Source organism: Paenibacillus sp. FSL R5-0341 (genome assembly GCF_037975235.1).
Classification (GTDB): domain Bacteria; phylum Bacillota; class Bacilli; order Paenibacillales; family Paenibacillaceae; genus Paenibacillus; species Paenibacillus amylolyticus_A.
Map to the genome: position 1 here is coordinate 3,284,683 of NZ_CP150241.1, position 57,671 is coordinate 3,342,353.

Annotated in this window: 50 protein-coding genes and 2 pseudogenes (2 of these 52 only partly in view); 36 read left to right on the forward strand and 16 right to left on the reverse strand. The window is 43.8% G+C overall.

Annotated elements, in window-relative coordinates; translation table 11 throughout:
- The 5 genes from codB to arsC form a co-directional block, all read left to right on the forward strand.
- Positions 1-419, forward strand: partial view of a cytosine permease gene (gene codB / locus MKX75_RS14690; protein ID WP_076334136.1) — the final stretch only. 859 nt of this gene lie to the left of the window's left edge; the window shows 419 of its 1,278 coding nt (coding positions 860-1,278); its start codon lies beyond the left edge, outside the window; the stop codon is at positions 417-419.
- Positions 388-1,656 (forward strand): cytosine deaminase, encoded by a 1,269-nt coding sequence (locus MKX75_RS14695; RefSeq protein ID WP_339165799.1) that lies wholly within the window; start codon positions 388-390, stop codon positions 1,654-1,656. Before codB ends, MKX75_RS14695 begins: the two co-directional genes overlap by 32 nt.
- Before the next feature lie 263 nt (positions 1,657-1,919).
- Positions 1,920-2,246, forward strand: coding sequence for a metalloregulator ArsR/SmtB family transcription factor (locus MKX75_RS14700; protein WP_062834494.1), 327 nt, complete (start codon positions 1,920-1,922; stop codon positions 2,244-2,246).
- A gap of 70 nt (positions 2,247-2,316) precedes the next feature.
- Positions 2,317-3,618, forward strand: a complete 1,302-nt coding sequence (locus tag MKX75_RS14705) for an arsenic transporter (RefSeq protein ID WP_339165801.1) — start codon at positions 2,317-2,319, stop codon at positions 3,616-3,618.
- 24 nt (positions 3,619-3,642) lie between these two features.
- Positions 3,643-4,062 carry an arsenate reductase (thioredoxin) gene (gene arsC, locus MKX75_RS14710; protein ID WP_339165803.1) on the forward strand — a complete coding sequence of 140 codons (420 nt, stop codon included), beginning with the start codon at positions 3,643-3,645 and terminating at the stop codon, positions 4,060-4,062.
- Between the two features lie 109 nt (positions 4,063-4,171).
- Here the strand turns inward: arsC and MKX75_RS14715 are convergent, their stop codons facing one another.
- The 6 genes from MKX75_RS14715 to MKX75_RS14740 form a co-directional block, all read right to left on the reverse strand.
- Entirely contained in the window at positions 4,172-4,951 is a 780-nt protein-coding gene (locus tag MKX75_RS14715) for a Cof-type HAD-IIB family hydrolase (protein WP_339165804.1), read from the reverse strand.
- A gap of 4 nt (positions 4,952-4,955) precedes the next feature.
- Positions 4,956-6,005: an ABC transporter ATP-binding protein gene (locus MKX75_RS14720; protein ID WP_339165806.1), complete on the reverse strand. Its 1,050-nt coding sequence runs from the start codon at positions 6,003-6,005 to the stop codon at positions 4,956-4,958.
- The gene (locus MKX75_RS14725; protein WP_339165807.1) at positions 6,002-7,756 is read right to left on the reverse strand and encodes an iron ABC transporter permease; all 1,755 of its coding nucleotides are present in this window, start codon (positions 7,754-7,756) and stop codon (positions 6,002-6,004) included. The genes MKX75_RS14720 and MKX75_RS14725 overlap by 4 nt, the downstream gene beginning before the upstream one ends.
- A gap of 17 nt (positions 7,757-7,773) precedes the next feature.
- A complete protein-coding gene (locus tag MKX75_RS14730) occupies positions 7,774-8,814 on the reverse strand; it encodes an ABC transporter substrate-binding protein (RefSeq protein WP_254848001.1) in 1,041 nt (346 codons plus the stop codon).
- A gap of 74 nt (positions 8,815-8,888) precedes the next feature.
- Positions 8,889-9,755 carry a Cof-type HAD-IIB family hydrolase gene (locus MKX75_RS14735; protein WP_339165810.1) on the reverse strand — a complete coding sequence of 289 codons (867 nt, stop codon included), beginning with the start codon at positions 9,753-9,755 and terminating at the stop codon, positions 8,889-8,891.
- A 27-nt stretch (positions 9,756-9,782) separates the two neighbouring features.
- Positions 9,783-10,517, reverse strand: coding sequence for an MBL fold metallo-hydrolase (locus tag MKX75_RS14740; RefSeq protein WP_339165811.1), 735 nt, complete (start codon positions 10,515-10,517; stop codon positions 9,783-9,785).
- 239 nt (positions 10,518-10,756) lie between these two features.
- Here MKX75_RS14740 and MKX75_RS14745 point away from each other — a divergent pair, with 239 nt between their 5' ends.
- Positions 10,757-11,674 carry a sugar-binding transcriptional regulator gene (locus MKX75_RS14745; RefSeq protein WP_076334170.1) on the forward strand — a complete coding sequence of 306 codons (918 nt, stop codon included), beginning with the start codon at positions 10,757-10,759 and terminating at the stop codon, positions 11,672-11,674.
- 123 nt (positions 11,675-11,797) lie between these two features.
- On the opposite strand, the gene MKX75_RS14750 is transcribed toward MKX75_RS14745, so the two are convergent.
- Entirely contained in the window at positions 11,798-12,922 is a 1,125-nt protein-coding gene (locus MKX75_RS14750; RefSeq protein WP_062834501.1) for a GerAB/ArcD/ProY family transporter, read from the reverse strand.
- A 129-nt stretch (positions 12,923-13,051) separates the two neighbouring features.
- Between MKX75_RS14750 and MKX75_RS14755 the strand changes: the two genes are divergently transcribed.
- From MKX75_RS14755 to MKX75_RS14820, 14 genes and pseudogenes are all read left to right on the forward strand, one after another.
- On the forward strand, positions 13,052-14,014 hold the full coding sequence (locus tag MKX75_RS14755; protein WP_339165813.1) for a YafY family protein: 963 nt from the start codon (positions 13,052-13,054) through the stop codon (positions 14,012-14,014).
- Positions 14,015-14,099: 85 nt separating this feature from the next.
- A complete protein-coding gene (locus MKX75_RS14760; protein WP_339165815.1) occupies positions 14,100-14,621 on the forward strand; it encodes a VOC family protein in 522 nt (173 codons plus the stop codon).
- A 216-nt stretch (positions 14,622-14,837) separates the two neighbouring features.
- Positions 14,838-15,194: a DoxX family protein gene (locus tag MKX75_RS14765; protein WP_339165817.1), complete on the forward strand. Its 357-nt coding sequence runs from the start codon at positions 14,838-14,840 to the stop codon at positions 15,192-15,194.
- A 30-nt stretch (positions 15,195-15,224) separates the two neighbouring features.
- Positions 15,225-15,992, forward strand: a complete 768-nt coding sequence (locus MKX75_RS14770) for a pirin family protein (protein ID WP_339165819.1) — start codon at positions 15,225-15,227, stop codon at positions 15,990-15,992.
- Between the two features lie 44 nt (positions 15,993-16,036).
- Positions 16,037-16,489 carry a MarR family transcriptional regulator gene (locus MKX75_RS14775; protein ID WP_145147866.1) on the forward strand — a complete coding sequence of 151 codons (453 nt, stop codon included), beginning with the start codon at positions 16,037-16,039 and terminating at the stop codon, positions 16,487-16,489.
- A gap of 25 nt (positions 16,490-16,514) precedes the next feature.
- A pseudogene (locus MKX75_RS14780) lies at positions 16,515-16,613 on the forward strand (N5,N10-methylene tetrahydromethanopterin reductase); the annotation flags it as partial.
- 424 nt (positions 16,614-17,037) lie between these two features.
- Positions 17,038-17,307, forward strand: a complete 270-nt coding sequence (locus MKX75_RS14785) for a hypothetical protein (RefSeq protein ID WP_076334148.1) — start codon at positions 17,038-17,040, stop codon at positions 17,305-17,307.
- Between the two features lie 20 nt (positions 17,308-17,327).
- Positions 17,328-18,707 (forward strand): aminomethyltransferase family protein, encoded by a 1,380-nt coding sequence (locus MKX75_RS14790; protein WP_076334149.1) that lies wholly within the window; start codon positions 17,328-17,330, stop codon positions 18,705-18,707.
- A 60-nt stretch (positions 18,708-18,767) separates the two neighbouring features.
- A complete protein-coding gene (purU, locus tag MKX75_RS14795) occupies positions 18,768-19,670 on the forward strand; it encodes a formyltetrahydrofolate deformylase (RefSeq protein WP_076334150.1) in 903 nt (300 codons plus the stop codon).
- 215 nt (positions 19,671-19,885) lie between these two features.
- Positions 19,886-21,844 carry a beta-glucoside-specific PTS transporter subunit IIABC gene (locus MKX75_RS14800; RefSeq protein WP_339165822.1) on the forward strand — a complete coding sequence of 653 codons (1,959 nt, stop codon included), beginning with the start codon at positions 19,886-19,888 and terminating at the stop codon, positions 21,842-21,844.
- Positions 21,845-21,903: 59 nt separating this feature from the next.
- On the forward strand, positions 21,904-23,346 hold the full coding sequence (locus MKX75_RS14805) for a glycoside hydrolase family 1 protein (RefSeq protein ID WP_076334152.1): 1,443 nt from the start codon (positions 21,904-21,906) through the stop codon (positions 23,344-23,346).
- A gap of 17 nt (positions 23,347-23,363) precedes the next feature.
- Positions 23,364-24,221 (forward strand): PRD domain-containing protein, encoded by an 858-nt coding sequence (locus tag MKX75_RS14810; RefSeq protein ID WP_062836040.1) that lies wholly within the window; start codon positions 23,364-23,366, stop codon positions 24,219-24,221.
- A gap of 280 nt (positions 24,222-24,501) precedes the next feature.
- Positions 24,502-25,110, forward strand: a complete 609-nt coding sequence (locus tag MKX75_RS14815; RefSeq protein WP_339165823.1) for a TetR/AcrR family transcriptional regulator — start codon at positions 24,502-24,504, stop codon at positions 25,108-25,110.
- A 137-nt stretch (positions 25,111-25,247) separates the two neighbouring features.
- The gene (locus tag MKX75_RS14820) at positions 25,248-26,381 is read left to right on the forward strand and encodes an NADH-dependent flavin oxidoreductase (protein ID WP_339165824.1); all 1,134 of its coding nucleotides are present in this window, start codon (positions 25,248-25,250) and stop codon (positions 26,379-26,381) included.
- Positions 26,382-26,652: 271 nt separating this feature from the next.
- Here MKX75_RS14820 and MKX75_RS14825 read toward each other — a convergent pair whose 3' ends face one another.
- Positions 26,653-27,531, reverse strand: coding sequence for a helix-turn-helix domain-containing protein (locus tag MKX75_RS14825; RefSeq protein ID WP_339165825.1), 879 nt, complete (start codon positions 27,529-27,531; stop codon positions 26,653-26,655).
- A gap of 102 nt (positions 27,532-27,633) precedes the next feature.
- Here MKX75_RS14825 and MKX75_RS14830 point away from each other — a divergent pair, with 102 nt between their 5' ends.
- A complete protein-coding gene (locus tag MKX75_RS14830) occupies positions 27,634-29,574 on the forward strand; it encodes a beta-L-arabinofuranosidase domain-containing protein (RefSeq protein WP_339165826.1) in 1,941 nt (646 codons plus the stop codon).
- Positions 29,575-29,695: 121 nt separating this feature from the next.
- Here MKX75_RS14830 and MKX75_RS14835 read toward each other — a convergent pair.
- Positions 29,696-30,277, reverse strand: a pseudogene (locus MKX75_RS14835) (NmrA family NAD(P)-binding protein); the annotation flags it as partial.
- Between the two features lie 416 nt (positions 30,278-30,693).
- Between MKX75_RS14835 and MKX75_RS14840 the strand changes: the two are divergent.
- From MKX75_RS14840 to MKX75_RS14850, 3 genes are read left to right on the forward strand one after another with little or no spacing between them, the layout of a single operon-like run.
- The gene (locus tag MKX75_RS14840) at positions 30,694-32,388 is read left to right on the forward strand and encodes a spore germination protein (protein ID WP_339170478.1); all 1,695 of its coding nucleotides are present in this window, start codon (positions 30,694-30,696) and stop codon (positions 32,386-32,388) included.
- Positions 32,389-32,419: 31 nt separating this feature from the next.
- Positions 32,420-33,517, forward strand: coding sequence for a GerAB/ArcD/ProY family transporter (locus MKX75_RS14845; protein ID WP_339165827.1), 1,098 nt, complete (start codon positions 32,420-32,422; stop codon positions 33,515-33,517).
- Positions 33,514-34,695, forward strand: coding sequence for a Ger(x)C family spore germination protein (locus MKX75_RS14850; protein WP_339165828.1), 1,182 nt, complete (start codon positions 33,514-33,516; stop codon positions 34,693-34,695). Before MKX75_RS14845 ends, MKX75_RS14850 begins: the two co-directional genes overlap by 4 nt.
- Positions 34,696-34,728: 33 nt before the next feature.
- Here the strand turns inward: MKX75_RS14850 and MKX75_RS14855 are convergent, their stop codons facing one another.
- Entirely contained in the window at positions 34,729-35,358 is a 630-nt protein-coding gene (locus MKX75_RS14855; RefSeq protein WP_339165829.1) for a GNAT family N-acetyltransferase, read from the reverse strand.
- Between the two features lie 188 nt (positions 35,359-35,546).
- On the opposite strand from MKX75_RS14855, the gene MKX75_RS14860 reads away from it, so the two are divergent.
- From MKX75_RS14860 to MKX75_RS14870, 3 genes are all read left to right on the forward strand, one after another.
- Positions 35,547-36,854 (forward strand): AraC family transcriptional regulator, encoded by a 1,308-nt coding sequence (locus MKX75_RS14860; RefSeq protein WP_339165830.1) that lies wholly within the window; start codon positions 35,547-35,549, stop codon positions 36,852-36,854.
- 143 nt (positions 36,855-36,997) lie between these two features.
- Positions 36,998-37,738, forward strand: coding sequence for a type I methionyl aminopeptidase (gene map / locus MKX75_RS14865; protein ID WP_339165831.1), 741 nt, complete (start codon positions 36,998-37,000; stop codon positions 37,736-37,738).
- Positions 37,739-37,885: 147 nt separating this feature from the next.
- On the forward strand, positions 37,886-39,124 hold the full coding sequence (locus MKX75_RS14870) for a DUF418 domain-containing protein (protein ID WP_339165832.1): 1,239 nt from the start codon (positions 37,886-37,888) through the stop codon (positions 39,122-39,124).
- 800 nt (positions 39,125-39,924) lie between these two features.
- Here the strand turns inward: MKX75_RS14870 and MKX75_RS14875 are convergent.
- A complete protein-coding gene (locus MKX75_RS14875) occupies positions 39,925-40,170 on the reverse strand; it encodes a MerR family transcriptional regulator (RefSeq protein WP_339170480.1) in 246 nt (81 codons plus the stop codon).
- A gap of 45 nt (positions 40,171-40,215) precedes the next feature.
- Here MKX75_RS14875 and MKX75_RS14880 point away from each other — a divergent pair, with 45 nt between their 5' ends.
- The 4 genes from MKX75_RS14880 to MKX75_RS14895 all read left to right on the forward strand — a co-directional run bounded on the left by MKX75_RS14880 (position 40,216) and on the right by MKX75_RS14895 (position 44,091).
- Positions 40,216-40,707 (forward strand): sugar O-acetyltransferase, encoded by a 492-nt coding sequence (locus MKX75_RS14880; RefSeq protein ID WP_339165833.1) that lies wholly within the window; start codon positions 40,216-40,218, stop codon positions 40,705-40,707.
- 287 nt (positions 40,708-40,994) lie between these two features.
- Positions 40,995-42,299, forward strand: coding sequence for an NtaA/DmoA family FMN-dependent monooxygenase (locus tag MKX75_RS14885; RefSeq protein ID WP_339165834.1), 1,305 nt, complete (start codon positions 40,995-40,997; stop codon positions 42,297-42,299).
- Between the two features lie 63 nt (positions 42,300-42,362).
- Positions 42,363-43,307, forward strand: a complete 945-nt coding sequence (locus tag MKX75_RS14890; RefSeq protein WP_339165835.1) for an ABC transporter substrate-binding protein — start codon at positions 42,363-42,365, stop codon at positions 43,305-43,307.
- A gap of 214 nt (positions 43,308-43,521) precedes the next feature.
- Positions 43,522-44,091 (forward strand): class I SAM-dependent methyltransferase, encoded by a 570-nt coding sequence (locus MKX75_RS14895; RefSeq protein ID WP_076333982.1) that lies wholly within the window; start codon positions 43,522-43,524, stop codon positions 44,089-44,091.
- A gap of 91 nt (positions 44,092-44,182) precedes the next feature.
- Here MKX75_RS14895 and MKX75_RS14900 read toward each other — a convergent pair whose 3' ends face one another.
- Both MKX75_RS14900 and MKX75_RS14905 read right to left on the reverse strand, forming a co-directional pair.
- On the reverse strand, positions 44,183-45,532 hold the full coding sequence (locus MKX75_RS14900; protein ID WP_339165836.1) for a response regulator: 1,350 nt from the start codon (positions 45,530-45,532) through the stop codon (positions 44,183-44,185).
- Complete coding sequence (locus MKX75_RS14905; RefSeq protein WP_339165837.1) at positions 45,532-47,241, reverse strand: histidine kinase; 1,710 nt, start codon at positions 47,239-47,241, stop codon at positions 45,532-45,534. The genes MKX75_RS14900 and MKX75_RS14905 overlap by 1 nt, the downstream gene beginning before the upstream one ends.
- Before the next feature lie 408 nt (positions 47,242-47,649).
- Between MKX75_RS14905 and MKX75_RS14910 the strand changes: the two genes are divergently transcribed.
- From MKX75_RS14910 to MKX75_RS14930, 5 genes are all read left to right on the forward strand, one after another.
- Complete coding sequence (locus tag MKX75_RS14910; RefSeq protein ID WP_240768014.1) at positions 47,650-48,444, forward strand: ABC transporter permease subunit; 795 nt, start codon at positions 47,650-47,652, stop codon at positions 48,442-48,444.
- A gap of 18 nt (positions 48,445-48,462) precedes the next feature.
- Entirely contained in the window at positions 48,463-49,332 is an 870-nt protein-coding gene (locus MKX75_RS14915) for a carbohydrate ABC transporter permease (protein ID WP_047843039.1), read from the forward strand.
- 159 nt (positions 49,333-49,491) lie between these two features.
- Positions 49,492-51,177 (forward strand): hypothetical protein, encoded by a 1,686-nt coding sequence (locus tag MKX75_RS14920; RefSeq protein ID WP_339165838.1) that lies wholly within the window; start codon positions 49,492-49,494, stop codon positions 51,175-51,177.
- Between the two features lie 70 nt (positions 51,178-51,247).
- Positions 51,248-52,963, forward strand: coding sequence for a discoidin domain-containing protein (locus MKX75_RS14925; RefSeq protein WP_339165839.1), 1,716 nt, complete (start codon positions 51,248-51,250; stop codon positions 52,961-52,963).
- On the forward strand, positions 52,944-53,897 hold the full coding sequence (locus MKX75_RS14930) for a family 43 glycosylhydrolase (RefSeq protein WP_339165840.1): 954 nt from the start codon (positions 52,944-52,946) through the stop codon (positions 53,895-53,897). The genes MKX75_RS14925 and MKX75_RS14930 overlap by 20 nt, the downstream gene beginning before the upstream one ends.
- A 78-nt stretch (positions 53,898-53,975) precedes the next feature.
- Here MKX75_RS14930 and MKX75_RS14935 read toward each other — a convergent pair whose 3' ends face one another.
- From MKX75_RS14935 to MKX75_RS14945, 3 genes are all read right to left on the reverse strand, one after another.
- Positions 53,976-54,503: a DinB family protein gene (locus MKX75_RS14935; protein WP_339165841.1), complete on the reverse strand. Its 528-nt coding sequence runs from the start codon at positions 54,501-54,503 to the stop codon at positions 53,976-53,978.
- 149 nt (positions 54,504-54,652) lie between these two features.
- Positions 54,653-56,674 carry an ATP-dependent DNA helicase gene (locus tag MKX75_RS14940; protein ID WP_339165842.1) on the reverse strand — a complete coding sequence of 674 codons (2,022 nt, stop codon included), beginning with the start codon at positions 56,672-56,674 and terminating at the stop codon, positions 54,653-54,655.
- A 60-nt stretch (positions 56,675-56,734) separates the two neighbouring features.
- A protein-coding gene (locus tag MKX75_RS14945) for a PLP-dependent aminotransferase family protein (RefSeq protein WP_339165843.1) crosses the window boundary here: on the reverse strand, positions 56,735-57,671 show its 3' portion. The gene runs 554 nt beyond the window's last position; 937 of the gene's 1,491 nt are visible here — the last part of the coding sequence; its start codon lies off the right edge, out of view; the stop codon is at positions 56,735-56,737.

The window sequence follows — 57,671 nt, forward strand, 5'->3', positions numbered from 1 at the left end:
CTTCAGGTCTTGGTTTTGCCAACATCACCAAAATTTCGAAGAAATTCTTCGTCATCGTTAACGGCATCGTTGGTACTGTATTCGCGATGTGGATGTACAACAATTTCGTCAGTTTCCTAAACGTACTTGGCGCGGCGGTACCATCCATCGGGGCCATTATTATCGCAGATTACTTCATTGTAAAACGTAGAAACTATAAGCCATTTGCCGACATGTCATTCAAAAATGTAAACTGGGTAGCGATGGCCGCATGGGCCATCGGCGTGGCATTCGCCCAACTGGCTCCTGGCGTAACACCATTGAACGCACTGCTTGGTACAGCAGTAGCCTATATCATCTTGATGCTGATTGTTCCTGCGAAAGAATCCAAAGAAATGGGGAAAATAAATGATTATACAGAACGCAAAATTGCGGGGTAAAGAAGGACTATGGAATATCGTTGTGAAAGACGGGAAGTTCGAACGAATCACACAATCGCTGGAAGTGAACGACAATGAGGAAGTCCTGGATGTCAACGGATCGCTTGTCCTGCCACCGTTCATTGAACCTCATATTCATCTCGATACAACGCTAACCGCAGGCGAGCCGGAATGGAATCTAAGCGGAACACTGTTCGAAGGCATTCAGCGCTGGTCAGAGCGCAAGGCTTTCTTGACACATGAGGATGTCAAAACACGTTCCAAAACGGCATTGAAATGGCAATTGGCACAGGGTATCCAACATGTGCGGACACATGTAGACGTTACCGATCCAAGCTTGATCGCCGTTAAAGCCATGCTTGAAGTAAAAGAAGAAATGTCTCCATATATGGATATCCAGCTTGTTGCTTTTCCGCAGGAAGGCATTCACTCTTATCCAAACGGTGCAGAGTTGCTGGAAGAGTCGTTAAAAATGGGCGTTGATGTAGTCGGCGGCATTCCACACTTTGAATTCACACGTGAATACGGCGTTGATTCAATGAAAGTTGCGTTTGATCTGGCCGAAAAATACGATCGTCTCATCGATATCCATTGCGATGAAATCGATGATGAGCAATCCCGTTTTGTTGAAGTCGTTGCCAAGGAGGCTTACGAGCGTGGACTGGGTTCACGCACAACGGCAAGCCACACAACAGCGATGGGGTCATACAATGACGCTTATACGTACAAATTGTTCCGTCTGCTGAAGATGGCTGATTTGAACTTTGTCTCCAATCCCCTGGTCAACATTCACCTGCAAGGACGCTTCGACACGTATCCGAAGAGAAGAGGGCTTACGCGTGTCAAAGAGTTGCAGGAAGCAGGTCTGAATGTATGTTTCGGCCATGATGACATCTTCGATCCGTGGTATCCGCTCGGCACAGGCAACATGCTTCAAGTGCTGCATATGGGGATTCACGCTTCCCAGTTGCTTGGTTATGACCAGATCGTGAATTCAATCGACCTTATTACGAAAAACAGTGCAAGAACGTTACACATCGAGGATGTATACGGTGTTGAAGAAGGCAAACCTGCCAACTTCATCGTACTTGAAGCAGAGAATGAATATGAGGCTGTTCGCAAACAATCCGGCGTACTTTATTCCTTCAGAGGTGGCCGTAAAATCGCGGAATCGAAGCCACGAGATACATCCATCATTTTTGAGGGCGGTACAGAGAAGGTTACTTTCAATAAATAAATTTTCTTTCATAACCTCGGTCTCAACCTAAATCACACAGAAATAATATACCGATTAAAAGCCGCTATTAGAGCTGCTTTTAATCGGTATATTAATTATGATATAACATCTTAGTGATGGAGGAAGTTGCTATGGATCTAAGCTCTGCATTCACACTGGAATCTCGCGATAGCGAGCAGATAGATGTATTTTGAAGATTGACTTTAGGATGGTTGCATTATAATATAAGCATGCACTTATATTCTACGGAAGGAGAAAGTGATATGGATTCAATTCAAGAAGCAGCTGATAAGCTAAAATTGTTGGGTGACAAAACACGTCTTACGATACTTACACTCCTCAAGGAACGTGAATGGTGCGTATGTGAATTTGTAGAAATTTTGGACATGTCACAACCGGGCATTAGTCAGCATTTACGCAAGTTGAAAGATCAAGGGTTGGTTAAGGAGAGCAAACGCGGTCAGTGGGTATATTACTCTTTGAATGTAGAGAATACACCTTATATCAAGTCAGTCTTGGAATTCATGCCGGATTCGGTGGAGATCCTTAAGTCTTTAAACAAAGAGAACTATACTTCAACGTGTAATTAATTTTTTATTTATATATAAGCACATAGTTATATACTAATATGAAATGAAATGAATAGAAAAGAAAAGAGGGATGTGTTTGTTATCTACGCTGCTCGCTTGCATTATCTTTTTAATCACACTTGTGCTTGTAATTTGGCAGCCTAAAAACCTGTCCATTGGTTGGTCTGCTTGCGGCGGAGCAATTCTTGCTTTACTGGTGGGTGTGGTCAATCTCCAAGACGTATGGGATGTGACGCAAATCGTATGGAATGCGACACTTGCATTTGTCGCAATCATTCTGATTTCGTTAATTTTGGATCGTATTGGATTATTCGAATGGGCTGCTTTACATATGGCGAGAGCTGCTCATGGCAACGGTGTCCGGATGTTTGTTTATGTCTCCATATTGGGAGCAGTGGTTTCTGCTTTCTTTGCCAATGACGGAGGCGCATTGATTTTGACACCGATTGTTCTAGCCATGGTGCGTGCGCTGAATTTCGATGAGAAAAAAGTATTTCCATTTATTATAGCCAGTGGATTTATTGCGGACACGACATCCTTGCCGTTCATTGTAAGTAACCTGGTGAACATCGTGTCTGCCGATTTCTTTGGTATTACGTTTATGGAATATGCAGGAAGGATGTTTGTCCCGAATCTGTTCTCACTGGCGGCGAGTATCGGCGTACTGTATCTCTTTTTCCGAAAGAGTATTCCAAAACGCTTTGATGCGAATGAATTGAAACCTCCGATATCTGCGATTAAGGATATGAAAATGTTTCGGTTATCGTGGGTGGTGTTGGGGGTTCTGCTCATTGGATACTTCACCAGTGAATTTATCGGAATACCCGTATCCTTTGTGGCAGGTGTTGTCGCAATATTCTTCCTCATCATGGCTTCCCGCAGTTCTGCTGTGCCGACTACTATGCTTATCAAAGAAGCACCTTGGGCAATCGTATTCTTCTCCATCGGCATGTATGTAGTGGTGTATGGTCTACGTAATGCCGGTTTGACGGACCTTCTGGCTGTAGTTATTCAGGCGGTGGCAGATCAAGGATTGTTTGCTGCAACGATAGGTATGGGTTTTATTGCTGCGATCATTTCATCCCTGATGAACAACATGCCTACCGTGCTGATTGATGCGCTTGCCATTGATGCTACATCGACTACGGGAACTGTTCGGGAGGCACTGATATACGCCAATATTATTGGCTCGGATCTCGGACCGAAGATTACCCCGATTGGTTCACTCGCGACACTGCTTTGGCTTCATGTGCTTAGCACCAAAGGTGTCAAAATCTCATGGGGCACATACTTCAAAACGGGTATCATGATCACCATTCCCACTTTGCTGATTACGCTAGTGGGTCTGTATCTGTGGTTAAGCATTCTATAATATAAACAACGAGGAGACGATGACATGCGTAAAAAAACACTTTACTTCCTATGTACAGGCAATTCTTGCCGGAGTCAAATGGCTGAAGGCTGGGCCAAGAAATATCTGAGCGAGGACTGGAACATTTATAGTGCGGGAATTGAGGCACACGGTTTGAATCCCAAAGCAGTGGAAGCCATGAAAGAGGTTGACCTGGATATTTCAACTCAAACTTCTGATATTATTGATTCGAAGTTGTTGAATAACGCTGATTTTGTGGTCACATTATGCGGCGATGCCGCTGATAAATGTCCACTGACGCCACCACATGTGAAGCGGGAACACTGGGGGTTCGATGACCCTGCCAAAGCGCAAGGTACAGATGAAGAAAGATGGGCTGTGTTCCAAAGGGTTCGGGACCAAATTGGGGAGCGCATTAAAACTTTCGCAGACACTGGCAAGTAAGACATAAATAACTCAGACCATGAAAAGACCTCCTCTTTAAAATATTGAGGAGGTCTTTTAACATTCATATTGGTGCTATAGAGAGGAGAGTACTTCAACTGTATCTTCTCTACAACAAGCCTGCCCATTTCAGACCATGCCAGATCCCGTCTTGTTCCGCATTAGCTGTAACATGAGATGCCAGTTGTTGAAGAGGATGAGGGGCATTGCCCATGGCAATACTGCAGCCTGCATAACGGAACATCTCCATATCATTGAAGTTATCACCAAAAGCATACACCTGTTCAGGGGAAAACCCTAAGCGGTCTGCGAGTCGGGAAACCCCTTCGGCTTTAGAGCCTCCGGCAGGTAGAACATCCATGGACAACGGATGCCAACGTACAAAGTGCAGCTCACGGAACCTATCTCGATATACCGTTTCTTCTTCTGAGGAGCAGAATAGCATCGTCTGATAGATGAGCCTGTTTGTACAAAAGCTCTTGTCATACCCAGGATGCGTGACACCAAGCGAAGTTAGACAAAGGTCTACATGTGCATGATATTTCTGACTGCAACTCATCTGTGAATGATCCAGATAAACGAGTGGGTGTCCCGACAGCTCAGCGAATGCAGACAGTTGATTCAAAGCATCCGAACGAATGGGGTTACTGTGAATAAGTTCTCCTTGATGCATCACATATTGTCCATTGAAACTAACATAAGACTCCAGCTCCAGTTCAAGCCGAACCTGTTCCAGCATAAACGGAGATCGCCCTGAGGCTAAAGCTACGACATGTCCGGCTTCCTTTAAGGCAAGAACGGCTTGCTTCGCAGAAGCGGGAATTCGATTGTGGCGGTCGAGCAGCGTACCATCAATGTCAAAGAAAATCAGTTTTGGACTTTGAGCCACAACGTCACACTCCTTCCCCGCCGACGGAAGAAAGACTCAGACTGACTTGCTCATTTAAGCCGAAAGGAAGAGGGGAGATGACTTCCCAACGTTTCGTATCACTGCGAATATCATAGTGAAATTCTTTTCCTTGAAACTGGACATTGGCGATCTCTCCCAATATTCCAGCTTGACTTGAAGGCTGTAAATGGAACTGATCCGGCCTCACGGGATACAACCCGTTGGATTTAAAATAGTTTGCAACCTGCTTGCCGGGCCAAGCAATATTTGCACCGCCTTCAGGGATGAACATGTCTGCATCCCAATGACCTTTGACCAAATTGGACTTCGATACAAACCTCGCCACGAATTCGGTCTCTGGCCGTAAATAAATCTCCTGCGGAGTTCCAGCCTGTTCAATCCGGCCATCCTTCATTACGATAATACGGTCAGCCATGGCAAGGGCTTCCCCCTGATCATGCGTCACATAGACTACAGCTGATTTCGTATTCCGATGTACTTGTTGAATCTCACGCCGCATATCCATACGAAGCATGGCATCCAAACTACTGAGTGGTTCATCCATTAGCAATAATGACGGTTGAGGGGCGATGGCGCGTGCGATAGCAACACGTTGTTTTTGTCCTCCAGATAGCTCATGCGGCATACGTTCTGCCAGATGGGACAGCCCCGACATGTTCAGGACTTCTTGAACGCGGTTCTGCTCATTATTTTTAATATGAGAAGGCGTTGATTTATGCGTTCGAATGGGAAAACGGACATGTTCGGATACATTCATATGTGGCCAAAGTGCGAAGGACTGGAACACCATGCCGATTCTGCGTTTTTCGGGAGGAAGTAATGTACCTGAGCCTGCCACCACTTTACCGTCCATCAAAACATTACCACTGCTTGGTTGCTCAAATCCGGCAAGGATACGCAGCAATGTGGTTTTTCCACAGCCTGATGGTCCAAGGATCGCCACGAATTCTCCATCCTCAATCGTTAAGTTAATGGAATGAAGGGCCTGGTAACTTCCGAAGGATTTGCTAACCTGTTGAATCTGAATACTCATGACTTCACTCCCTTACGAGTTGCCCAGCGTTGAGCGATGAGCAGAATTACGCCGCCTGCCGCAATAAGTGCGACAATCAGACTGGACAAGGCAGTTGAATAGAGGGTATCTCCTGCCTGTTCAAAACTAAATATGGTGACACCAATGGTCTGTGAACCTGATGAATATAACAATGCCGATACAGTAAGTTCGGTCAAGGCGGTCAGGAAGACCAACATGCCTCCGGTCAGAATACCCGGCAGCAGTAAGGGTAACAGAACAGCAGTCCATTTACGCCAGAAGCCGGCTCCGGAGATCCGCGCTGCTTCTTCCATGGATGCATCCAGCTGCATGAATGAAGTGACACTTGAGCGGATCTGAAGAATAAGGAATCGACAGATGTAGGCAATAAACAAGATGGTCATGGTGCCATAGATGCCAGGGTTCCAGCCAGGAACCGGCTCCATCCATACCAGTATCATGGACAGTGCGAACACAATGCCGGGAAGGGTATAGGGAACGGCAGTGGCCAGCTCGGCCATTTTATTGAATTGATTAGGCTTACGTACCCGGATATAAGCAAATCCTGAGCCAATAATCAGACAAGCCAGCATCGTGACAAGAGAGAGGACAAGGCTGTTCTGAATCGCCTGCCATACACGTTCATTCTCGAAGAGGATATATCTATAATTGTCCAAGGTCATATTGGCACGAGTCAGACCGAGACCATACGCTCTTTTTAAAGACATCGAGATCATTGAAGATAACGGAATAATCGTAATCAGTGCCAGACCTGCCCATATAGCGAAGGCTAGCGGCTTGCGCATGCGACCTAACTCATATCTCGGGGTAAGATCGGGTTGCATCGTATCCGAAGCATGACTTTTACGTAAAAGAAGCCATTGCAACAGACTGCCGACTACCGCAGCAGCACCGAGCAACACAGATAACGATGCGCCACGGGCAAAGGCCGAAGGCCCGAATCCAATAATCTCTTCATATATAAGTGTACTGAGAACAGAAATATTCACAGGCGTACCAAGGAAGGCAGGTATCCCGAAATTGTCCAGCGAAGCCAGGAAAACCAGCAATCCGCCTGCCGTTAAACCCGGAAGGGCAAGTGGCAACGTAATCCGACGGAAAACTTCGATCCTGCTTGCCCCGCCGGCTCTAGCCGCCCACTCCAGATCACGCGGAATTTTACGTAGTACATCCAACGTGAACATATACACTAATGGAAAATGGTGAATCCCCATCACAAACACAATACCGCCCATACTGTACATGCTCCAAGGAGCCAGATCGGGATGAATCCATTGCAGCACATGTGCAAGCCAGCTCTGGGACCCGGTAAACGAAGACCAGGACAACGTGAGAACATAAGAGGGAAGAATAAAACAAAGCATGATTCCCATATGCAGAGCCGATTTGTGTCGTATATCCGTATAAGCGACGACCCAGGCCAGTGCAGTTCCAATCACGAGTGAGAATACAGTTGAACCGATGACGATATATACGGTATTGCGCAGCGTGGACCAGAAACGTTCCTGCTGAAGTAATTCGTTATAATGAGATAATGTCAATCCTTGTTCCCCCTGGAAGCTGAGAAGAACCAGCTTCAGGATGGGGTATACAAAGAATAACAGGACAGCTATAGCGCCCAACAGGGCAATCAATCGATTCCAACGAAACAGGCTGGGGAGAGAGAAAACGGACTTGCGTCCGTTCTCTTGTCCCCTTAGAACGATCATATTTCTCTTCAATTTCTCCATTCAAACAGCTCCAATCCTTACTCGCCAAACACATTAATGAATTGCTGTTTATCTGTTTCCCGATCAACTGCAAGTTTGGCCGCATCCCCAGGCAAAATCTTCATTTCCGATACACCTTTCAATCCTTCAGGTGGAGAAACGCCTTCACGAATAGGGGAGTAACCGATCTCTGCAGATAACTTCTGCCCCTCTTCAGAGAGAATGAAATCTACAAAGGCTTGCGCAGCAGGCACATTGGCAGCTTCTTTCATGATCCCGATTGGTTCAGTAATGATGGGAACACCTTCTTCAGGGTAGATCAGTTCAACAGGAGAACCCTTCGCTTTTTCACGCGCCACGAGGTAATCCACAACAACGCCATATGATTTTTCACCGCTGGCTACAGCCTTCATAACCGCACCGTTTCCTTTAATTACGGACATGCCGTTCATCTTCGTCTCCTGAAGGAAGTCCCATCCGAATCCATCTGTTCGACTAAATACTCCGATGTTGTATGCTGCTGCACCAGAGTAAAGGGGACTCGGCATAATACTTGCGTCCTTGCTCTCCGGCAGGGTCAGCACTTGCCAGGAGGTTGGTTGAACTGTGACCTTCTGGGTGTTGGTAGCGAGTACCGTTGCCATTACCTTCGTACCGGCGTACATACCGTCTGGATCAACCAAATCGGTCGGGATTGCACTCAGCTCTGGGGACTTATAAGCTTGAAGAAGATCATCCTTTTTCAGATTTTCAAAGGTAACTGCATCCGCCAGCAGGAGTACATCTGCCTGAGTTTTTCCGGCTTGGCGTTCTGCCTGAAGTTTCGCAGTGACTTCTTCGGTCCCGGAACGGAAGATGCTGACTTGAACATCTGGGTATTTATCGTTAAACGCATTGACCAATTTGCCTGCATCTTCTTCAGGCTGGGAAGTATAGAAGGACAGTTTGCCTGACACCGTACTTGAAGCTCCTCCTGAACCATTTTGATCTGGCGTGGCTTGTCCTTGTGCAGAACAACCGCTGAATACAATCATGCCTGCCAGAAGGGGTAGTAGTAACGACTTTTTGAATGGAATCACAGATAATCTCTCCTTTGGTGTCTAGCTGATCATGTATTGGGTTATGACATTGGAAATGAAATAATTAGAGCAAATTACAACAAGAAAGTATGGATAGCCTGCGCAACACCATCTTCGGTGTTACTGCCAGTAACAACATTAGCGATCTCCTGCACATGAGGCTCTGCATTTCCCATGGCGATTCCTAATCCTGCCCATTGCAGCATGTCCAGATCATTATCATAATCCCCGGCTACAGCTACCTGCGCACGTTCGATATGATGTTCAAGACACAATCGTTCCAGCGCTCCACGTTTACTAACTCCGACGGAATTAACATCAAATCGCAAACTTCCTGTTCGTGTACATTGGAATAACGCTGATTCTTCAAGGATATGAAATAGTTTTTCGCGTGAGTCGTGGTCTGAACAGATCACGGCTGCTTTGAACAGCATCTCTGGCATCTGGCTTACAAAGGTTCTGAAATCCTGTCCAACTTCGACGAAGCGAATAAAATCAGCCTGTTCTGCAACATGTTCATCAAGTTCTTCGGGAGAATCTAACTCCGGTCTGTTGACCCTATTGTTCATTGCCCAGTTTCTATTGATATCATTAATCTCTTGAACGTAGAGGACATTGTATCCATAGAAATGGATGTAAGCTTTTTCTTGCTGGATGACATCCAACATGAATAGCATATCTTCTATTTTCAACGCAACGCCATCAAGCAGTTGTCCAGTCAAGGGATCTACCGTCACGGCACCGTTCAATGCTACCAGTGGGAAATTCATGGAGACTTCCCGAGCATGTGACCATACGGAAGCGGGAAAGCGTCCAGAGGCAATCGTGACATTCACATTCGCTGACATTAATTGTTGAATGGAGCTTCGTGTCATAGGCGTTATCACTTTGTCTGGATTAAGCATTGTACCGTCCAGATCAAGGGCTAACAATTTGTACATCAACATATTCCTCCCGAATTGGTTAACTTACACAACATACATACGAAGTGGTTCGGGTATATCCACAGGCCCTTGGAAAGACCGAATTGCTTCATCCCGCATAAACTCCAGATCGCCATCTCCGGGAAGATGAACAAGGACAAGCTGCTTGACGTTTGCCTGACCAGCAATCATACCTGCTTGAAGGGCATTCATATGTCCTTTGCCGGTCGTGTGAACACTGCCCTCACAGATCGTAGCCTCACATAGAAAGATGTCTGCATCACGAGCAATTTCGATCAGGGAATCACAGTAGGAGGTGTCTCCGGAATACACCAGTACCTTGCCTTTATATGTGATCTTAACGGCGTAACATGTAATGGTATGCTGCACCTGTACGAATTCGATCTCCGCGCCAGCAAGCTGAATCTTGGATGAAGGATCAATGGAGATGACCTCGGTATGTTCATCATATAGACCATTTAGAATTTCCACTGGACTATCCGGCGCATACAACTTCAGTTTATTCCCCATACGACCATTGCGAATCGCTCCTGCTGCTGCATATTGGAGGACTCCCAGATCCGCGATATGATCATGGTGCAGGTGAGACAAAATAACACCGGATAGATCTTCCACACATGTCTCGGTGGGGAGCTTACTCATCACGCCGCTGCCACAGTCCAACAAAATCTGCCCTTCATCTGTGGTTACAAGGTACCCCGCAGTTGCTCCGCCAGCGGCGGGATATCCACCCCAGTAACCTAATATCTTCACATTCATCTTTGCACCTCTGTCTGTCTTGATCTGCATTCTTTACAAATGTTCCGTACAGTTACAATTGTAAAAAGGGTTTGTTACTCTCGTGTCAAACGAAAGTCAATCTTTTGTAAAAATGCTTTTGGAAAAGTTATCCTGACTTGACTCCGCCGCGAATCCCATTTTATAGTGGGAAATGTGTTAGCAGGGAAATTTAAATGTAAAAGGCGGACTTATATGTGAATATAGACGAACGCAAAAATATGATCAGAGTCTGTAAGATGTACTATTATGAATCATGGACACAGGAGAAGATTGCTGAGAAGCTTGGTGTATCCAGACCAGTCATATCCAAGATGCTGCAGCGTGCGAGGGAAGAGGGCATTATTGAAATTGTCATTCATGATGATGATTACGAAACGTCCAAATTGGAGAAAAAACTAGAGGACTTATTTAAACTCAAACAGGTACTGGTTGTTCCAACAAAGGATCTCAATAAAGAGTTGTTGTCGAGTGCAGTAGGCAAGGCTGCCGCACAATTTGTTCAAAAACTGATCAAAAACGGTGATCGTGTCGGTGTCTCATGGGGCAATACGCTCTATCATATGGTGCGAGAGTTTCCTCTGGAGAAAAAAGAGAATGTCAAAATCATTCCACTGGTTGGTGGAACAGGGAATTCACGAAATGAAATGCACTCTAACCAGATCGCCTATGAGTTATCCAAAAAAATGGGTGTGACCTGCGAGACGTTGTATGCTCCCGCAGTCGTTGAAACAGAAGAGCTAAGGGAGCAAATTATTGGCATGTCTAATATTTCGGCTGTTCTGAAAGAGGGGGAGCATATCAATCTCGCTCTGGTGGGGATTGGAAACCCGTATTCCATGTCAACGATGGAACGATCAGGTTATCTAAATGAGCAAGTGTTATCTGAATTAGAGGCTTTGAATACCGTTGCGGATATTAATTCCGTATTTATCAATCGTGAAGGTAAGATCACAGATCATCCCATTAATCATAAAGTGATTGGCCTTGGACTTGAGCAGTTAAAGAAGACAAAAACAGTGGTGGGTATGGCCTTTGGTCTGCATAAAATCGACTGCATCCTGGCTGCTTTACGCGGGGGTTATATTAATATGCTCATTACGGATGAAGCGACAGCTACTCAAATTACGAAAATTTAATATTCAAAGGTCATCATATCGATCTTTCTTGAAACAAGTTGCAACTGAGGCCAATTTTTGCTCCATGGAGCCAGGAGAACGAAAAAGTTCTCCTGAGCTACACATCCATTAAGAACTCAACATTCAGCCTGCCTTTAGGGCGCCACTAGATGCCTGCTTTCCGCCTTTTTTACGAATGAAACTGATGATCAGCAACAACAGTGGCAACAGGCCAAATAAAAAAATGGACATATTGCCAAGAAAATCACCCAAAGCTAACGTTTCCTCCAGGTTTTTAGGCAAGTAAGCAATGACATACAAGACCGGTAACATCGCGAATTGTATACCGGTAATATTTTTGAGACGAAATAAATCTCGAATACCGATGGATGCAAAATAGTGCTTAAAGGCATAGGTCGCGAAAATTTGCATCAGCCAAAACACGATGAACAGCGATTCATAGCGCTCAAAAAGAAAACCCTCAATTTCAAAACTTCGAACCATGTCGAACGTCGGCCACATCCGCGTCTGAATTCCTGGCAAAGATAAATTCCCCACCACGGTAACAATTGTGATCAAATATATAATCGTACAACTAAGTATGCTATATATAGCTGCTTTATTGCTGGCTTTTAGGTCCGCCATATATGCCGTAATAATTAGCAATACTTCATATCCGGAATACGAGAGACACGAAGGCTTAAGCCCTTTCAACACAGGCATGAATCCATCGCCAAGGAGCGGTCTGAGATTGTTGAGTTCAAACATTTTAGTGCTTAAAAGGAAAACCAACGCGAGCAAAACCAGAGTAACCGGCATTACAAGTGCAAAGACTCTGGTGATGACCTTAAGACCACCACTTAACATATATATACCAATCCATAAACTAACCATGATGGTCACCCAGGTAGGCGTGCGTTCAAGAATATACATGCTCGTAATTTCAGCCATGACTCTGACTTCGAATGAACAAAGAACAACAAAATATACGATAATTACAAGTCCCAACAGATAAGAAATCCAATGGCCCATGATTTCAGGAAGAAACTCGAACACCGTTTTACCAGGAAATCTGCGACACAACGTTACAAGCATGAGGCTGATGACCATCACGATCAACCCAGACAGAATGACGGAGATCCATACATCTGGTGTTCCTACTGCTTTACTAATTGTCCGAGGGAGTGTTAGAATTCCAGCTCCGAGGATTGAATTGATAACTACAACAATAACCTCAGAGGTATTGATCTGGGTTGTGGCTTGCTTCATTGGCTTCACTCCAAACCGGAGAATTTATTTGTAGGTAGTATCGCCCAACGAAGTTCTTTTATGTAAATTGTGCTGTACTGATATAAAATAAAGATGTGCAATAACTATTTGAAGATGAGGATGTAGGTTATGCCAAAGAACGATAATATGTTAGCCATTCTATGGATGCTGAATTCAGGCACCAAAGTAACTGCAAAACAAATGTCCGAAAAGTTAGAAATCAATATAAGAACCGTATATCGATATATTGATGCATTATGTACCAGTGGCGTGCCAATCATTTCAGATGCTGGCCACAATGGTGGGTATAGCTTGTTAAATCAGCATATCAAAGCGCCTCTGTTATTCGATATTGAAGAAAAAAAGGCACTTCTCCAAGCTGCTGTGTTTGCAAAAGAAGCTGGATACCCTTTGAGTGAGGCATTGGACAATGCGACATCCAAGTTGAAAATGTATTCGAATGAGGAGCAGGAATACACACTTCGTCGTCATTTAGCTGGATTCAACGTTATCAATCGCATGGGAGACCCTTCCGTTCAGCCAATCTTGGCGGAATTGGAACAAGCCGTGGCTAATGATTGCTCTGTGGAAATTGATTATCGCAGAAGCGGTGAAGAACAACCCAAGAATAGAATAATAGATCCGTATGGAATGGTGTACTGGAATAATAAATGGTATACCATTGCGTTTTGCCACCTGAGAAAGGAATTCCGCAGCTTCCGGGCAGATCGTATTCTACGAATCAAGCCTACTTTGCTCCGCTTTGAGCGTTCGGAAGCTTTTTCAGCTCGTGAATATTTTATGCAAAATTTGTTACCCGATGTAGTGGGAAAAGAGGGGTTAATTTCCTTAGTTATCAAAGGTAGATCAGAGGCATTAGATGACTTGGGGTTACATTGGTTTATGGGACATTATCTGAAAGAGCGGACGCTCAATCAAGCTATCTTTTTATTTGAGGAGGAATCCATTCATACATATGTCCCTTATTTTCTCCTATCCTACGGAAAATCCATTCAAGTTATCGAACCACAACATGTGAAGGACAGACTGGTTGCTGTGGTATCCGAGTTAATGGAATATTATCAACTTTAATAACTTCACTGACAGTAGATGTCAGTGAAGTTATTTTATAATGATGACAATCTCGGATTACTGAGAAGAAAGGCGGAGTAGACACATGAGCGAACAGACAAAATACAAGGCAGTATCAGGAAAATATACAATGAATGGTACACCTAACGGCGTTACATCGATTACCCCATTTATAACAGTGAAGGACCCTTCTGAAGCAATAGAGTTCTACAAATTTGTGTTCAATGCATGCGTGAAGGATATCACGGAGCATCCAGATGGAAATGGTAATACAATGATTGTTCATGCGGAATTGGATTTTGGAAAAGGTTTTTTACAGTTGGGAGCAGCGAACCCGACATATCAATTGGCTCTGCCCCCAGATCAAGAACATGCATGTTATTCTTTAGGCGTTTACGTCATGAATGTGGATGAAACCATTGCAACCGCTGTATCCAGATGGGCGAAAGTAAGAGAAGAGATTATAAACTTTGCGTCTGGTGATCGATTCGGAAGTATACTGGACCCTTTTGGCGTAAGGTGGTCTATTCTAACCCGGATTGAAGATTTGTCAGAAGAAGAAAGTAGTCGGAGGGTTGCTGAGTGGGCCAAAAGGGTTAGCGGATGAATAGTGAGTTTAGAATGAGCCCCTTTAAGGTAGAAGTACTAGCAGTATACTGATTGAATTAATAAATTTATCTTAACGAAACATAACGCCTTCTTTCCTTCGGAGAGGAGGTTTTTATGATGCGAAAGAATTTTAGTTGACATATAGCCTAATGTTAGGATATATTTACCCTAAAGTTAGGATAGATAATAATAGGATAAAGAGGAGATTGAATTTATGAGTATTCTATCCATTGTTTTGCAAGTGATATTAGGATTAGGTTTTCTCATGTTTGGGTTTATGAAGTTTGGGTCCAAGCAGATGGTGGAAGGATTTAAGAACTATGGATACCCTGGAGCATTCCGAGTATTTACAGGGTTGATTGAAGTCATTGCAGGAGTTTTAGTTATTGCAGGTAATTGGAGTGAGGGTTTCGCTGCATGGGGTGGTTTACTCATCGTGGTAACGATGATCGGTGCGATCATGACCCACATTAAAATAAATGATCAATTGAAACAAATGCTTATGCCGATCATTTTATTAATTCTGGGATTGGTCGTGTTGCTAATCAATTACGGATCTTTGTTTGAGTGAATAGTCCGTTAAACCTAAGGAGTGAGTATAATGGGAATCCAAATTATTAAACCCAAAGATCAAGCAAGTGGTCAGTTTGATGGCGGCAAAATAATAGAACAAAAACCAATTGGTTTTTCCGGAGAAGGCTCGATCATTACTCGACTAGGACCCCTATTTTACTGGGCTTGGGCTCATTCTCAGGGACCAGCAGAAATCGGCTTCCATCCACATCAAGGCTTCGAAATCATCACTTATGTAATCAATGGTAAGGCATATCATCGGGATACACTGGGTACGGAAAGTGTTGTACAAGAAGGAGGAGCCCAGCTCATGCAAACAGGCTCTGGTGTGCAACATGCTGAGGCGTTAAAGGAACCGACTGAAGCCTTTCAAATTTGGTTTGAACCACATCTAAGCCAAGCCGTGAAACGTGCACCTGTTTACTCACAATATGACTCTAATCATTTTTTGTTAGTAGACATAGATGGTGTGAAAATCAAAACACTTTTAGGAAACGATTCTCCTATGCAAATTGTGACTGATGCTCAAATGTGGGATGTACGTGTTCCTAAGGGAACAGTATATACGCATAGCCTTTCCTTCGGTCGTACATTGGCTGGTTTAGCCATTAGAGGAGACGGATCTCTTTTATCAGATACAATCGAAACAACTCATTTTTCACAGAAGGATTTTATTATCGTTCAACCAGAGGAAGAAGAGAAAGTAGCCATACAAGCTATTGATCAAGACCTTCGAATTTTGCTTATTGAAGTTCCGACTGAAGTTGATTATCCTTTATACAGAAAACCAAGATGACAAATACTGTTTTTTGGGAAGGTATCTAATAGGAGGTCCTGTACATGTTCCAAGGAGATGAACAAAGTCAGATCGATTTACGGCTTTTCCGTGTGTGGGTAAAGGCTAGTAAAACTGTTTTTGATGATGTTGTAAAAGATATAGAGCGGTCCGGCATTAGTAATGAGAACTTTATGGTTCTGGAACTACTCTACAATAAAGGACCACACACGGTCCAAAATATAAGCGAGAAATTTTCGATCCCAAGCGGAAGCATCACATATGTAGTGGATAAGCTTGAAAAGAAAGAATTAGTAAAGCGAGAACCAAGTCCAACAGACCGTCGATCTTCAAATGTAGTCATAACGGATCAAGGTCAAAATTTATTTAAAGAGATCTTTCCTCAACACGTTGAGGTGATATCCAAGAATCTGTCTTCGATTACCAATGAAGAAAAAATACAGTTAACCAATCTTCTCAAGAAACTCGGACTAGGCGCTAGTAGGATCAACGAATGAATTGAGATGAAACCGACTTTTGGTTGCACAAAGCGCAGGCTTTGATCCAGCAGGATTACCCATCTCCACAACGAGTCTCATGTACGTGGCAGAAGATAGCCAAACAGCCTTACGCGAGAACTACTCGCAACAATCATTATGTCTGCTATTAAGAGACACACATAAATCATGTCGGTAACAAGAATAACCTTATAACAAGGATAAGAAAAACATACTTTGGGGAGGCATTATGCCTCCTCTTTTTTGGGTTATTATGGAAAAATGAGCGAAGTCTTTAAACACAAAAAAGTCTCGTATAATAGACGACATCTATGGTATTTCACACTATGAAATAAGTTATCTATTATATTTCAAAAATAAACATCTTGAAATCATTTTATAGTTATGCAGGGTATTGACAGGGGGATGTTATTATTCAATTGTTCTTTTCTTTTCCATTCAATAGTGGATGATGAGACCCGGGAAACTCCATCGACCTTGTGAGGGGAAAGTAAAGACCTACTGTTTATTATCTTGCAGAATTGTACTAAGAGGGGATTATCATATTCATGAAGACAGTCAATAAACAAGCGATTGTCATTAGTGCGAAAAATGTACTGCAAGGAAATATTTTAACGGAACAGGAATTGGCAAGTACTGCTGATTCATTATCAGAACGGGTTACTTCTGATATCACATATTCTAATCCGGTCAATGGGATGAACAACCAGATGGTACCCATGATGATGGTTCTGGCTGGATACATTGGAGCGATGTTACTGAGTTTGAATCTTCAACAGTCAGCAATGATGACAAGTCAACGTAAATACAACAACTAATATAAAGAGGTGTATGAATCGTGAAAAATGAAACTCCTATCGGTTTAGATCAAAATAATGAGAAACTGCTGCTTCCCATTTATGAACCGTATGATCCCCAAGTTGACTTCTATGTGGATAGTAAAGCGATGGCTTTTGGGTCTGCTCTTCCCTTGGCATATAGTAACTGGAGAGACGAGTCCATGTCATGGAAGGAAACATGTTATCTGCATACTGGCCTGAATCCAGCCAGCGCTTACCGCGTCACTGGACCAGATGCGATAAAGTTCTTTGCTGATACGTGTGTCAACAGCTTCGCTAAATTCCCTATCGGTTCTCTAAAACATGCGATTATGTGTAATGAAGAAGGCAACATTATGACACATGGCGTGTTGCTCAGAGTAGGCGAGGAAGAATTCATTTCGTATTTCCTGGCACCCTACGCTGCCTATAAATTAGACACTGGAAATTATGATGCACAGGGAGAATATATACGCGATGAGTTCGTCTTTCAGCTTGCCGGACCTAAATCACTTGAAATAATAGAATCTGCGACCGGAGAATGTCTGCACGATCTGAAATTTGGACGCTACCGGATGAGCCGTGTTGCTGGGCAAGAGATTCGGGTTACCCGAATGGGGATGGCAGGTACGCTTGCTTATGAGATTCACGGTCAGAACGAATATGTACTGTCCATTTATAATGCCATCATGACAGCGGGAGAACCTTTTGGCATTCGAAAACTTGGGCTAACTGCGTATAAGATGAACCATACCGAAGGTGGATTTCCGCAGTCTTTCGTACATTTTCCATGTCCATGGGGAGAAGACTCAGGTTTCATGAAATATCTAGGGAAGTCGCAGAAGACTCGTCGCCCTTCAACATTGTTAATGGGGAGCATGGGTACAGACATCAGGCTACGTTACCGCAATCCCGTTGAATTGGGATGGGGAAAAATGATTAAGTTTGATCACGAGTTCATTGGACGTGAGGCATTAGAAAAACAAGTAGCACACCCACGCCGCACAATGGTTACTTTGGTCTGGAACACAGAAGATATCCTTGATGTACAGGCATCCCAGTATCAACCGGGTGAACCTTATATGGAGATGGAACCCGTACATTTATCTCAGGAAAATGGACGAACGGTATTATATGCTGACCAAGTTTTGAAGGATGGTAACTTGATTGGTGTCAGTTCAGGACGAATGTACAGTTATTACTATCGGCAAATGATTTCTCTTTGTTCCATTAATTCAGAATATTCCGTAATTGGGGACGAAGTTCATATTCTCTGGGGAAATCCAGGAACACGTCAAAAAGTAATTCGGGCTACGATATCACGTTTTCCATTCCTCAATGAACATCGCAATGAACATGTCGATGTAAACGCCATTCCATGTGGGGCACCAATGAAATAAGCGAGTTTACTTTTTTTATAGTAATAGCTAATCACATAATTAGGAGGCATTCATAGATTTATGGAGCACATGAATAGTAATAAAGTTCACGTTTCCGTACCGGAACTACAAAATCGTGCAAGACTGCTTATCTCTTGTCCGGATCAATCTGGTATCGTTGCGGCTGTATCGCAATTTTTATCTGATCATGGAGCAAATATTGTACATTCGGATCAGTACACGATGGACCCCGCAGGAGGTATATTTTTCATGCGAATTGAATTTGATTTACATGAGTCATCCAAACATTTAGCTGCAATTCAATCGGATTTTGCAACGTTGGCGGACCCGTTTGGGATGAGATGGTTATTATCTCCAGCAAGTCACAGGAAGCGGTTAGCGATCTTTGTTTCGAAAGAGGATCATTGTCTGCTCGAATTGTTATGGCAGTGGCGTGCCGGAGAACTGGATGCTGACATCGTGCTCATCGTCAGCAACCACCTGGATATGAAAACGATCGCTGAGTCTTTCGGAATTCCTTACCTTTATGTTCCCGTTACACCCGAAACCAAGGCGGAAGCTGAATCTCGGCACAGGGAAGCAGTAAAATTAGCGAATGTTGACATCATTATTTTGGCACGTTATATGCAAATCATACCGCCAACATTTATTGAGCAATACCGTAATCGTATCATCAATATTCATCATTCCTTTCTTCCTGCGTTTGTCGGTGGCAATCCTTATGCTCAAGCACATCACCGTGGGGTAAAACTTATTGGTGCAACTGCACACTACGTAACAGAAGAGCTTGATGGTGGTCCAATCATAGAACAGGATATACAACGTGTTACCCACCGTAACCATGTTACAGATCTGAAACGGATCGGTCGTCAGATTGAACGAACTGTACTTGCTCGCGCGGTCGCATGGCATGTGGAAGACCGTGTTATCGTGCATAACAATAAAACCGTTGTTTTCATATAGAAAAATGTCGAATAAAGGGATTGCTAACTAATTTATTGTGTGATATTATGATCCAGTAAACGTTTACATGGATAACGAATTGAATATTAGCAGTGTTTGGCTGTTACTGGTAAAGCAGGCATGACCAAAATGATTTTGCATTTTCCTTATGTGAGTAGGGGAAGGCATATCGTTTTGGTCTTTTTTATATCCAAATTCAGAAATGGGGCAAAGGTATGGACTATCGCAAGTTGGGACAAGAGATTACGGAGTTGGTTGGAAAGAAGGATAATATCGCTCGGCTTACGCACTGCGCAACCCGACTTCGGTTCGAATTGCACGACATCTCCAAAGCGGAGACAGAAAAACTCAAAGCTCTTCCAGGTGTCATTACCGTTGTGAATAATGGTGGACAATACCAGGTGGTTGTGGGCAATGAGGTGCAGCAGGTCTATCGCGTTATTACTCAGCAGATGGGTTCAACAACCCGGAGTGCAGACTCCAAATCAGATTCCGGAAAAAATAACGGACCAAAACAAAAACAGAGCTGGATTTCCAGATTCATCAGCGTGATCTCAACGACATTTACTCCGGTCATTCCGGCAATCATTGGCGCGGGTATGATTAAAGCAATATTGGCCGTACTTGTACTGACAGGCCTCGTAACGACGGAAAGCCAAAACTACTATATCCTTAATACCATTGCGGACGCAGCTTTTTATTTCATGCCTATTCTGTTGGCTTATGGAGCTTCCATTAAGTTTGAAACAAGTCCAATTATGGCGATGACGGTTGCCGGAGTGTTGTTACACCCCGGATGGAGCGCACTGATGACGGAAGGAAAAGATGTATTTTTCATCGGTGTTCCAGTTCGCCTAACGGATTATGCAGGCTCCGTGCTGCCGATTATTATCGTCGTTTGGCTCATGTCCTATATTGAACGTTTCGCAGATCGGGTATCACCTTCCATGATTAAGTTTTTCACAAAACCGATGATTGTACTATTGATTACAGCACCACTTGCATTAGTGGCGATCGGGCCTTTCGGAACGTATCTGAATGATCTGGTTGCGATGGGTGCAGAAGCAATTAATGCCAGAGCCAGTTGGCTGATTCCTTTGTTAATGGGAACTTTGCAACCGTTTCTGATCGTGACAGGCACTGCATGGGCGATGACGCCAATTGCAACTAGCCAACTGACCAAAAATGGATATGAAATGATCAACGGTCCGGGAATGCTCGCGTCCAATATTGCTCAAGGTGGGGCTACGCTTGCTGTAGCATTAAAAACCAAAAACCAAAAACTGAAACAGCTCGCTGCTTCATCCGGTTTCACCGCTGTACTGGGCATCACGGAACCATCCTTGTACGGCGTAACGCTGAAACTGAAGAAACCTTTGATTGCCGCAATGATCGGTGGTGGGGTAGCAGGAATATACGCTGGTCTGACCGGATTAGTACGTTATGCCTTCGTTTCTCCAGGGCTTGCCGCGTTACCTGCCTTTATTGGCAGCAATCCGATGAACATCGTTCATGCCATTGTAACGTGTCTGATCGCCTTTATCGTGACCTTTGCCCTGACATGGATCATTGGTTTTGAGGATCCAGTGGATGATGAAGAAGAAGGCAATACCAACGTTAACGATGACAAGACGCTTTCCGGCCAGCCTGTTCAAGACAACACCCCAGACACGAAGTCTGCTGCAACAACAAATGCAAATGTACTGAACCAAAATGAGATACACTCACTTATGATCGCCAGCCCTATGCAAGGGGAATTAGTGCATCTGGACCGTGTACCAGACGATGTCTTCTCTTTGGGATTACTGGGTAAAGGCGCTGCGATTATTCCTGCAAAAGGAGAACTGTATGCACCGATCGCAGGTGAAGTTACGGCTTTCATGGACTCCAAACATGCAGTCAAATTAAATGGTTACAATGGAGAAGAGATACTCATTCATATTGGAGTGGATACCGTCAACCTGAAGGGGAGACATTTCGACTCTTCCATTAAAGTAGGAGATCAGGTACAACAGGGTGACTTGTTGATCAGCTTCGATATCGACGCCATCAAGGCGGAAGGCTACGAAGTCATAACCCCGATCATTATCGCCAATTCGGATCGTTTCCCGGACATTAAGCTGGAAAAGCAGCGTTCTGTGGAGGTTGGAGCGACCATTATGCACCTTTCGTAACAACCGTAATGCGGTACGCTATATCTTTTGATCATCATTAAAATGAAGGAGTGTTAGAGATGTTATATCAACACATCAAGCCATTCCCCAATGAATTTCTATGGGGAGGCTCCACCTCGGCCTATCAAGTGGAGGGAGCCTGGAACGAAGATGGCAAAGGCCTGTCCGTAATCGATATGTGTGATCATCCCGCTGGAACCGCCGACTTCACAGTTGCGAGCGATCACTATCACCGATTCAGAGAAGACGTGAAGCTCTTTGCAGAGCTGGGCCTCAAAGCGTATCGTTTTTCCATTGCATGGACTCGAATCTTGCCTTCAGGCAAAGGGGCTGTTAATGAAAAAGGACTCCATTTTTATCACCAATTGATTGACGAATTACTGCTCCATGGCATTGAACCCATTGTGACCATGTATCATTTCGACTTACCTTACGAGCTTGAGAAAACCGGAGGATGGAACAACCGAGAGACGATCGATGCCTTTGTTGAGTACGGGCGTATCTTGTTTGAGCAATACGGGCATAAAGTGAAATATTGGTTGACCATTAATGAGCAAAATACGATGATTCTCCATCCTGGTGCCATTGGTACACCGAGAGGCGGACGTTTGCCATCCAATAAGGAACTGTATCAGCAAAATCATCACATGTTTGTAGCTCAAGGCAGAACGATGAGACTATTTCATGATATGATCCCGCAAGGCAAGATCGGCCCTGCATTGAACATGACTTCCATGTATCAGGCAACCTCCAGACCAGCAGATGCAATCGCTGCACATAACTGGGAGACGATTCGCGGATGGGGGTTTCTCGACTTATCAGTGTGGGGACGGTATAATCCATTATTCTGGAGTTATTTGCAGGAACGTGGCATCGAGCCGATTATTGAGCAGGGCGACATGGAGGACATCCAGTCGGGTCGTCCCGATCTGGTAGCTATCAATTATTACTCAACAGCCACCATTGCCGCCAGTACGGGCGATGCGTCAGATGTTACAGCTCGTGCAGGGGATCAGCAAATTATGCTTGGCGAGCAGGGAGTGTACCGGGCCGCGGAGAATCCATATACGGAAAAAACGAAATATGGCTGGGTAATTGATCCGGTTGGCCTAAGGCTGACATTGCGTAAGGTATGTGAACGATATGGTCTCCCGATTTTAATTACGGAAAATGGCATAGGAGCTCCAGATATACTGGAAGCAGATCACACGGTTAACGATACGTACAGGATTGATTTTATCGAGAAACACCTGGAGCAGATCAGACTAGCTCTAACGGATGGTGTGGATGTGATCGGTTATTGCCCTTGGTCCGTTATTGACGTGGTAAGCACCCATCAGGGGTATGGGAAACGCTACGGCATGATCTATGTCAACCGTGGTGAACAGGATCTGAAAGACTTGAAACGCTTGAAGAAGAAAAGCTTCTCGTGGTATCAGGAGGTCATTAAACAGAATGGCAGATGTATCGGAAATTCGGATCAGGCGGTCACGAAAGAATAAAGGATCGTGATGAATGCATGAAAGTAATTAAAATATTGAATAACAGCTTGCTTCTGACCAAGGATGAACAGGGACAAGAAGTGATTGTCATGGGAAAAGGGTTGGCATTCAAAGGCAAAGTCGGCGAGCGACTCGATGAGGAGCACATTCAGAAACGATTCATTCTGCAAAATAACCCGTCTGCCCAGGCTTATGTACGAACCATCGAAAACATGCCGGAATCACATGTGAACGTCATTAACAAACTCATTTCGAATGCCAAAGAAAAGCTCTCACTTGATGATCAAATCTTCTTTACACTTATGGATCACCTGTCATTTGCCATTGAACGTTGGAAAAAAGGTGTATCATTACAGAATCGTATGTTGTGGGAGATCCAAAGGTTTCATCCAGTCGAATTCGAACTGGGCCTGGAAGCCGTCCACATGTTGAATCAAGAACTTGGCATAGAGCTTACGGAAGAGGAAGCGGGCAATATTGCCTTTCATTTCGTCAATGCTCAAAGCCATGAACAGAATATGGAGCGCACGATGCAATCCGTTAAAATGTTAAAAGATATTTTCAATCTTATTCAATACAGCTTTGACATGCAATTGAATAAAAACTCCATCCATTATGTGAGACTCGTCACACACCTGCAGTTTTTCATTCAGCGTTTACAAGAGGGCCGATTAGGCAATTCGCCGAAAGATTTCATCTTTCAGCACATGGTGAAGGAGCATCCACTTGAATACAAATGCGCGGAGATGATTAAAACCTATGTGCAAAACATGCTGGATATCTCCATCTCAAACGAGGAATTATTATATCTAATGATTCACATTGCTCGAATTGTGCAGGAGGAGCAAGGTGATGAGGGACAATTATCCCATTGATCAGTTTGCGAACATATAATGAAGTGATCATGTCGCTACGACCGTTCTCTGGTATTTCACCGGAAAACGGTCGTTTGGTTTGACTACCCTTGGAAGACTATATTCATTATTGTGGCTTCACGTCTAACTCAAATGTTGGTCGAGGTAGCATATTCGCACTTGATTTTAATCGAATGATCGTTTATTATAGGTCCAGTGAACGCTACGTTGTCTATGAGGTGAAGAGATACTTGGATATCAACAACGACGTTGGAATGCTCTTTATATAACGCATCCTTGATTGACTTTAATCAAACGATTATTTAATATCATGTACATGAGACATAAAGATGAGAATAAACGAGAGCGTATTTTTAACGCAGCAATTCAATTAATTAATGAATATGGGCTATCGGAAACTTCGATGTCCAAGATCGCCAAAAAGGCTAACGTATCTGCTTCAACGATATACGTTTACTTCGAAAACAAGGAGGACATGCTCAATAAACTGTATGTAAGCATCAAGAAAGACATGAGTCTGGCCGTATTTCACAATTATGATGAATCGATTACGATCCAATCTGCTTTTGAGCATGCATTGAAAAATTTCTCGGACTTTATTTTAAGCCATAAAGATGAATTTTTATTTGCCGAGCAATTCTCCAATTCACCACTCCTGCATAAGTTGTCCCTGATGGAGGGAGCCAGTCTATTCGAACCTCTATTTAAGTTGTACGAGAAGGGTAAAAGTGAACGGGTATTCAAACAAGTGGATACGAGTCTGCTTCATATGTTTACGTTCAATCCAACCATGCAATATGTTAAAGAGGTTTTTGGCGGCCGGATCGAGTTGGAGCAAGATCGTTTGGACGAATTAGTTCAGATGACTTGGGATGCGATTAAAGCTTAATAAAGTTCTATTTTAGAGGGAATTACATTCACTATGGAAATCCCTCTGTTTTGACGCTATATATTAATCGAATGATCGTTTATTTATGAGGATTGAAAATTAATATACATTTACTACTATTAGAAAGAGGTTATGTAATGAACGCACAGTACAACAACATGTTTGAATCTTTTACACTCAACAACGGAGTAACGCTTCGGAATCGAATTGTTATGGCATCTATGACCACATGGTCCAGTAATGATGATTATACCGTTTCAGATGCGGAAGAAAACTATTATAAAAAAAGAGTAAATGGTGTGGGGCTGGTTATTACAGGATGCACACATGTCCAACCTAACGGGATCGGCTTCACGAATGAGTTCGCCGGGTACGATGATGCGTTCATTCCGAGCTTGCGCAAATTAGCAGATGCTACGAAGAGTGGAGGAGCTGCTGCATTACTTCAAATTTTTCATGCAGGTAACAAGGCACTTCCAAATCTCACTCCGAATGGTGAAGTGGTTAGTTCCAGTGCTGTGCAGACGGAAGCCACAGGATTTGCACCTTCCGTTCTACCTAGAGAGCTTTCGCATGATGAAATATTGGACGTGATTCATGCGTTTGGAGAAACGACTAGACGTGCAATTGAAGCAGGTTTTGACGGGGTTGAAATTCATGGTGCTCATGGATTCCTGCTGCAAAACTTCTTTTCTCCATTCTTCAACAGACGAGAGGATCAATGGGGTGGTTCCATAGAAAATCGCTTACGCTTTCCGCTGGCTGTCATTGATGAGATGAAACGTGTCATTCAAAAACATGCTACCAAACCTTTCATTCTCGGATACCGGATTTCTCCTGACGAACATCAGGAAGGTGGTCTAAGAATGAAGGATACCTATGTGTTGATTGATCGCCTGATTGAAGTGGGTGTTGATTATATCCATGCTTCATTGGGGGATGTCTTTACATCTAAACCCGCTGACACTCGAGATGACAAAACACACCTGGAATTCATTGCTGAACATGTGAGCGGTCGAGTAACTCTACTGGCTGCAGGTTCGATGGTAACTCCGGATGATGTTAATAAAGCTATGAATCAGGGCATATCCTTGGCAGCGATTGGCCAAACGTTAATCATGAATCCGGACTGGGTTGAGAAAGTTCAAGGTGGACGTGAGTCTGAGATACAAACTACGATCAAGGCTTCGAAGGTAAATGAGCTTGAGCTACCTGAAAAACTGTGGGGCTTCATTCAAGCTTCTGGTCCATGGTTCAATATCGAGGAATAGTATTAACCATCAGACTGTGGATGTAATGATTTAGAAGTCGAATATTACGGAAGCGATGCAGTCCGAGTGGTCAGCACTGCGTTCGAAGATGATCCGTGGCCTTGTGAAGAACAATCATGTTCATTGGTGGTGTCGGTTATTATCTCGGACAAGCATCTCAAGCTAATCACAATCTGTTTATCTAATTTTAAGAAATGGGTTTCCTCCAATTGAAGGAAGCCCATTTCGCACAATATCTGATTTCGGATGATATAGAAGAGTATGCATTTAACTAGTTAAGATATTTCTTGCGAAACTCAAGGGGAGATATTCCAACACCTCGCTTGAAGCAGGTAGAAAAGTAAGGCGCATATTGAAAACCCACTTCAGCCGCTATACGATCAATCGACCATTCCGTGGAGACTAGAAGCTGCTTGGCCCGCTCAATCCTGAATTGTAGTAAGTACTGAACGGGTGTGACACCGTATTTCATTTTCATACAGCGAACGATATAGCTGGGGTGAAAGTGTAGTGCCGACGAGAGTGTTTCATTGGTGATCTCTTCTTGGTAGTGTTGCTGGATGAAAACAGCTACTTTCTCGGCAAGCCGTGAAGCAGGCGTTTTGGCCATATCCGAGATGCCATTTTCGAGCATAGCCAGAAAGCGGAACAGCAGTTGCTGCTTCTCCCAGAAGGCATCACCTACCGGCAGCTCCAAAAGCTGTTGCATTAGATCAAATGCGAGCTGGGGACTTAGTAGCGTGGATTTCTTAGGTATTCGTATTAATTTTGGGTTATCGAATGGCGATAACGGATTTACCACTTCCGATTCTTCTATTAAGGGACTCTGATGCCAGTCCACATGCTCAAAATGAACCCAGTAAAACGTTGTTTCCTGTTCGCAGGGCCTGAATGAATAATGCTCACCTTCCGGCAGTAATAATAGTGCATCACCTATGCCGAGTGTCCATTCCGTCCCGTTCTCACCGATATGTAATTCCCCATCAACCACGAGCAGTACATCAAACAGGCCGAAGTTTCTTCGATTAGGATGACGGTCGCCTATACGAAACGTTGAACGACCCGATTCCCAGTAATATGGAAGAGGTGGGGTTTGTAACGCAACAATTAATTCTTCCTTCAATGAATTAACCTCATTTTTTAGTGTCATTTTGTATAGAAAAAAGCTCATTCCATTCCTATTCTCACTTTAAGAAAAAGCATATACTCGACTGTGGAAAGAGTCAAATTTTATACTTTTGAGGTGTGTATAATGGGACAGAATCAGATCCAAATTCAAGACCAATTTTGGAATACATATTCCGATCTTGTACGAGAAACGGTTATTCCCTATCAATGGGAAGCTCTAAACGATAGGGTAGAGGACGCTGAGCCTAGTCATGCCATTCGAAATTTCCGTATTGCTGCCGGCTTGGAGCAAGGTGAATTTGGCGGATGGGTATTTCAGGACAGTGATCTCTACAAGTGGTTAGAGGCCGTTGCTTATTCGCTCCGTCATCATCCAGATCATAGGTTAGAGAAGATCGCCGATGAATCCATCGAATTGATCAGCCAAGCCCAACATGACGATGGTTATCTGAATACCTACTTCACGATCAAAGAACCTGGGAAGCAATGGACCAATCTTTACGAAGCTCATGAGCTGTATTGTGCAGGGCATTTAATCGAAGCAGCGGTTGCTTATTATCAGGCTACAGGCAAGCGTAAATTGTTAGACATCTCTTGCCGATTCGCTGATCTGATTGATCGTATGTTCGGAACCAACCCTGGACAGATAAGAGCCTACTGCGGCCATCAGGAAATTGAATTGGCTCTGGTTAAGCTATACGGTGTTACGGGAGAAGAGCGTTATTTGAACCTTAGCCGGTACTTCATAGATGAACGGGGAAAACAGCCCAACTATTTTATCGAGGAATGGAAACGCGGAAGCCGGACAAACATCTGGTCACAGGGAGAGCCTAATCTTGAGGTCTATCAGTCTCATCTGCCTGTTCGTGAGCAAAAGGTAGCTGTTGGACACTCCGTTCGGGCAGTTTACATGTACACGGCAATGGCTGATCTTGCGAGATTAACAGGTGATGAAGGTCAGAAGGAGGCCTGTGAACGACTCTGGTCCAACACAACTGGCAAACAAATGTATATCACCGGAGGCATTGGTTCAACACATCTCGGGGAAGCCTTTACGTTTGACTACGATCTTCCGAATGATTCCGTTTACGCGGAGACCTGCGCCTCGATTGGTTTGATTTTCTGGGCACGTCGCATGCTTCAATTGGAAGTTAAAAGCGAGTATGCGGATGTGTTGGAGAGAGCACTCTACAACAATGTGCTGGGCAGCATGTCTAAGGATGGGAAACACTTCTTCTATGTCAACCCACTTGAGGTATGGCCAGAAGCAAGTCTCAAAAATCCAGATAAATATCACGTAAAGCCCGTCCGACAAAAATGGTTCGGTTGCTCCTGTTGTCCTCCCAATGTCGCGCGGTTGCTAGGTTCGTTAAACGATTATATTTACGACGTGTCTGAGGATGGCAGAACGATCTATACCCATTTGTATATTGGAAGTAAAGCGTCGTTCGAGCTTGCCGACACCACAATAACTTTGCATCAACACTCTGAGTTGCCATGGAACGGCAGCGTTGAATTCTCGGTTCAGCTTCCCAAAGACAGCGAATGTGCTGAGTTCGAGCTTGCGCTCCGTATACCGAACTGGTTCCAGGACGGAGAACCAACGTTGAAAGTAAATGGTGAAAAGCAAGATATTCATGTTGAGAATGGTTACGCCAAAATAAATCGCAGCTGGTCAGATGGAAATACAGTGGAGTGGCTGCTTCCGATTGAGCCGAAGTTAGTTGCGGCGCACCCTTTAATTCGGGCAGATGCAGGCAAGGTGGCTATTCAACGCGGCCCGCTCGTTTATTGTGTCGAAGAAGCAGACAACGAAGCACCGCTCACTTCACTCGCAATCGCTGAGGAGCCGCAATTAACGGCGTATGCTGATCCAGATTTGCTAGGTGGTTGTGTCGTGGTAGAAGGGGACGGTTTCGTGACTGACAACAGCGATTTATGGTCAGATGAGAAGCCGTACCGTTCTTATATTAAGCAGACAAAGGCTGTACGTTTCAAGGCCATTCCCTATTATCTATGGGGCAATCGTCTGGCTGGTGAAATGAGCGTGTGGCTGCGTTATTAAAGAGAAAGTAAGTACACTTAAGGCTTTATTTGCATTCTTTTCGCAAACGAGCATAATACAAAAAAACGAAGGCGGTTAACCCACCTTCGTTTTTTTTCTGTTTCATGACACTGCCTAAAGATTAACCGTTCTTCTGCGCTGCCAGAAACTGTTTGATACTTATTGGATTTTGACCTGTGAGTTCTTTGAAATCCTGAGTTACCAGCTCATATTCACCTCTAGCTGAAGCCGCATCAAAAGAAGCTAGAGCTTCCGCCATAGGCTTCGGCATGCGAAAGGATTCGTAAATGCCAACGAGTTGAGGAATATCTAACGGCACATACGATACCGGTTTGCCTACAGCTTCACTCAAAATACGGGCAATATCCTGAACCGAAACAGCTTCCAAGCCGGTTAAATGAAGTGTTTTATTATTGTTGTTAGATGATGATAAAGCCACAGCCACAGCAATGGCACAATCTTGACGAGCGATATAAGAGATTTTGCCTTCACCAATAGCAGATGCGTACATTCCTCTTTCGGCCGCTTGTCCCAAGGCTTGAAGAAGGTTCTCGGCGTACAGATTGTTACGAAGAATAGTATACGTTAATCCAGTATCTTTGATGGCTTGCTCCGTGAAATAATGGTCCCCAGCGGTAACGTTAGCTGTCCCCGGTTCATTATTAAAGAAGGAGGTATACACAATATGGTTTACACCAGCTTTAACGGCAGCGCGTAGGGCTTAAGTTTGTTGATTGAACTGGATCTCCGGAATGCCGATTGCATCTGTAGCGTCTCGATGTGAGCTTTTTTCTCTGGCGCCGATGTCGGGCTCTTCTTTATATAGCAAACGAATGATACGTAGTGAGAAATACGATTTACTCCATGGTTATAAACGTACGAGTGGTTGAATCCTACCTATGTCGGCACCCTGGAATTTTAGATATCGTGTTTGATGTGACTGAACATACAAAACGACTTAATTTGCGACCGTTTCTCGGCATTACACCGGGGAACGGTCGTTTTATTTATTTAGAGTCAATCGAAGATAACTATGGAAAGGTCATGAATGCATGAATTGTAGAATATTGGTCATTCTACTTGAAAACAGTATGTGATGTAAGGAGATCTGATCAGGTGATGTGGAAACAAATACTGGATCATATACCTGACTGGAGTGCCTGGGTGGGCACCATGTGCCTAACGTTAGTACCTTTTCTCATTATGGGCCTGTTTCGCCAGATCAAGCTTATGGATGCGCGGCTGGGCCAACGAAAGCAGAGAATGGAGAGTCCTCCCGCTGCAGAAGAACAGTCGGGTGACCCTAGTCCTGTTCCAACGGTCACAGATGATAAAGCCTTATTATATACAGATGAACTTGTGACCAACATGAATCGCTTCAAACAGGTTGCACTGGATATGGATGATATTAATGAACGAACATTTTATCTAAGCAACCTGGATTGTCATGCCGTCTTGTATTTTGTCGATGGTTTGACCGATAAGATGGCGCTGGATCATAACGTGCTGAAACCGATGTTGGAGTGGGGAAACACGCCACTTGAGCATGAGAAGTTAACTCCTGAACAGCTGGTACATTTACTGGATCAGCAGCTGTTGCTGGTATCTGAAACAGAATTTGTGAAGGAGGTCACTCCGAGCTTGCGCAAGGTCCTGTTTGGCTCCGTAATCCTTTTGCTGGATGGGGTTCAAGGGGCGCTAATTCTGGGAACGCCAAAGGGGAAATCAAGATCGATCGAGGAGCCAGTATCGGAATCGGTTCTTCGGGGGCCAAGGATTGGCTTCACGGAAGTGCTCAGTGACAATACGACCATGCTGCGCAGACACGGGGAAACCAATGAACTTGCAATGGTCTCTTGCAAAGTGGGAAGCAGAGTCGAGAAGCAACTGATGATCGTCTATTTTCGGGATATTGCCAATCATGAACTGGTCGACGAAGTCAAACGACGTGTGCGCGCAATTGATGTAGATGAAGTACTGGAGTCCGGTTATGTGGAGCAGTTAATTGAAGATAATTTCCTTAGCCCTTTTGCCCAGATTCAAAATACGGAACGACCGGACAGGGTCATGGGGGCCTTATTGGAAGGGAGAGTCGCGATCCTGCTGGACGGGTCACCGTACGCCTTGTTAATGCCGGTTACCTATGCCATGATGCTGCAATCACCCGAAGATTATTATGAACGCTGGATTCCCAGTTCGTTTATTCGATTCTTACGCTTTGTAGCTACCCTGATTTCGCTATTTGCTCCGGCTATATACATTTCGTTTATCTCGTTTCATCCTGGACTGATTCCTACCAATTTGGTGATTTCAATCATTGGAACGAGGCAGGGCGTGCCTTTTTCCACGTTAATTGAAGCACTTATTATGGAACTTGCGATTGAGATTTTGCGGGAGGCGGGATTACGTTTGCCGAAACCTATCGGTCCAGCCATGGGGATCGTTGGTGGTCTCATCGTTGGACAAGCTGCGGTGGATGCCGGTATTGTAAGTCCCATACTGGTCATCGTTGTTGCAGTGACGGCGATATCTTCATTTGCCACGCCAATGTACAGTGCAGGTATTGCCATGCGGTTATTACGATTTCCCATCATGTTCACCGCCGCGATGTTCGGATTATATGGTGTGATCATGGCTTTTCTGTTCCTGGTCATCCATATGTTCAAATTAAAAAGTTTTGGCATTCCCTATGTAGGAATGGCTGCCCCGCCTTCCATTAAGGAATGGAAAGATTATTTGATTCGTGCTCCGCTACAATTCATGCGGCAAAGACCTGGGCTGTTACAGACCAAAGACCGGAAACGCAAGAGTTAACACGTAACACTTACAACAAGGAGGAACCATCATGGCATCTGGGCTGAATGATTCAGGCAAGCTTACAACATTACAGGGCGTAAGTCTGATCATTGTTTTTATTGTTGGTGTGGAGCTTTTTACGTTACCCAGAGAAGTCGTTCATGCTGTTAAAAGTGCAGATGCCTGGTTGTCCGTCATTCTCGGAGGATGTGTAACGTTACTTTTGGCGTGGATGATGATAAGGCTCAGTCGAAAATTTCCAGGAATGAACTTCTATGAATTCGTGCAACAGATTGTAGGGACATGGATTGGAAAAATCATCGGTGTGGTTGTGATCGCGTATTACATTCATTTGGGAAGTTATGAAATGCGGGCGATGGAGGAAGTCACATCGTTTTTCCTACTTGAAGGTACACCATGGTGGGCCATTCAGGCCCTATTTGTCTGGATATCCTTGTACTTGTGCATGGAGGGCACGGACGTGATCGCAAAAGTATGCCAGATCATTGTTCCGATCACGATCGTGATCTACCTCCTCATTTTATTACTTGGGGTGAAAAACTTTGACGTTAGCACCTTGCGTCCTTTTTTATCCAAAGGCATGTCTCCCGTCTTTCATGGCATGAGTACCACTACCTTGGCATTTAGCGGGAGCGAAATCATGTTATTTATATTAGCCAAAATGGAAAAACCCGAAAAAGCAGTTCGCATCATGGGATGGGGGCTTGGCGTAGCTATCGTGCTCTATACAACCGCTACTATTCTGTGCATCGGTGCATTCACTGCGGAGGGGGTTATGACTCGTGTATGGCCTTTTTTCGATCTCACACGCAGTGTTGAAGTAGATAATTTACCGTTGGAACGGTTCGAATCCTTACTCTTGTCAATCTGGGTACTAGAGATTTTCGCGACATTTAATATCGCTTTTTATTGTGCGGCATTGGGATTATCCCATGTGACAAAGCTTTCTTATGCACGAAGTCTCTGTATTCTACTGCCCATCATGCTGATCGTATCTCGCGTCCCTCGGGATATCAACGAACTATTCCAACTGGGGAGATATATTGGTAAAGCCAACCTCATTCTATTCTCCGGTTTGTCTCTGATCCTGCTACTCATTTCTCGCTGGAGGTCAAAGTCGACATGATCTATTCCCGAAATGTTGCTCTGTTTATGTTGGTGGCAGCAGCAAGTATGTTAATGACCGGATGTTGGAGCAGCTCACCTATTGAAAAGCGGTATCTGGAGGCAGGTATTGCCTACGATAAGGTAGAACCTGAAGAAAGAATTACTTCTGAGCGCGTAGATTACCCTCAAAAACAGAAGATTCGGCGAACCGTGCAATATATTTTGCCTGAAGCAGGAGCTAAGTTTAACAACTCTCCAGGGAAAAAGTTTTACAACAAAGAGGAGATCGGGGATTCCATTATGGAGATGACGAGGGAGACGTATCTCACGAACCGATCACCAGCCGGTTTCCATTTAAAGACAATTGTGATCAGTTCCAAGCTACTGCAAGAGATTCCGATGCATGAGTTACTTGATTTTTATCTAGCCGATAATGATATTCGACTTAGTCTTCAGGTATATATGACGACAGGAACAGCTAGTGACGTCCTCAAGGAAAATGCATCCGGAGAGATTCCTGCTTTTCTGCTCAAAGAGCTGTCTGGCAACCGCAAACGAATCTCCCGCCTCATCAAACCCGTTACACTTGCGAACTTGATCGGACCGCTAAAATCGGAATCCAGCTATCTTCTGCCAAATGTCAGTGTGGAACAAGGTGCCTTAAAGATCAAAGGTGCGGGGGTAATGAAAGGCAACACGCAAAAGTACGGTGGATACTTAAATGAATCCCATGTGGAAGGTTTACAATGGATAACAGGTGATATTTCAGGGGGCATATACAAGATCAAAGAACCTGATCTACAGCAGCAATTCGTATATGAGATCAAATCCGTCAAGAGCAAAATCAAGGCAACCGTGCACGGGGATGATATCTCGTTTCACGTTGACATGAAGTCGGAAGGGCGCCTGTCTGAAGTCTTTGCATCCAACATTAAGAAAATGAATAATCGGTCGCTGGAACAGCATTCCGAAATCGTGGAAGCAGAGGTTAAAAAGCTAGTAGAGAACACCATGACCAAGTTAAAAAAAATGCATGTAGAGGTTGCAGGTCTGGGGAAAGCTCTGCGCATACAGCATCCGGCCGTATGGGAAAAAGTCAAAGGAAATTGGGATGACACATTCACCACAATTCCAGTGACCTTCAGTGTGAAGCTGCATATCGATGATTATGGAGCCTCTACCATGAGTATGGATTAAGTTGGAGGCAGTGGCACAAGTCCGCTGGCCTCCTTATTCTGATTGGATTGAGGAATTAGTGTTATCTAAACATTTTTGCATAAACATCACTTTTTTGAAGCCTGCCATGGCAGTAAATGGGCCGGATTTTAGTTCTTTTTGGAGCATATAACCGAACCGCTCATATAATTTTTGTGCTGAAGGATTCGTATCCACGACCTCTAGATTGATTGTAGTAATTTGCTTATTGATTGCGACTTGCTCCAACTTACTTAATAGCAACTTACCTATTCCATGACCGCGAGCATCTTCTGATACGGCAATAGGGTCAATATGCAATACTTGTTCGTGATACAAATGAAATTTTAAATAAAACGCATAACATAAAAATCGCCAAGTCGCTACAAATGGGGAGTACACGTTCCGAAAAGCTACATAATTGGCAGGTGTGAACGCTTCTTTTCCTATATTGTAACCGAGAAATCCAACCACTTCTTCATTTCTTAATGCGTAAATGCCTTGTTCAAATTGAATAGACTGAGATAATAGTTGTACTGCTTGTTTTTTCGTTTTCGCATAAAACCACAAATGTGATACTTTCAATGGAAAAGCTTCGTAAAATAAATGAGCAACTTGTTCTTGTTGATGTGCATTAAGCTGCTGTGTGATTCGAATTTGGTTCATGCATATCTCCCCATTCCTTCATTTAAAATTAAAATTTTGTTGATGATCTATCATCCATTTTCCTAAAATGCAGAAGCATGAACAATTCACATTTCTTTGCGTTGTGGGTACATTTCTTAGATTTCTTCGTATGTTGCTCGAATCTTGCTTGGGACACATTGGTTGGAGTGTAAGGAGGAGATCACAAGATGAGTGGTACGGGTTATTTCACTTATAGTTCACCCCTGAACGTACAGTTTCTAAACGTCAAAGATGAACCGTTCCGATGGCATAATTCTATTGAAGTGGTGATTGTGTTGGAAGGTAGCATTCATGTTGCTATTGCCGATGAGCAAAGAACATTAGGTGTTGGTGCAATAGAAATTTTCAATATCAATCAAGTTCACCGTCTATGGCAGACCGATGAAAACAATGTCGTCCTCCAAATAAATATCGATGCTGAATTTGCAAAAGCTTATTTTCCGGATTTATCATATGTCTGGTTTGCGCATGAATTTAGCCCTGGAGCATATCTAGGGATAGAACGAGTAGAAGGAGTCATTAAGGCCATCTGCACGTTAATAACTCCAATTGTAGCTACGCGTGAGATGCCATTTCTAACGTTAAAGAATACAGCAGAACAATTGTTGGACCTGCTCATTATGAATTTTGATGCGAAAAGAATGTTCGAAGGGAACCCGACCAAGCTACAACGAATAGGAAGAATATATGATTATTTATTCAATAACAGGGGCTTTATTAACAAGGCATCTTTGAATGAGATCGCCAAACATACTGAGGAATATTTAAATTTGGATTATTTGTCATCACAATTCAAGTTATTAATAGGAGATACGCTGCAAAACTTACTTCATTACTTGCGTATTGAGCATGCAATCAAACAATTATTGACGACTGATCGGAGCCTGGTAGAAATATCAACAGAGAGTGGCTTTTCTTCGCCTAGATATTTTTATCAACGATTTAATAAGATTTTCCCTGAAGGACCGAAAGTATTTCGTGAACAACATAAAAAGAAACAGAAGATGAAAGAACACTGTAGGGAAATCATCGATCCGGCATTCGTTCTTGCAAGGCATCATGGATTATTTAAAATTCCGGATACTATAGACAGCGCACTAAATAAATGGATTCACATCGATATATTTGGACCTCATGAACAAAATTCAACTTCTCCATATCTGATCAAGATATCTGAATTAGTAAAAGGCGATTCACAAGCGTATCTTAAGATGATCCTTCAGATAAATACCTTAAGCCCCAACAACGTTTTTGGATTTGAAGAAACTTTGGATACTGCAAACCGTGACGATTTTCAAGTTTTGACATGGCTGCTCAACCAATTCAGGGAAAACGGTATTTCTCCTGTATTTCTTGTTAGAACGAGTAGTAACGCTATTTCAGAACAGATCACCACCATACAAGGACTACTTCAAAACTATACCCTCACTGATGGCGCAGAACATATGAAGGGATGGAGAATTGAGCTTCAGTAACAGAAGGAACAAGAGAACAACCACACTCACGATGTGGATAAAAAAGTTGCGAAGCTTTGCTGCTTTGGATATGATTATCTAATGTGCAATCAAGGATAACATCTATGTAATCAATTGATGATAAAGATAGTGAGGTAGAAAAAATGATCGCAAGAACAGAAGAAGATTTTAATGGTTTGAAGGAAATTGGAAAAATTGTCGCTTCTATTCGAGATGAATTGGTTCAAAAAACCATTCCGGGCATAACGACTAAAGAACTTGATGATCTGGCCGGAGAGCTTTTTGAGAAAGCTGGCGCAGTCTCTGCTCCAAAAAGTGAATATAATTTCCCAGGGTTCACTTGTATTAGTGTTAATGAAGAAGTGGCACATGGTATTCCCGGAGAGCGGGTTATTCAAGAAGGGGACATCGTCAATATTGATGTGTCTGGCTCCAAGAACAGTTATTTTGCTGATACGGGAATCTCGTTTGTCGTAGGCGAAGGCGAAGAAGTGTTAACGAAAATATGCAATGTTGTTAAACAAGCATTTGAAGCAGGTCTTAAGAAAGCAAAACCGGGTTCCAAAAAAAGCGGGATCGGAAAAGCCGTATTCCAAACTGCCAGACAGCATGAATTAACGGTTATCAAAAACCTTACAGGACACGGTGTTGGACGTGCGATACACGAAGCACCTGACCACATCTATAACTATAATGATCCATCGGATGATGAATTGTTAAAAGAAGGCATGGTTATCGCATTCGAGCCATTTGTCTCCACTTCAGAAGAAGAAGTATTCCAAACAGGAGACGGCTGGACCTTTGCTACTAAAAATAGCTATGTCGCTCAAATCGAACATACGATCATCCTTACTAAAAATGGTCCAATCATAGTTACTCTTTAATATGTTCCAATTAAAAGTCGCTAATTTAGCGGCTTTTTTTACTGTGCAGAATGAGCAAGGAACTCATAACAGAGTTTTAGTTGAAATTCTGGAAGGATTTAACGTATATTAAGAACTGATCTTTACGTTATAGACAGAGGTGATTGATTGAGCACATCAAAAAAGCGCATCCAATTAATAGATGGACTGCGCGGATTCAGTCTGGTCGGCATCGTGCTGGCGAATATGCTGGCGTTCCAATACGGAATGTTCGGCCAGAGTAAACCCCAACTGTTCGGGATCGGCGGTGCAGACCAGGCTTTTCTCTCGTTCCTGCTTATCACGGTGGTGGGCAGTTTTATGCCGATTTTTGCATTTATGTTCGGCTTTGGCATGATTAAGCTATCGGAAAGCCTAAAATCACGAGGTTTAAGACCAAAGTGTCATCTGGCTCGACGTTTTTTACTGCTGTTAGGTATCGGATTGCTGCACATCATCTATCTGTGGGAAGGGGATATCCTGGCGTTTTACGGTGTACTGGGTTTCTTCCTGCTGATGTTTCTTAATCGGAAGCCCAAAACATTGCTTATATGGGCGTTAATACTACTCGCTGGAGCAGGGCTTCTAGGTCTACCGGCATCCAATCCAACGAACCCGCTGGCTTTTGAATCCACGAATATGGAGAACTACATCATTCAAAGTCAGGATGTATACGGCAGCGGCAGCTACGCGGAGATCAGGGATTTCAGCAATAACGGTGATCCATTCGGTGGGGATTTAGAGGTGTCATACGCCCTCATAGCCTTGGTGCTGGCCCCACTTATGACGATACCGATGTTCCTGCTCGGTATGCATGCTGCAAGAATTGGTACGTTTAACGACCCTCAGGCAATGCGAAATATGTATCTTCGTCGTGCCTCGTTTTTGATTCCAGTTGGTTTGATGCTCAAAGCATATGGCGTACTGGCACCACAATTTGGTGCGGAAGGATGGCCCGGAATCGGAATCAGGGAAACGCTTGGAGGAACGTTGCTTGCACTCGGATACATTTACGCATTTGCGCTGTTGTATGCGGGAAGCCACCGTTCCAGCCTGATGGGCAGGTTCGAGGCGGTTGGCCGTCTCTCGCTGACGAACTACCTGATGCAGAGCGTAATCTGTACGACCATCTTTTATGGATACGGCCTCGGACTGTTTGGTCGTGCTGGCGTGTTCATCGGAGCGATTATTGCACTTGCTGTCTACGGCATTCAATTGTGGCTCAGCCCATTATACCTTAAGAAATTTAGCAATGGTCCGGTCGAGTATGTTCTACGAATTTGGACATATCTGTCCTGGAAGGGTCAGCCCAGAAAGAAGAAAAGATCGAAGACAAATTTGCATGAAAACGCGCCTGGTGTGAACTGAGATTAAAGCGTTACTGTAAAACGTCAAAAGAAGCCCGTTCTGATAAAGAAAGGCTTCTTAATCGTATTGATTACTTTCCTAAACTTAAAGATAGATACGTATTTCTACACTTATCTTCAACGTTAGTTAAGAGTAGATTGTTTGTATTAGCTTGGAGAATTACCAAAATTAATTTTGTGTGCTTATATTACCTTTATTTGTTATACTCACTGAAGAAATAAGAAATCCCTCTAATGTTTCCTAATATAATTAGTAATTATTTATAGATTCAACATATCAACACGAATACATAAGCTAACTATCATAGTGCAGGCAGCGTTAAGGTATACGAAATAAACGATGTAGCGTATATCTCCGACTGTTTCCACTCGGACTTGAAAGGATCGTTATTGTGTTAAAAATAATTAATTTTCTTCTTTTCTTGCTGATCATTTGGGTAGTAATTCTGTATCCTTTTCGTTTAGCTTGGTTTGAAGGCTTAAAGCAGATTCCTGCAGATCTTCATGGGGTTTATTTACTTTTCTTATTCTTTGGATATCTGATCTGTTCAACTGGTATGGGACTTATTGTTGGCAAAATGTTTTTTAAACGAAAAGAACAGTAATTATGGGTTGGACTCACAAAAAATCAACTGTCCTTTGCAATCGAAGAACAGTTGATTTTTCAACTTATTCTAATGCTGCATTGCCATTACGTTGACTTTGTTTTTCCACATACTTTTCTTCAAGATCGTCGAAGTAATCGAGTTTTTTGCTATTTTTTTAAAAGCTTTGTCTAATTTATGTTGCTCTTCCATTAATTTAGCTTTGTGTTCCTAAAATAATCTCTTTTCTTGCCTGAATCGTCCAATCTCCCTCTTGAGTAAGCTCAACGATCTTTCGCAAATCTGCAATAGATATATTCATAATCCGCAAACAAGTAATCAGATCCAACCAACTTAAGTCCCCTTCGTTAAAAACTCTTCTTCCACCTTGATCACGTTCAACGAACGGCAGTAATCCTTCTTGTTCATAATACCGTATCGTATGAGCTTCGATTTTAAATATCTTGCTGGGGAAGCGTTTTGCTTTTTAGATCCAGAGATTGCTTCATTGAAAGAAAATGCAACTCGTCTATGTAAAAAATTCAATGAAATTGATACTGTAAATATCCAGGAACAACAAGAAGTAATCCGCAGATTATTTGGTTCATGTGGTACTAAAGTTTATATGCAGCCACCGTTCAATTGCGATGTGGGTAAGAATATTCATGTGGGGGAAGATTTTCTGACCAATTACAACGTTACAATTCTTGATGTCGACACAGTAACGATTGGGGATTATTGCATGATAGGCCCTAACACTACGATCTCTCCAGTAAATCATCCGATGACAGCCAAAGGAAGAAGAGAGAAGTTGTCCATTACGAAACCCGTTACGATTGGGGATGATGTTTGGATCGGAGCGAACTGTGTAATTCTACCAGGTGTAACGATAGGAAACAATGTAATTGTTACTGCGGGCGCTGTTGTATCCAAGGATGTCCCTGATCATTGTGTTGTTGGGGGTGTACCTGCCAAAGTAATCAAAGAGCTTGAATCGTAGGTTATCACATGTCGCGGGACAAGAACATAGTATCATTCAAGTCGCTATTCAAGCGGCTTTTTTTTGTTTCATCCATGTAATTTCCTATCTAAGGTGGCGAGGACAAGAGCTTGTTCTGATTTCGATTAGATAATTATGCATATCCAATTCGTCACTTGTGCATTCAAATGGAGCTGAATTCTTGCTAAACTTTATTTCTGATAATGAGAATCATTATTAATTATGAGAGCTAAAGTTTTACCTCAGGTCTCTTAGGAGCAAATCAACGAAACGAAAGGTTGGTAAACATGACTTCAGATCGAAAATTATGTATTGGATTATCCTTAAATGCAACATGGAATAAAGGTGACGGGTGGCGGCACCCGGATAGCGGAGTGGAGCATACAGGAACCATTGACTACTACATTCAGTGGGCAAAAATAGCAGAGAAGTTCAAGCTTGATTTTCTTTTCAGAGCGGATTATCTGTACATTAGCCCGCAAATGTTAGGCGATTCCTCCAACTTTGGCAGTCCGGATCCTACGCTGTTCTTTGCAGCAATCGCTCGAGAAACGAACCGGATTGGACTGGTTACGACGATCTCTACCACGTTCAATCCACCATATGTTGTTGCCAGACAACTTCAGTCTTTACACTGGCTAAGCAATGGACGTGCAGGCTGGAATATTGTCACTTCTATTGAAGGGGCCGATAATTTCGGCAATTCACCTATGCCATCACCGGAAGAGAGATATGCTAAGGCCATGGAGTTTACGGAAGTCGTATGCAAGCTTTGGGAAAGTTTCCCGGATGAAGCCATTGTCATTGACCGCAAGTCAGGCCTGTTCTCAGATAAGGATAAAGTGACTGCCATTAATCATTCTGGTGAATTTTTCAATGTAAAAGGGCCGCTAACGTTACCATCTCATCCATCCGGAAGCATTCCTTTGTTTCAAGCTGGCGCTTCAGATATCGGGCGGAATTTTTCCTCTTCCGTCGCGGATGCTATTTTTGCAGCAATGCCTGATCTTGAATCAGGAGTGGAATTGCGGAATGATTTGCGAAGAAGAGCGGTAGAACATGGGCGCGATCCAAATGCCATCAAAGTTTTGCCGGGTCTATATTTTTTCCTGGGCGATACGTATGAAGAAGCGCTTGAGTTGCATAAGGCTGCGCATTCGCATCTAACTCTTGAACGCAGACGTGCCTCACTCCAATCGGTAATGGGACTTGATCTAACAAGTTGTCCTTTGAATCAACGCGTAATTGCTGAAATGCTTCCCGATCCAAGTCAAGCTGTCCGCAGCCGTACACATGCAGAGTTGCTACGCCGTTTTATTACAAAATATCAGCCTACCGTGCAAGAAATCCTGGATCGGCCGGAGGTTGTCGGATCAGCCCATTGGGTATCTGTGGGGACCATCGAGACTGTAATGAATGATATTATCGAGCGGGTTGAGGCTGGTGCGATTGATGGATTCATAGCGTTGCCGGGCGGTTCAGAAAAATCGATGGAGATATTCTTTGAACAGTTGATTCCAAAGTTGGTCGAACGAGGAATGTTCAGAAGCGACTACGAGGGAGCTACTTTACGAGATCACCTAGGGATTTAATAGATCGATCATTAATGAAGCAGTGGTATAAAATAATTAATAACTTATCGAATGGGGAGCCATATGAACAGACTAATTGGATGGATTGCAGCATTAATGATACTAACAGGAGTACTGGCTGGATGTTCCCAAACGTCCAGCACCGTTACACCTGAAACCAGTAAGAGCGAGGGGGAGGCATGGCCAAGAACCATTCAGGATGCTAGTGAAAATGGAGTGGTGCTTGAGAAGCGACCAGAGCGCATAGCGGTGCTTCATCCTTTGTACTTAGATTACTTTTTTGCTTTGGATACGCCTCCAATCGCATCAACAAGCGCGGCAGAAGCGATGAAGGAGTTCGTTACATTACAGCCTTACGCCGGATCTGCCGAGATTATTGACTTGGGTAGTGACTCAGCGAATCTGGAAAAGATTATGGAGGCTAACCCTGATGTCATTGTAACCTTTAAGGGTTCCGTGGATACCATATATGATGAGTTGAGCAAGATTGCACCTGTAGTCTTAATCGACTACACCGACACATGGGAAAAAACGACCATGCTTTGTGCTCAGATTGTTGGTAAAGAGGAGCTTGCGGAACAATTGATTCAGGAAACACAAGAAATGATAGCATCCACGAAAGAGCAATTAAGTACACTTGAGAATAAAACCTTTGCCTTGTTGCGGGTAGACGGAAAATCCAATTTTAATGCGCAAGGATCTAAAAACACGATGTACTACAATCAAACTGCAGGCTTTGGATTATTAGCACCAGAGGGATATCCTGAGGGAGGAGAATCACTTACGTTAGAGGGGCTTTCCAGCATGAATCCCGATTATATTATTATCCAGCATCGTATTGACGTCGCAGAGGCAGCAGTCAAGGATAAGGAATCTTCAAAGGTATGGAAGTCATTGGAAGCGGTAAAAAACAACCATGTTGTTATCTTTGATAATTCCCTCAATAGCGCAAGTATCCTGGCTGTGCGTTTGGCTTCAGAATATTTTGTGAAATTGGCTGAACAATAGATAGGGAATGTGGACAGATTTGTGTGAATAAGTTACGTTTCTTCTTGTACCTGCAGCCAAAAGGTTTGCGGGTTTTCTTTTCGCCATGGATTCGTTATTTACAAATCTTGCCCCATACATTATAGTTATTAAAGATAAACTATATCTTTAATATAGATCCCAAATAAGGGCCCCGGAATGTTCTTACAAATACGATTAGACGAGGAGTATGAAAATGAATCCCAAAGTACAAAGAAAAATTGAGCACTTGGAGAATATTGAGAGGTTCCCGGCAGAGGAGTTATTTGAGTTCATACAGCTTAATAAAGAGGACGAACTATTAGATCTTGGAGCTGGTACAGGTTATATAAGCTTTGCTTTTGCCAAATATGTAAAAAACGTAGTTGCATTTGATTATGATGAAGATATTTTACAGTATCTGGAGATGAAAGCTAAGGAGAAAGGCATAACGAATATTGAAATCACTGCCGCGAATTTTAAAGAAATGCCACTCGAGAACGAAAGATTCGAGAAAGCTGTTGCTTCCATATCGTTACACGAGGTTCAACCTCTTTCAATCGTACTGGATGAAATCCACAGAGTATTAAAAGACAAGGGGATCTTTTTGTGTATTGAATTAGAGAAGTCAGAGGTGCCTACTGTACCTACTGGACCAAGAGTTTCATCGAATGAAATGAAAGAGGAAATCGTTAAGGCAGGTTTCTCTGTTATTGATACGTTTCATTCACCGACGCAAGTTGCTAACCAACCCGTCTATATCATCATTGCACAAAAGAATAAATAAGTTCAATTTGTAGAAGCCACTCCATTTCTAGTGAGTGGCTTCTACCTTTACATGCCAATGTAAATGATGTGGTCTAACTGCATCTACAGTTTTATTTGTGGATCATATTCCTGCGGTACTGGTAAGGGGTGACCCCGTATTCCACTTTAAACAACTGGATAAAATACTGATTTTTTCTGTAACCGACCATTTGTGCTATATCGTTGACACGGAGTTCCGAATCTTGAAGCAGTTGAGAAGCTTTCTCCAGCCTTTTCTTAGAAATGTAATTTGACACATTTTCGCCCGTCTCTTGTTTAAACAGTTTGGAAAAGTAAACGGGATGTAGATGTGCGACTTTCCCCAACTCATCCAGACTAAGACCATGTGACAGATGGTCTTCGATATACGTTTGCACTTTCTCGACGATAGTTTGGATGGACATCTGTTTGTTGTTTCTGATCCGACTGACCCGATCCATGAGAGTTGACCATAGTTCATCAGGTTGCTCTAACTGATTGAACATCCAATCTACGGTTTCAGAGGTATCGTGATCCTTATCCGCCAGATATACATATAGAATGGTTTCCATGAGAAAGATTATTTTTTGCTTTCGGAGATGGATCTGATCATATTTTTTAATGATATTTCCCGCCGACTCCCAATCACCGCATGATGGAGAATGGTTGAATATGCTAATAAAATCTTCTGTGTGTACGTCCTCATTAAGGAAGAACCTGTAGAACATCTGCCGGGTCACGTTTCGGTCAGTCAATAAAAAGGGAGGCGACACGACCGATTGCTCCAGTTGGATAGTCAGTCCCCCAGCAACTTCTTCCGGAACAAGAGCGACCAGTCGGGTACCAGCAGCCCAAACGAGACAATCCAATTTGTCTGCGACATCACGTTTTATAACATCCTCATGTTCTTTTGTGAAACCCTCCAGCTTGAAGTAGCAAAAACGGTGTTCCCCTAAAAAATCAGTATAAGAATCATATTGCTTTCTTAATGTCTCGTTTTGACCTAGCAGCGAAAGCAGATACCCCAATCCATCAAAGTTCTCCCATGCGATAGGTTGAGCGGGCCGTGTCTTTGTAATATTCTTGATGGCTTTAGACATGGCTTTCTCCACATCATCTTTGTCTACAGGTTTGAGCAGATAGTCAAGCGCACCTAAACGGATTCCTTGCTGTGCATACTCGAACTCGGAGTAGCCGGAAAGGATGATGACTTTGGTTGGCAAGCTATGTTGGTGGATATGTTGAAGCAGATCAATACCCGACACCTCGGGCATTCGTATGTCAGTGATCAGAATATCGATATGGTTTTGAGTCAACATGTCCCGGGCTTCAATCGAATTGGTCATCGTCTCGATCTGATGAATGCCGAAGGTTTTCCAATCGAGCAAGTGCTTCATATACTCAACGACATAATGTCCGTCATCCACAATTAATAATCGCATTAGTTATCTCCTTTCACCTCGGGTATGCTGATGAGCAGCGAGACGGAAAAGCCGCCCCAATCATTCGTAGCAAAATGTAGCCCGCTACGTTCGCCGTACGTATTTTTCAGACGCCGATTTACATTCCAGAGCCCTACGCCTTTAACTCCTTCAGGCGGGGTATCGCTCTCAAGCCGAGCCTCCAGGCTGCGGATATCATTCAGCGACAGACCTTTGCCGTCATCGGATACCTTGATCGTTATCGCAGCTTTCGTCTGTTTGACATCAATCGTCACCCGATGGGCACCTTGTTGTCCTTCAATTCCATGTTGAATTGCATTTTCAACCACGGGCTGGATGATCAGCGGCATGAGGGGAAGGGAGGCCAATTCTGGCGGCAGATCAATGCTGTACTCCATTTTTTTGCTGAGAGCCATAATAATCAGGAAATGTTCCGCAAACTGGAGCTCGCTTTCCAGCGTCACTTCATGCCGGTCCAACTTGGTTAAATAACGATAATATTCAGCTAGATGCTTGCTCATGCGCATGACAGAATCAGGTGAAAACTGAGCCACCGACATGATGAAAAACAAACTGTTGTATAAAAAATGAGGGTTAATCTGAGCTTGAAGTTGTTGAAGTTCCGCACCTCGTCTCAGTTCCGTTTCAGTCTTCAAGGATACGAACAGATCCTGGATTTCGGTAACCATATGGTTAAAACTTCTGAACAGGCTGTAAAACTCTTTGCCCGTATTCTCGGTGATCCGCGTGTTGTGATTGCCTTGCTCGACCTGTGAAAACTTTCTCTCCAACAAACGGAGATTACGGTAGTAGTTCCGATAAAACGTAAAGATTACAACCAGACCAAGCGTGAACACGGCTAAAATGCTGGCAAAGAACACTTTGCGATTGCGGTCAAGCGGTTGCAAAAAATCGTTCGTCTGTGTATATGTAATCAGGTAACCGTCGATCGATTCAATATATCGCGAAAGAACATAGTAGTCATCCGAATTGGTATGATAATCGTATTTTAAAGTGACTTCTGGCTGGGGCGAAATCATTTCAGTAACCGCTTTCAATAGATTGGTGTCAATTTCTTTCTCACTCCATAACTGCTCGGGGGCAAAAAGAAAAAAAGCGTTCGAGCTGTCGTTATTCACAGCCTTTTTCAGCAGGCTTTTTAAATAATCCGTATTCAGCTTTACACCAACCACGTACTGAGTCGGTTCATTTTGTCCTGATTTCTGGATGTAAGGGTAGAGGGCAAAGTAATACAAGCTGTTACCGACGATTTGCCATCCGCGCTCATGAACATCTTTGAACGGAAGTCTTGCCTCCTGGGTATTGTTCGTGGACAGAAACGCTTCTTCAGTCTTCCAGTAAATGCCGATCGATTCAATGGATCGACTGGAAAGGAGCGTTTGCCGCAAGCGATCCACGATATCGTTTTTTTTCATTTGGGAATCGTAATTGCTCAGCTCGATAACATGCCTCTGATAGAACCGCACATCACTGTCAGCTGCATACTGAACCCCGTACATATTAGCCTCGTATATAATCCCGTCTAGAATGCCTTTCACATAATCAAGCTGGTTTTTGGAAGCGCTGATCAGATTTTCTTCAAGTGTTTTGGAGCTCAATCGGTTCATCACGAAAAACAAACTCAACGTCAGCAGCAGAAAAAAAACAAAGAAATAGATGAATCGCTTCATATACATTTTCCTGATCATATGCGTTTCCTTTCATAATCGACAAACGTAGAAGTTTAACATCCATATCGGATTAACTTTAATATAAGCCAAACCTTCGAAAAGCGGAAGGGCAGCTTCCGCGATAAATGAAAGCGGTTTTAAAATGGTTCAGCGTGGGGTGATGATCTTGAAATTTTGGCATTTTGGAGTGAAAGCGCTTTTGTTAAGCTTATCTTCAAGGATCGCTTTCGAAGAGCCATCATAGAGGAGGTATGCAACATTAACGAGATTGTGCCCGCCAGATCCGCAAAAAAAACAAAAACAAAGCTTCCCCAGCGAACTTCATTCAAAAAGGAACTCAAGAAAAGCTGGCCTTTGTATGTACTGTGTATTCCCGCTTTTGTGTTTGTCTGCATCTTTTCTTATGGCCCGATGGTAGGTTTGCTCATGGCATTTCAGGACTATAAACCATGGCTGGGCATCACAGGTTCACGGTGGATCGGGTTAGATAATTTCGAACGAATTTTCCAGTACAAAGAAGCCACACAAGCGATCATTAATACGTTGATTATCGCCGTTTCCAAAATTATCGTCGGTATTATCGTTCCGATCGTCATGGCTATTCTGCTGAGCGAGATCCGAAATATGGGCATTAAGAAAAGTGTTCAGACACTGGTGTATCTGCCGCATTTCTTGTCTTGGGTTACGGTCGCGGGGTTGATGATCGATATTCTCGGATTAGACGGAGGAATCAATCACATCTTGACACGGATTTTCGGGAACGATCCCATTTACTTCTTGGGTGATCCTGATCTGTTTCGATTCACGGTTGTAATCAGCGACGTGTGGAAGAGCTTCGGCTTCGGCATGATTGTCTATCTGGCGACCATTGCTGGGATTAATCCTTCTTATTACGAAGCGGCTGAGATCGATGGCGCCACACGCCGGCAGCAAATTCGTTACGTCACCTTGCCTAGCATGTTGCCTATGATTATCGTCATTTCTACGCTGAGTCTGGGCAATATTCTGGATGCGGGCTTTGATCAGGTCTTCAATCTGTACAATCCGCTTGTCTACAGTACAGGAGATATCATTGATACCTATGTCTACCGTTCATCCTTGTTAAACGGGCAATACGGGTTCGGGACCGCAGTAGGACTGTTTAAATCGGGAATTAGCTTGATCTTGATCGTTGTCTCCTACAGGCTGGCCTATAAATACGCCAATTACAAAATATTCTAACAAGGAGGGAGAGGGATCATGTACCATAAGACGACAGGCTATAGAGTATTTTCCTATTTTAATTACGCATTCATGATACTGGCGGGTCTGGCGTGTTTCCTTCCACTGCTTCATTTGCTCGCGCAATCGCTCAGCAGTAAAGCGGCCATTAGCGGTAATATGGTTTCATTTTGGCCGGTCGGGTTCAACGTGGATGCCTATATCAAAACGTTCAATAATTCCAACTTCAACGGTGCCATGCTGACATCCATCACTCGGACCGTTTTGGGTACGACCATCAGCATGTTTATCCTTACCTGTGCAGGATATGCCCTATCCAAAGAATTCCGGGGACGCAACGTGCTCATGTGGTTTTTTATCTTTACCATGCTCTTCTCGGGGGGATTGATACCTTCTTACATATTGATCACCGCCCTTGGATTAAAGGATACAATTTGGGCACTTGTGCTGCCAGGAGCTTTCGGTGCTTATAATTTGATTCTTCTCGTCAACTTCTTCAAAACGATTCCCAAAGCCTTGGAAGAAGCGGCATTCATTGACGGAGCGTCCTTTTTCGTAATCCTCAGCAAAATCTATTTACCATTATCTCTGCCCGGCATCGCAACCGTATCCTTGTTCATTATGGTGGGGCACTGGAACTCCTGGTTTGACGGGATTTTGTACATGTCAGATGCGAGCAAGTATCCACTGGCTTCGTTTTTACAGACGGTCGTCGTGCAGAGCAACATGCAAAATATGGCGATGAGCCAGTCCGAGGTGGCGGCAATGTCAGAGCAAAGCATCAAGGCAGCTCAAATTTTTGTCAGCACGCTACCGATCATTTTGGTCTATCCATTTTTACAACGTTATTTCGTTAAGGGAATCGTGCTAGGAGCCGTCAAAGAATAGTTGTTGTGACGAAAAATTAGATCTATATATGTTCAACTAAAATTTACACGATAACAGCGATCAGAAGGTTGTTCTGTCATCGGAGTGTCAGTGTAAATATGCAATTAGTTGAACTTATATAGAAAACAAATTGAGTATGAGTGAAGGGGGCATGTTTCCATGAAGAAAAGAAACGATTTATGGAAAATGGTAAGTATGGTTATGCTGTCGGCTGCTCTTGTGGCTGGCTGTAGCAAAGGGGAGACTGCTTCCGAAACCGCACCAGCATCGGTGCTTAAAGACGGTAAATATGATCCGCCATTTACGATCACCATCGCCAAACAACAGGATGAGAATGCTGGAAAGTACATCAATGGTGAGACGTTGAATGACAATGTGTTGACCCGTTGGGGCGAACAGAACCTGGGTATTAAAATCCAAACCACCCTGCTGGGAGGTGATGCTTCACAATATAATACCAAGCTGCGGCTGGCACTGACAGGTTCCGAGAAGTTGCCCGACGTTCTGCCCGTCTATGATACCATGCTGGTCAATGATCTGATCGAGTCGGGGCAGGTCAAGGAGATTACGGAAGACATCTCAACCTACATGCCTGACCGGATAAAAGAAATATACAAACAATACCCGACCACCTTCAATCCAGTGGTTAGGGAGGGCAAGGTCTACGGGATGGCGATCGCGCCGAATCTGACGGAAGGCGAAGTCATGCTGATTCGCCAGGACTGGTTAGACAGGTTAAATTTGAAAGCGCCAACAACGATCGATGAGTTTGAACAAGTCATCGCGGCGTTCACTAATGAGGACCCAGATGGGAACGGCAAGAAAGACACATACGGCTTTACTTTTTCAGGTAAAGATTCCTACAATACAGGCTGGGTCAGCGATCCAGTCATGATCTTCAGCGCATACACGGGCAAACATCTTCCAAGACAATGGCATAACGACAATGGCAAACTCACCTATGGATCTGTGGCTCCTGGCAACAAAGAGGCACTTGCCAAGTTACGCGATTGGTATGCAGAAGGATACTTGAACAAAGAATTGGCCACCCAAGGGGCCTGGGATGCACTGTCTGATTTTACGGAGGGGAAAGCTGGTATCATCATTGGTCGTCCTTGGCTGTACGACAGTGTGAAGGACGTAGAGAAAAATGTGGAGGGTGCAAAAATTAGTGCTTATCCGACCATTCAGGGCGTGAACGGTGATAAGACCTATCAATCCGCCCAGTTGAACGATGGTGTGTTCATGTTTAACAAGGATTTTCAGAACATGGAAGCCTTCTTCTTGTACTACGATAAAATGTACGACGCGGCGTTCAGCACCGGAGATTTCAAATTCGGCTACGCTCAGGGGTATGATTACGATATCGTCAACGATGAAGTCACTTTCGATCCAACGAAATTCAATACACCATTAGAAGCTGTGCAAGGTGTCGGGAAAATGGCATTTACCAAAAATACTCCGAGTGTTGATGGTCCCGGCCAATCGTACTACGATCTGGCGAATGGAGTTAAAGCCGACACGGGCGTCCTCATTCAAAGCGCTTCAAAAGATCAAACGACGCAGGATGGATACCGGATTTCGTATGAAAACAGGGATGTTTTACTGCCAAATGAGTTTAACGGTCCACCAACGCCAACGATGCAAAATGTGTGGGAACAGTTGACCACCATGGAACAAGAGACGTTTACCAAAATCATATATGGCAATGAGCCGCTTGAAGCATTTGATACCTTTGTGAAACAGTGGCATGAAAAAGGCGGAGACACCGTGATTGAAGAAGTTAACGAATGGTACAACCAAGCCAGCGAGACGGATGTAATGACACTGATGAATTTGAAATAACGTCAAGTTTCACCTGGATCAGCCTTCCGGCAACAGGAAGGTTGGTCTCTAAAAAAGGAGATGATGAGACATGATCAAAGGTAAATCGTGGATGGCTATCGTCATTGCATTGATGTTGTTAACTGTTCATTTAACGTCCTCAGCTCAAACCGTTCACGCTGCTGGTGAAGAGACCCATATTGCTGCAACACTGTTTGTGCTGAAGAATGAATCGGAAGTATCCAATGCCAAAATCCATTGGGCACCTGTCCAGGGAGCGACTGCATACGAGTTATACAGATCCGAGAACAATGCGCCTTATACGTTATTACAGACCCTAACCGGTACAACGACGGATGATTATGACCTCAACATAGGTAGCTCGTACAAATACCAAGTGAAGGGATATGGCGGAACTTCCTTGTTAACCTCCGCTGTCTCGCCAGAATATACCCCTTACAGCCTTCCAGAGGACCTCACAACTTTTGATAACACAACGCAATCAACGCTTATGCTCCCGAATGAACTTAAAGTGGGGGATACCTACTACAGGTTTAACTTTGTACAAAAACCAACTGGTGGTTTTGGAGAAATGATTCAACAGACATCAACGGATGACATCACATACGGTAACGATAAAGTGGTCCTTTCCTACACAGATCATCCCGATCTGGCGAATTCTAAGTTTGAGGGGATCAATATCCTCTACCATGCACCCACGAACAAATTTGTTTTTTGGGCTCACTATGAGAACAGTACAGATTACACACTTGCCAGAGTATCTGTGGCTTCAGCTACGCCTGGAGAAGACTTTACATTTCACAAAAGCTTTCGACCGGAAGGAAACCAATCAAGGGATATCTCCATTTTCAAAGATGATGATGATTCGGCTTATCTGATCTCTACGGCTAATAATAATTCAGATACGATTTTGTATAAGTTAACCTCCGATTGGCTGGATGTGGATCATCAAGTTTCTGTTATATATCAAAATCAACACAGAGAACTTCCCAAGATGATCAAAAAAGATGGCATTTATTATTTGTTCTCTTCCCAAGCGGCAGGTTGGTATCCGAGTATACCTTTGTATTCATCAGCAAATAGCATAGACGGAAATTGGTCTGAATTACGGACTATTGGCAACACGTCAACCTTCTCGGCGCAGTCGGGTTCCGTTATGCGGGTGAAGCCAGATACAGGTAACAACGTGGTTATGGTTGCGTATCGCTGGATGTTCGGCTGGGCAGGTACGCAAAATGGAACAACGGAGGAACGACTGCTTCCCGTTTGGTTCTCTGATGGTTATGCATTTTATGATTATTTTGATCAAGTCTTGTACAACACCAGCGATGATGTCGTTGTTCCCGTTCAGAATGGAAAACTGCTGTCACAAGGTAAACCTGCAACAGCACAAACGGCCTCCGGAACGAACCCGGCAAGTTATGCGAATGATGGTAACTATCAAACCGAATGGATCGGCACAGGCAGTTCCTGGCCACATTGGTGGAAGGTCGACCTCGGCTCCGTTCAACAGTTAAATAATGTGCAAATCTCCTGGTGGATGCAAAAAGGCTCCGAAGGTTTTTACAAATACAAAATTGAGACCAGCACGGATAATGTAAACTGGACCGTGGCATTGGATAGAACCAACAATACATCGTACGGTTTCACCTCAGATACGCTATCGAGCACTGCTGCCAGGTATGTACGAATTAATATGCAAAATGCGACGCTCCACAACAACCCTAACAATTGGTACACGCCAAGGCTATGGGAGGTGAAGATATTTGGAACAAGCGCAGAATAATCAATTAACCAATGGCGGCATCTGGAATGATTCAAGTGGTCAGCCGATCCATGCCCATGGTGGACATATGTTGTTTTATGACGATTATTATTACTGGTATGGTGAAGACCGTAGAGAAGATATATATGTGAGTTGTTACCGTTCCAAAGATCTATTCAACTGGGAGTTTCGGAACCATATCCTGACGACTTCAACGCCAGCTGCACCCATTCGAGTTCGGACGAATCTGGCATTAGTGAACGATAAAGGTGGAAAGGTAAATCTTGAACGGCCTAAAGTGCTTTTCAACACGGTGACAAAGAAGTTCGTCCTCTGGGTTCACTATGAGAATGGTAATAATTACAACGATGCCGCATGCGCCATTGCCACATCGGATTCTCCGGATAGTCATTTCGTGTATCATGGCAGCTTTAATCCATATGGTTATATGTCGCGTGACTGCACACTCTTTCAGGATGATGATGGAACGGCTTATTTTATTTCGGCTGCCAGAGACAATGCGGACCTTCACATCTATCGTCTGCAGGAGGATTACCTGAATGTCGAAAGCCTTGTCGGAAAGCTATGGCAGGGGGAATATCGAGAAGCGCCAGCCGTCTTCAAGCGGAACGGGAAGTATTATATGGTGACCTCATTTTGCACGGGTTGGGCTCCCAATCAAGGGAAGTACGTGATGGCTAATATGATGGATGGTCCATGGGGGATGCTCAGCGATTTTGGCGATGAAACGACATATCGAACGCAACCAGCGTTTGTGCTGAAGCGATCAGAGGAGGATTACCTGTACTTTTCGGATCGCTGGAACGGATCGGATTACTTTCAGTCCAGCTATGTGGTACTACCCATTGAGTTCCATGGGGACATTCCGATTCTGAATCATTATTGCACTTTATCTTTGGGAGAGGACGCACATTTGATTCATTTTGAACGATAATTTGAACGATAAAACGATTGTTGAGAAAAGACTTTGATCCTACAGAGAATGAAGGTTCAAAGTCTTTTTGAATGAATTTTATAATTTCAAATCTAACGAATAGCGATCACGAAGTACGGATAAATGGTGGAGCTCATGTCCAACCATAATAACGGCGATTGATCGAGCTGAAGCAGGATTATCACTGACGATCCCTCTACTGAGCCAAGCTTCCGGCGTGAGGCGACGGAGCATAAGGATGGTTGAGCGACGTGTGACGGCATATTCTTCACTCAAATCGGCCAGGGTATATGCATTGAACGGGTGGGTCTGCATAAGCACGTCCTGATCGTAGCCGGGATGATTCGCTTGGTCGCCTCTGGCGATACGAAGCAATCGGCTGCTCATGATTCGTTCATTATCCAAAAGGTGGCCGATGACCTCTTTCACGCTCCATTTGCCTTCAGCGTAACGATAGTTCGCTTGCTCCTCTGTCAATGAAGAAAGCAAAGTGGGTACAATGTTGGCTTGCAGCTCTAAGCGTTCGATGATATTCCCTTCAGGAACAAGCTTGATGTACCCTGCATAATAAGCTGCATATTCATCAGTAGTTGGTCTTTCAACCATGGTAATGCCTCCTTTGGGGTTCGTAGATCTGGAATATATTGTAGCATAAATCTTAATTCCAGCATTTAAATTGGCCCTTCCGCTTGATAGGTGGAAGGGCTGCTTCATGTAATTTAGGCAGTTTTTCAAGGTTACGTGTTATTCCACTTCTAATCAGTACGTCGTATTCCTTTATTTTGGACAAACTTCTCCAAAACCGCAAAATCCTCTGTCAGTTTTTTGAACGGTAACGTGTCCAGCACCTGTTCCCGATAACTCTTTTTGGCCGCTGCGCTGAGACGAGAGTCAAGTATGCTGAGTATGCCAAGGTCCGTTTCACTTCGAATCAAACGACCCGTTCCTTGCCGTAACCGAAGAAGCATGTCCGGTACAAATACCTCCATGAACGAATTCTCCGTTACAGATGCCTTATATTCATAAACAGGATCCGATGGAACAGGGAAGGGCAGACGGAAAATGATGACCTGCGACAGGTCAGGACCCTCGATATTCACGCCTTCCCAGAATACACCGGTACCCAGGAGTACTCCTTTGCTTTTCCTGAATTCGGCGATGACACTGTCCTGGGAAGATCCTTCTTTTTGAACATGGACTGCCCATGAATATTCATTAACCTCTGACATCAACTTCTTATGAATGTACTTCATGTCCTCTTTTGCTGAAAAAAGGACGATTGTTCTTCCCTGAGTTAGATTACAGAGTTGAACCATATCTTGGTAAGCTGCTTCAAGATAGTTTTCCCGCTGGTCATGGTGGTAATAGGGAACTTTGTTCGAGATGTACATCATGGCATGGTTGGTGTAGTCAAAAGGGGAGGATTTGCGATCCATAAAATCCCCCTTATAGCCCAGGGAGCGCGTCAAATAAGAGTATTCTTCCTCCAATGTATCTCCGCCTTGGCACAGCGTTGCCGACGTCAGGATTACAGGGGCCTGGCCATTAAATAAAGTGTATTTCAGAAATTGGCTTATGTCTTTGGGACAGATGCTGATCGTAGCTACTCCCAGGGGACTGCTTGCCCATAAGAGGTAGTTGTCCTCCAGTTCAGATAAGACACGAATGAGAGTAATAAGCCCATTTATGGCTTCAAAAGCGTCATCGATCTCCCGCTCGTGGCGTGAGGTCAAAATGGAAAGGCGCAGACTGAGATCTTTTAAATCGTTTAAGACTTGGTTTAACGGTATTCCTTTGATTTCCGACACTTTGATTCGGTCGTTATCCTGCTTGGCGTGGTGGAGCAGATCCGCATTTACCTGTTTGAAGATGCGCTCAGCGCAGTTTTTGATGAACTTGGATTGTGAGAAGAGACTTTTATCCCCGGACTGCTTCGTTAGAAGCTGCACCGTGTTATCCAGAATGCGGCAGATTCCCCGATAAGTGAACTCAAGTGTTCTGGCATCCCGAACTTTTGCTTCCAGATTATGCGCTTCATCAACAACGATCAGAGCAGGCTGTTCCGAGATGATGCTTTTAGTTCCTTCTTTTTTCTTCATCAAATCCCGTATGAGCAAGTCCTGGTTCACGATAATAAAATCAATTTCGTGAGCTTTTGCATTTAATTTCGCTCTCATATCGTAGAACAAACATGCATTTTTATGATGGCAACGTTCAAATGTGCAATCATTCACGGAAACGTGGGACCATTCGGCATCACTAATTCCAGCTTTAATATCGGCTCTTTCATCAATTTCATAATCTAATATGCGCTGGGCGAGGGTAGACACGGAGGAGTTTGCATCACTAAGACTGATCAATTCCGCTGCCCTGCTTCGGCAAGCATACTGGCCCATGCCTTTGCCCACGACGGAGCGAACCGTTGAGAATCCCAATCGGCTACCAATAGTCCTTAAATCTTTATGTATCTGTTCAGAGAGCTGAATGGAGGATGTAGCTATAATGACTGGTTTCTGAGACATTTGATTCGTGAGCAGACTTGGAATCAGGTACGCAAAAGACTTACCGATTCCGACACCAGCTTCAATCATGGCGTTATGTCCTTGGATATAAGCATCGGCTATGTCGAGAGACATTTCTTGCTGTCCGATCCGCTCTCTTAGACCGATTCGGGGGAACCGGTCATATATTCGGAAGATGGCATTAACCAAAGAACGTTCGATTTCCTTGTTCGGTTCCCGCTTATTTATTTTATAGAGTTCATTTAACCAATTCATAACGATCGCCCCTCTTCCGAATGATGATCTTCTTGTACTACATTTTGGAGACGATGTACCTCATAAAGAGGCTGTGACGGCGTTTTTCAATCTGGATACGCCTTCTTGTAACTGTTCATCTGACAAATGTGCAAAAGATAAATATATACCATACTTCGTACCAACTGACGTTGAACTGCTGACTTCTGAGTATACCACACCTTGTGACTTAGCCGATGCCCGAAAGGCCTCATACGTGGACACATTACCTCGCCACCAGCCAAACACGTGCAGACCCGCTTCATTCTCCACCCAATCAAACCATGTAGAAAGTTGCTTGTTCAAAAGTTTGAGTAACAGATCGAATTTGCGACTGTATAATCGATTCATCCTGCGCAGATGACGCTCATATTGACCGCTTGTCATGAATGCAGCTAATGCCCGTTGTTCGATCAGGTTGACGGGTCTTGGCTCGTATAATGCCTGTGCCTTTCTAAAGGTATCTGCCAAGGTAGGTGGAAGAACCACAAAACCAAGTCGTACTTCAAAAGGCAAGGTTTTCGTAAAGCTGCCCAGGTAGATTACACGTCCTGCTTTATCAAGTGTTTTCAACGGTTCAACATGCATTCCGCGATATCGGAATTCACTATCATAATCATCCTCGACAATCATGGCATCATGACGATGTGCCCAGTCCAGCAAGGTTTGTCTGCGTTCAAGGCTGAGCATTTCGCCAGTGGGAAACTGTCGTGACGGCGTGACAAACAACATACGCGCTTCCCAGTCTTGGGGCACAACGCCCTGACCATCGAGATTGGCTTCAATCAACTGTGCACCCGCAGCCAAAATGGCTTTAGAAATCCCGACGTAACAAGGGCTTTCCGTCACGACGTGATCCCCAGGATCTGCAAGTAATTGAGTGAGAAGAGCTATAGCTTGCATGGAGCCTGCAGTCACTGCAATATGATCCGGATCGACTTGAATTCCCCGCATTCTTCGAAGGTAGGCAGCAATGGCT

What these genes read in the sequence shown, in the direction of transcription:
- MKX75_RS14695 (WP_339165799.1), top strand. Translation starts at nt 388, where the DNA reads ATGATTATACAGAACGCAAAATTGCGGGGTAAAGAAGGACTATGGAAT.
- MKX75_RS14700 (WP_062834494.1), top strand. Translation starts at nt 1,920, where the DNA reads ATGGATTCAATTCAAGAAGCAGCTGATAAGCTAAAATTGTTGGGTGAC.
- MKX75_RS14705 (WP_339165801.1), top strand. Translation starts at nt 2,317, where the DNA reads ATGTGTTTGTTATCTACGCTGCTCGCTTGCATTATCTTTTTAATCACA.
- arsC (WP_339165803.1), top strand. Translation starts at nt 3,643, where the DNA reads ATGCGTAAAAAAACACTTTACTTCCTATGTACAGGCAATTCTTGCCGG.
- MKX75_RS14720 (WP_339165806.1), bottom strand. Translation starts at nt 6,005, where the DNA reads ATGAGTATTCAGATTCAACAGGTTAGCAAATCCTTCGGAAGTTACCAG.
- MKX75_RS14725 (WP_339165807.1), bottom strand. Translation starts at nt 7,756, where the DNA reads ATGGAGAAATTGAAGAGAAATATGATCGTTCTAAGGGGACAAGAGAAC.
- MKX75_RS14735 (WP_339165810.1), bottom strand. Translation starts at nt 9,755, where the DNA reads ATGTACAAATTGTTAGCCCTTGATCTGGACGGTACAATGCTTAATCCA.
- MKX75_RS14740 (WP_339165811.1), bottom strand. Translation starts at nt 10,517, where the DNA reads ATGAATGTGAAGATATTAGGTTACTGGGGTGGATATCCCGCCGCTGGC.
- MKX75_RS14745 (WP_076334170.1), top strand. Translation starts at nt 10,757, where the DNA reads ATGATCAGAGTCTGTAAGATGTACTATTATGAATCATGGACACAGGAG.
- MKX75_RS14750 (WP_062834501.1), bottom strand. Translation starts at nt 12,922, where the DNA reads ATGAAGCAAGCCACAACCCAGATCAATACCTCTGAGGTTATTGTTGTA.
- MKX75_RS14755 (WP_339165813.1), top strand. Translation starts at nt 13,052, where the DNA reads ATGCCAAAGAACGATAATATGTTAGCCATTCTATGGATGCTGAATTCA.
- MKX75_RS14760 (WP_339165815.1), top strand. Translation starts at nt 14,100, where the DNA reads ATGAGCGAACAGACAAAATACAAGGCAGTATCAGGAAAATATACAATG.
- MKX75_RS14765 (WP_339165817.1), top strand. Translation starts at nt 14,838, where the DNA reads ATGAGTATTCTATCCATTGTTTTGCAAGTGATATTAGGATTAGGTTTT.
- MKX75_RS14770 (WP_339165819.1), top strand. Translation starts at nt 15,225, where the DNA reads ATGGGAATCCAAATTATTAAACCCAAAGATCAAGCAAGTGGTCAGTTT.
- MKX75_RS14775 (WP_145147866.1), top strand. Translation starts at nt 16,037, where the DNA reads ATGTTCCAAGGAGATGAACAAAGTCAGATCGATTTACGGCTTTTCCGT.
- MKX75_RS14785 (WP_076334148.1), top strand. Translation starts at nt 17,038, where the DNA reads ATGAAGACAGTCAATAAACAAGCGATTGTCATTAGTGCGAAAAATGTA.
- purU (WP_076334150.1), top strand. Translation starts at nt 18,768, where the DNA reads ATGGAGCACATGAATAGTAATAAAGTTCACGTTTCCGTACCGGAACTA.
- MKX75_RS14800 (WP_339165822.1), top strand. Translation starts at nt 19,886, where the DNA reads ATGGACTATCGCAAGTTGGGACAAGAGATTACGGAGTTGGTTGGAAAG.
- MKX75_RS14805 (WP_076334152.1), top strand. Translation starts at nt 21,904, where the DNA reads ATGTTATATCAACACATCAAGCCATTCCCCAATGAATTTCTATGGGGA.
- MKX75_RS14810 (WP_062836040.1), top strand. Translation starts at nt 23,364, where the DNA reads ATGAAAGTAATTAAAATATTGAATAACAGCTTGCTTCTGACCAAGGAT.
- MKX75_RS14820 (WP_339165824.1), top strand. Translation starts at nt 25,248, where the DNA reads ATGAACGCACAGTACAACAACATGTTTGAATCTTTTACACTCAACAAC.
- MKX75_RS14825 (WP_339165825.1), bottom strand. Translation starts at nt 27,531, where the DNA reads ATGACACTAAAAAATGAGGTTAATTCATTGAAGGAAGAATTAATTGTT.
- MKX75_RS14830 (WP_339165826.1), top strand. Translation starts at nt 27,634, where the DNA reads ATGGGACAGAATCAGATCCAAATTCAAGACCAATTTTGGAATACATAT.
- MKX75_RS14840 (WP_339170478.1), top strand. Translation starts at nt 30,694, where the DNA reads ATGTGGAAACAAATACTGGATCATATACCTGACTGGAGTGCCTGGGTG.
- MKX75_RS14845 (WP_339165827.1), top strand. Translation starts at nt 32,420, where the DNA reads ATGGCATCTGGGCTGAATGATTCAGGCAAGCTTACAACATTACAGGGC.
- MKX75_RS14850 (WP_339165828.1), top strand. Translation starts at nt 33,514, where the DNA reads ATGATCTATTCCCGAAATGTTGCTCTGTTTATGTTGGTGGCAGCAGCA.
- MKX75_RS14855 (WP_339165829.1), bottom strand. Translation starts at nt 35,358, where the DNA reads ATGAACCAAATTCGAATCACACAGCAGCTTAATGCACATCAACAAGAA.
- MKX75_RS14860 (WP_339165830.1), top strand. Translation starts at nt 35,547, where the DNA reads ATGAGTGGTACGGGTTATTTCACTTATAGTTCACCCCTGAACGTACAG.
- map (WP_339165831.1), top strand. Translation starts at nt 36,998, where the DNA reads ATGATCGCAAGAACAGAAGAAGATTTTAATGGTTTGAAGGAAATTGGA.
- MKX75_RS14885 (WP_339165834.1), top strand. Translation starts at nt 40,995, where the DNA reads ATGACTTCAGATCGAAAATTATGTATTGGATTATCCTTAAATGCAACA.
- MKX75_RS14890 (WP_339165835.1), top strand. Translation starts at nt 42,363, where the DNA reads ATGAACAGACTAATTGGATGGATTGCAGCATTAATGATACTAACAGGA.
- MKX75_RS14895 (WP_076333982.1), top strand. Translation starts at nt 43,522, where the DNA reads ATGAATCCCAAAGTACAAAGAAAAATTGAGCACTTGGAGAATATTGAG.
- MKX75_RS14900 (WP_339165836.1), bottom strand. Translation starts at nt 45,532, where the DNA reads ATGCGATTATTAATTGTGGATGACGGACATTATGTCGTTGAGTATATG.
- MKX75_RS14905 (WP_339165837.1), bottom strand. Translation starts at nt 47,241, where the DNA reads ATGATCAGGAAAATGTATATGAAGCGATTCATCTATTTCTTTGTTTTT.
- MKX75_RS14910 (WP_240768014.1), top strand. Translation starts at nt 47,650, where the DNA reads ATGGCATTTCAGGACTATAAACCATGGCTGGGCATCACAGGTTCACGG.
- MKX75_RS14915 (WP_047843039.1), top strand. Translation starts at nt 48,463, where the DNA reads ATGTACCATAAGACGACAGGCTATAGAGTATTTTCCTATTTTAATTAC.
- MKX75_RS14920 (WP_339165838.1), top strand. Translation starts at nt 49,492, where the DNA reads ATGAAGAAAAGAAACGATTTATGGAAAATGGTAAGTATGGTTATGCTG.
- MKX75_RS14925 (WP_339165839.1), top strand. Translation starts at nt 51,248, where the DNA reads ATGATCAAAGGTAAATCGTGGATGGCTATCGTCATTGCATTGATGTTG.
- MKX75_RS14935 (WP_339165841.1), bottom strand. Translation starts at nt 54,503, where the DNA reads ATGGTTGAAAGACCAACTACTGATGAATATGCAGCTTATTATGCAGGG.
- MKX75_RS14940 (WP_339165842.1), bottom strand. Translation starts at nt 56,674, where the DNA reads ATGAATTGGTTAAATGAACTCTATAAAATAAATAAGCGGGAACCGAAC.